The sequence below is a fragment of the Klebsiella sp. KPN54798 genome, from assembly GCF_021184225.1.
In the GTDB taxonomy this organism is placed as follows: Bacteria; Pseudomonadota; Gammaproteobacteria; order Enterobacterales; family Enterobacteriaceae; genus Klebsiella; species Klebsiella pneumoniae.
Genome location: NZ_CP089234.1, coordinates 3476920 through 3534590, shown reverse-complemented (window position 1 = coordinate 3534590; position 57671 = coordinate 3476920). Strand labels below are relative to the sequence as shown.

Annotated in this window: 45 protein-coding genes (2 of these 45 only partly in view); 29 read left to right on the top strand and 16 right to left on the bottom strand. The window is 57.0% G+C overall.

The genetic code is table 11. From position 1 onward, the window contains the following. The 4 genes from pflA to ycaO form a co-directional block, all read right to left on the bottom strand. A protein-coding gene (pflA, locus tag LPQ25_RS17105) for a pyruvate formate lyase 1-activating protein (protein WP_002898145.1) crosses the window boundary here: on the bottom strand, positions 1 to 316 show its beginning. It extends 425 nt beyond the left edge of the window; 316 of the gene's 741 nt are visible here — the first part of the coding sequence; it begins with the start codon at positions 314 to 316; its stop codon lies beyond the left edge, outside the window. Between the two features lie 191 nt (positions 317 to 507). Beyond that, complete coding sequence (gene pflB / locus LPQ25_RS17100; RefSeq protein ID WP_234599480.1) at positions 508 to 2790, bottom strand: formate C-acetyltransferase; 2283 nt, start codon at positions 2788 to 2790, stop codon at positions 508 to 510. Between the two features lie 51 nt (positions 2791 to 2841). Further along, entirely contained in the window at positions 2842 to 3699 is an 858-nt protein-coding gene (gene focA, locus LPQ25_RS17095) for a formate transporter FocA (RefSeq protein ID WP_002898150.1), read from the bottom strand. 385 nt (positions 3700 to 4084) lie between these two features. Further along, positions 4085 to 5845, bottom strand: a complete 1761-nt coding sequence (gene ycaO / locus LPQ25_RS17090) for a 30S ribosomal protein S12 methylthiotransferase accessory factor YcaO (RefSeq protein WP_004150842.1) — start codon at positions 5843 to 5845, stop codon at positions 4085 to 4087. A gap of 115 nt (positions 5846 to 5960) precedes the next feature. Here ycaO and LPQ25_RS17085 point away from each other — a divergent pair, with 115 nt between their 5' ends. From LPQ25_RS17085 to LPQ25_RS17025, 13 genes are all read left to right on the top strand, one after another. Next, entirely contained in the window at positions 5961 to 6653 is a 693-nt protein-coding gene (locus LPQ25_RS17085; protein WP_002898152.1) for a DUF421 domain-containing protein, read from the top strand. A 188-nt stretch (positions 6654 to 6841) separates the two neighbouring features. Further along, entirely contained in the window at positions 6842 to 7930 is a 1089-nt protein-coding gene (gene serC / locus LPQ25_RS17080) for a 3-phosphoserine/phosphohydroxythreonine transaminase (protein ID WP_012737721.1), read from the top strand. Positions 7931 to 8003: 73 nt separating this feature from the next. After that, positions 8004 to 9287, top strand: coding sequence for a 3-phosphoshikimate 1-carboxyvinyltransferase (gene aroA / locus LPQ25_RS17075; protein WP_012737722.1), 1284 nt, complete (start codon positions 8004 to 8006; stop codon positions 9285 to 9287). Positions 9288 to 9461: 174 nt separating this feature from the next. Continuing rightward, entirely contained in the window at positions 9462 to 10145 is a 684-nt protein-coding gene (gene cmk / locus LPQ25_RS17070; protein ID WP_012737723.1) for a (d)CMP kinase, read from the top strand. Positions 10146 to 10278: 133 nt separating this feature from the next. After that, positions 10279 to 11952, top strand: a complete 1674-nt coding sequence (rpsA, locus tag LPQ25_RS17065; protein ID WP_002898162.1) for a 30S ribosomal protein S1 — start codon at positions 10279 to 10281, stop codon at positions 11950 to 11952. A 151-nt stretch (positions 11953 to 12103) separates the two neighbouring features. After that, positions 12104 to 12391, top strand: a complete 288-nt coding sequence (gene ihfB, locus LPQ25_RS17060; protein WP_002898165.1) for an integration host factor subunit beta — start codon at positions 12104 to 12106, stop codon at positions 12389 to 12391. A gap of 205 nt (positions 12392 to 12596) precedes the next feature. Further along, entirely contained in the window at positions 12597 to 14861 is a 2265-nt protein-coding gene (locus tag LPQ25_RS17055; RefSeq protein WP_234599479.1) for a ComEC family protein, read from the top strand. A 36-nt stretch (positions 14862 to 14897) separates the two neighbouring features. Then, positions 14898 to 16646, top strand: coding sequence for a lipid A ABC transporter ATP-binding protein/permease MsbA (msbA, locus tag LPQ25_RS17050; RefSeq protein ID WP_002898170.1), 1749 nt, complete (start codon positions 14898 to 14900; stop codon positions 16644 to 16646). After that, positions 16643 to 17623: a tetraacyldisaccharide 4'-kinase gene (gene lpxK / locus LPQ25_RS17045; RefSeq protein ID WP_004147813.1), complete on the top strand. Its 981-nt coding sequence runs from the start codon at positions 16643 to 16645 to the stop codon at positions 17621 to 17623. Before msbA ends, lpxK begins: the two co-directional genes overlap by 4 nt. A 54-nt stretch (positions 17624 to 17677) precedes the next feature. After that, complete coding sequence (locus LPQ25_RS17040) at positions 17678 to 18907, top strand: winged helix-turn-helix domain-containing protein (protein WP_004147814.1); 1230 nt, start codon at positions 17678 to 17680, stop codon at positions 18905 to 18907. Between the two features lie 63 nt (positions 18908 to 18970). Then, complete coding sequence (ycaR, locus tag LPQ25_RS17035) at positions 18971 to 19153, top strand: protein YcaR (protein WP_002898177.1); 183 nt, start codon at positions 18971 to 18973, stop codon at positions 19151 to 19153. Next, complete coding sequence (kdsB, locus tag LPQ25_RS17030; protein ID WP_012737725.1) at positions 19150 to 19896, top strand: 3-deoxy-manno-octulosonate cytidylyltransferase; 747 nt, start codon at positions 19150 to 19152, stop codon at positions 19894 to 19896. Before ycaR ends, kdsB begins: the two co-directional genes overlap by 4 nt. Positions 19897 to 20032: 136 nt before the next feature. Continuing rightward, positions 20033 to 20926 carry a YcbJ family phosphotransferase gene (locus LPQ25_RS17025; protein ID WP_004176684.1) on the top strand — a complete coding sequence of 298 codons (894 nt, stop codon included), beginning with the start codon at positions 20033 to 20035 and terminating at the stop codon, positions 20924 to 20926. Here LPQ25_RS17025 and elyC read toward each other — a convergent pair. After that, complete coding sequence (elyC, locus tag LPQ25_RS17020) at positions 20903 to 21682, bottom strand: envelope biogenesis factor ElyC (RefSeq protein WP_004141786.1); 780 nt, start codon at positions 21680 to 21682, stop codon at positions 20903 to 20905. The genes LPQ25_RS17025 and elyC overlap by 24 nt on opposite strands. 121 nt (positions 21683 to 21803) lie before the next feature. Here elyC and cmoM point away from each other — a divergent pair, with 121 nt between their 5' ends. The 7 genes from cmoM to LPQ25_RS16985 all read left to right on the top strand — a co-directional run bounded on the left by cmoM (position 21804) and on the right by LPQ25_RS16985 (position 32562). Further along, positions 21804 to 22604 carry a tRNA uridine 5-oxyacetic acid(34) methyltransferase CmoM gene (cmoM, locus tag LPQ25_RS17015; RefSeq protein WP_002898187.1) on the top strand — a complete coding sequence of 267 codons (801 nt, stop codon included), beginning with the start codon at positions 21804 to 21806 and terminating at the stop codon, positions 22602 to 22604. Further along, on the top strand, positions 22601 to 23923 hold the full coding sequence (mukF, locus tag LPQ25_RS17010) for a chromosome partition protein MukF (protein ID WP_002898189.1): 1323 nt from the start codon (positions 22601 to 22603) through the stop codon (positions 23921 to 23923). The genes cmoM and mukF overlap by 4 nt, the downstream gene beginning before the upstream one ends. Continuing rightward, entirely contained in the window at positions 23904 to 24608 is a 705-nt protein-coding gene (mukE, locus tag LPQ25_RS17005; protein WP_004150840.1) for a chromosome partition protein MukE, read from the top strand. Before mukF ends, mukE begins: the two co-directional genes overlap by 20 nt. Next, a complete protein-coding gene (gene mukB / locus LPQ25_RS17000; protein ID WP_004176682.1) occupies positions 24608 to 29056 on the top strand; it encodes a chromosome partition protein MukB in 4449 nt (1482 codons plus the stop codon). The genes mukE and mukB overlap by 1 nt, the downstream gene beginning before the upstream one ends. A gap of 200 nt (positions 29057 to 29256) precedes the next feature. Further along, on the top strand, positions 29257 to 31047 hold the full coding sequence (gene ldtD / locus LPQ25_RS16995; protein ID WP_002898195.1) for a L,D-transpeptidase: 1791 nt from the start codon (positions 29257 to 29259) through the stop codon (positions 31045 to 31047). A 302-nt stretch (positions 31048 to 31349) separates the two neighbouring features. Further along, on the top strand, positions 31350 to 31901 hold the full coding sequence (locus tag LPQ25_RS16990) for a YcbK family protein (RefSeq protein WP_002898198.1): 552 nt from the start codon (positions 31350 to 31352) through the stop codon (positions 31899 to 31901). A 13-nt stretch (positions 31902 to 31914) separates the two neighbouring features. Beyond that, positions 31915 to 32562: an MBL fold metallo-hydrolase gene (locus tag LPQ25_RS16985; protein ID WP_002898200.1), complete on the top strand. Its 648-nt coding sequence runs from the start codon at positions 31915 to 31917 to the stop codon at positions 32560 to 32562. Between the two features lie 68 nt (positions 32563 to 32630). On the opposite strand, the gene LPQ25_RS16980 is transcribed toward LPQ25_RS16985, so the two are convergent. From LPQ25_RS16980 to LPQ25_RS16965, 4 genes are all read right to left on the bottom strand, one after another. After that, a complete protein-coding gene (locus LPQ25_RS16980; protein WP_002898202.1) occupies positions 32631 to 33821 on the bottom strand; it encodes an amino acid aminotransferase in 1191 nt (396 codons plus the stop codon). A 187-nt stretch (positions 33822 to 34008) separates the two neighbouring features. Further along, positions 34009 to 35088, bottom strand: coding sequence for a porin OmpK35 (gene ompK35, locus LPQ25_RS16975; protein ID WP_004141771.1), 1080 nt, complete (start codon positions 35086 to 35088; stop codon positions 34009 to 34011). 591 nt (positions 35089 to 35679) lie between these two features. Beyond that, positions 35680 to 37080: an asparagine--tRNA ligase gene (asnS, locus tag LPQ25_RS16970; protein ID WP_002898206.1), complete on the bottom strand. Its 1401-nt coding sequence runs from the start codon at positions 37078 to 37080 to the stop codon at positions 35680 to 35682. A gap of 175 nt (positions 37081 to 37255) precedes the next feature. Continuing rightward, positions 37256 to 37717 carry an Lrp/AsnC family transcriptional regulator gene (locus LPQ25_RS16965; protein ID WP_015874602.1) on the bottom strand — a complete coding sequence of 154 codons (462 nt, stop codon included), beginning with the start codon at positions 37715 to 37717 and terminating at the stop codon, positions 37256 to 37258. A 371-nt stretch (positions 37718 to 38088) separates the two neighbouring features. Between LPQ25_RS16965 and dpaL the strand changes: the two genes are divergently transcribed. The 4 genes from dpaL (at position 38089) to LPQ25_RS16945 (ending at position 43100) form a co-directional block, all read left to right on the top strand. Beyond that, on the top strand, positions 38089 to 39240 hold the full coding sequence (gene dpaL, locus LPQ25_RS16960) for a diaminopropionate ammonia-lyase (protein WP_014907893.1): 1152 nt from the start codon (positions 38089 to 38091) through the stop codon (positions 39238 to 39240). Between the two features lie 122 nt (positions 39241 to 39362). After that, a complete protein-coding gene (locus LPQ25_RS16955; RefSeq protein ID WP_032419136.1) occupies positions 39363 to 40652 on the top strand; it encodes an aromatic amino acid transport family protein in 1290 nt (429 codons plus the stop codon). A 24-nt stretch (positions 40653 to 40676) separates the two neighbouring features. Next, positions 40677 to 41915: a Zn-dependent hydrolase gene (locus LPQ25_RS16950; RefSeq protein WP_014907891.1), complete on the top strand. Its 1239-nt coding sequence runs from the start codon at positions 40677 to 40679 to the stop codon at positions 41913 to 41915. Between the two features lie 18 nt (positions 41916 to 41933). After that, a complete protein-coding gene (locus tag LPQ25_RS16945) occupies positions 41934 to 43100 on the top strand; it encodes a M20 aminoacylase family protein (RefSeq protein WP_014907890.1) in 1167 nt (388 codons plus the stop codon). Between the two features lie 42 nt (positions 43101 to 43142). Here LPQ25_RS16945 and pncB read toward each other — a convergent pair whose 3' ends face one another. Further along, complete coding sequence (gene pncB, locus LPQ25_RS16940) at positions 43143 to 44345, bottom strand: nicotinate phosphoribosyltransferase (RefSeq protein WP_002898217.1); 1203 nt, start codon at positions 44343 to 44345, stop codon at positions 43143 to 43145. Between the two features lie 326 nt (positions 44346 to 44671). Between pncB and pepN the strand changes: the two genes are divergently transcribed. Continuing rightward, positions 44672 to 47287: an aminopeptidase N gene (pepN, locus tag LPQ25_RS16935; protein ID WP_002898220.1), complete on the top strand. Its 2616-nt coding sequence runs from the start codon at positions 44672 to 44674 to the stop codon at positions 47285 to 47287. Between the two features lie 204 nt (positions 47288 to 47491). On the opposite strand, the gene ssuB is transcribed toward pepN, so the two are convergent. The 5 genes from ssuB to ssuE are packed head-to-tail and all read right to left on the bottom strand — an operon-like array spanning position 47492 to position 51736. Then, entirely contained in the window at positions 47492 to 48265 is a 774-nt protein-coding gene (gene ssuB, locus LPQ25_RS16930) for an aliphatic sulfonates ABC transporter ATP-binding protein (RefSeq protein ID WP_004150838.1), read from the bottom strand. Then, positions 48262 to 49053: an aliphatic sulfonate ABC transporter permease SsuC gene (ssuC, locus tag LPQ25_RS16925; protein WP_004141755.1), complete on the bottom strand. Its 792-nt coding sequence runs from the start codon at positions 49051 to 49053 to the stop codon at positions 48262 to 48264. Before ssuC ends, ssuB begins: the two co-directional genes overlap by 4 nt. A 10-nt stretch (positions 49054 to 49063) precedes the next feature. Next, entirely contained in the window at positions 49064 to 50209 is a 1146-nt protein-coding gene (ssuD, locus tag LPQ25_RS16920; RefSeq protein WP_014907889.1) for an FMNH2-dependent alkanesulfonate monooxygenase, read from the bottom strand. Continuing rightward, complete coding sequence (locus LPQ25_RS16915; RefSeq protein WP_004224027.1) at positions 50206 to 51168, bottom strand: sulfonate ABC transporter substrate-binding protein; 963 nt, start codon at positions 51166 to 51168, stop codon at positions 50206 to 50208. The genes ssuD and LPQ25_RS16915 overlap by 4 nt, the downstream gene beginning before the upstream one ends. After that, on the bottom strand, positions 51161 to 51736 hold the full coding sequence (gene ssuE / locus LPQ25_RS16910) for an NADPH-dependent FMN reductase (protein ID WP_002898296.1): 576 nt from the start codon (positions 51734 to 51736) through the stop codon (positions 51161 to 51163). Before ssuE ends, LPQ25_RS16915 begins: the two co-directional genes overlap by 8 nt. 249 nt (positions 51737 to 51985) lie before the next feature. Between ssuE and pyrD the strand changes: the two genes are divergently transcribed. Next, the gene (gene pyrD, locus LPQ25_RS16905) at positions 51986 to 52996 is read left to right on the top strand and encodes a quinone-dependent dihydroorotate dehydrogenase (RefSeq protein ID WP_002898303.1); all 1011 of its coding nucleotides are present in this window, start codon (positions 51986 to 51988) and stop codon (positions 52994 to 52996) included. Between the two features lie 169 nt (positions 52997 to 53165). Next, the gene (gene zapC, locus LPQ25_RS16900) at positions 53166 to 53708 is read left to right on the top strand and encodes a cell division protein ZapC (RefSeq protein WP_002898308.1); all 543 of its coding nucleotides are present in this window, start codon (positions 53166 to 53168) and stop codon (positions 53706 to 53708) included. Here the strand turns inward: zapC and LPQ25_RS16895 are convergent. Then, positions 53705 to 54814 carry a YcbX family protein gene (locus tag LPQ25_RS16895; RefSeq protein WP_004179196.1) on the bottom strand — a complete coding sequence of 370 codons (1110 nt, stop codon included), beginning with the start codon at positions 54812 to 54814 and terminating at the stop codon, positions 53705 to 53707. The two genes, zapC and LPQ25_RS16895, sit on opposite strands and share 4 nt — an antisense overlap. Positions 54815 to 54913: 99 nt before the next feature. Here LPQ25_RS16895 and rlmKL point away from each other — a divergent pair, with 99 nt between their 5' ends. Both rlmKL and LPQ25_RS16885 read left to right on the top strand, forming a co-directional pair. Continuing rightward, a complete protein-coding gene (rlmKL, locus tag LPQ25_RS16890; protein ID WP_014907888.1) occupies positions 54914 to 57019 on the top strand; it encodes a bifunctional 23S rRNA (guanine(2069)-N(7))-methyltransferase RlmK/23S rRNA (guanine(2445)-N(2))-methyltransferase RlmL in 2106 nt (701 codons plus the stop codon). Positions 57020 to 57031: 12 nt separating this feature from the next. Further along, a protein-coding gene (locus LPQ25_RS16885; RefSeq protein WP_004147848.1) for an ABC transporter ATP-binding protein crosses the window boundary here: on the top strand, positions 57032 to 57671 show its start. It continues 1268 nt past the right edge of the window; the window shows 640 of its 1908 coding nt (coding positions 1–640); its start codon is at positions 57032 to 57034; its stop codon lies beyond the right edge, outside the window.

Sequence of the window (57671 nt, the reverse complement as noted above, 5' to 3'; positions counted from 1 at the left end):
TATCCAGGCAGGTGTGGATGCCTTCTTTCTTACACGCGCGGAACCAGTCGCGAACAAACTCCGCCTGCAGGATCGCCTCACCGCCCGAGGCGGTGACGCCGCCGCCGGAAGCATTCATAAAGTGACGATAGGTCACCACCTCTTTCATTAATTCTTCAACGGTGATTTCTTTGCCGCCGTGGGTATCCCAGGTGTCACGGTTATGGCAGTACAGGCAGCGCATCAGGCAGCCCTGGAAAAAGGTAATAAAGCGGATGCCCGGGCCATCAACGGTGCCACAGGATTCAAAGGAGTGAATGCGACCAATAACTGACATTGCGGTGTTTTCTCCAGATGTGGCCCATCCGGGGCCGTGTTGGTGCGCAGCTCAGCGGCTGCGTCGAGTCTGTTTTGACAGGTACCCAAAGTATAGATAACTGGCAAAGCAGGCTGGGGCGGGGAATGCTTGTTAAAAAGGCCCCACTGATGTGGGGCCTTTATTGTACGCCTTTTCAGTCAGACAGGGAATTACATGGTCTGAGTGAAGGTACGGGTAATAACATCCTGCTGCTGTTCTTTGGTCAGGGAGTTAAAACGTACGGCGTAGCCAGATACGCGGATGGTCAGTTGCGGATATTTTTCCGGATTGTCCATCGCGTCGAGCAGCATTTCGCGGTTCATGACGTTCACGTTCAGGTGCTGACCACCTTCGATGGACGCTTCGTGATGGAAGTAACCATCCATCAGACCTGCCAGGTTGGTCTTACGAACTTCGTCGTCTTTACCCAGCGCGTTCGGCACGATAGAGAAGGTATAAGAGATACCATCTTTCGCGTAAGCAAACGGCAGTTTAGCGACGGAGGTCAGAGAGGCTACTGCGCCTTTCTGGTCACGGCCGTGCATCGGGTTAGCACCTGGACCGAACGGCGCGCCAGCGCGACGACCGTCTGGGGTGTTACCGGTTTTCTTACCGTACACCACGTTAGAGGTGATGGTCAGAACAGACTGAGTCGGGATAGCGTTGCGGTAGGTGTGCAGTTTCTGAATTTTCTTCATGAAACGTTCAACCAGGTCAACGGCCATGTCATCGACGCGAGGGTCGTTGTTACCAAACTGCGGGTATTCGCCTTCGATTTCGAAGTCAACAGCCAGACCGTCTTCGTCACGAATCGGTTTAACTTTCGCATATTTGATAGCAGACAGGGAGTCAGCAGCAACGGACAGACCAGCGATACCACACGCCATGGTGCGGATAACGTCACGGTCGTGCAGCGCCATCAGAGAGGCTTCGTAGCTGTACTTGTCGTGCATGTAGTGGATGATGTTCAGCGCGGTGACGTACTGTTTAGCCAGCCAGTCCATGAAGTGATCCATGCGATCCATTACTTCGTCGAAGTTCAGGACGTCGCCTTTGATCGGTTCAGATTTCGGACCAACCTGCATTTTCAGTTTTTCATCCACGCCGCCGTTGATAGCGTACAGCATGGTTTTCGCGAGGTTAGCGCGAGCGCCGAAGAACTGCATTTGCTTACCAACAACCATCGGGCTTACGCAGCATGCGATAGCGTAGTCGTCGTTGTTGAAGTCCGGACGCATCAGGTCATCGTTCTCATACTGCAGAGAAGAGGTATCGATGGACACTTTAGCGGCGAATTTCTTGAAGCTCAGCGGCAGTTTTTCAGACCACAGGATAGTAATGTTCGGCTCCGGAGACGGCCCCATGGTGTACAGGGTGTTCAGGAAGCGGAAGCTGTTTTTGGTCACCAGAGTACGGCCGTCAACGCCCATACCGCCGATGGATTCCGTTGCCCAAATCGGGTCGCCGGAGAACAGTTCATCATATTCCGGGGTACGCAGGAAGCGAACCATACGCAGTTTCATGACCAGGTGGTCAACCATTTCCTGCGCGTCTTGCTCGGTGATTTTACCCGCCTGCAGGTCACGCTCGATGTAGATATCCAGGAAGCTGGAGGTACGACCGAAGGACATTGCCGCGCCGTTCTGAGATTTCACGGCAGCCAGGTAACCGAAGTAGGTCCACTGAATCGCTTCCTGAGCGGTGGTCGCCGGACCGGAGATGTCATAGCCATATTTAGCGGCCATCTCTTTGATCTGGCCCAGTGCGCGGTGTTGTTCAGCGATTTCTTCACGCAGACGGATGGTCGCTTCCAGGTCTTCGCCGCTTTCCAGTTTCGCTTGCAGAGAGTTGAACTGGGCGAATTTGTCTTTCATCAGGAAGTCGATACCGTACAGCGCAACGCGACGGTAGTCACCGATGATACGACCACGACCGTAAGCATCCGGCAGACCCGTCAGCACGCCGGATTTACGGCAGCGCAGGATGTCCGGGGTATAGACGTCGAAAACGCCCTGGTTGTGAGTTTTACGGTACTCTGTGAAGATTTTTTTCAGCATCGGGTCCAGCTCGCGATTATACGCTTTGCAGGAACCTTCAACCATTTTGATACCACCGAACGGGATGATCGCACGTTTCAGCGGCGCTTCGGTCTGCAGACCAACGATTTTTTCCAGACCTTTCTCAATATAGCCCGCGTCGTGAGAGGTGATGGTGGAAGCCAGGGCAGTGTCAAAATCAACAGGCGCGTGAGTGCGGTTTTCCTGTTTTACACCTTCCATTACGGTGTCCCACAGCTTGGTGGTCGCTTCAGTCGCGCCAGCCAGGAAGGATTCGTCGCCTTCATATGGGGTGTAGTTTTTCTGAATAAAGTCACGGACGTTGACTTCATTCTGCCAGTCACCTTTCGCAAAACCTTCCCAGGCTGTGGCTAACTTTTCATTAAGCTCGGACATGTAACACCTACCTTCTTAAGTGGATTTTTTATTTACTGCCTGAAACAACCCTTAGTGATGGTCGTTGCCACGCAGGTAAATGACCCAGTATGTCAACCCGACCAGCAGACCCCCGCCGATAATGTTCCCGATAGTTACCGGAATCAGGTTATCAGTGATGAAGTTCATAACGGTCAAGTGAGAGAAACTTTCCGGAGTCGAACCGATGGCGGTCCAGAATTCCGGGCTTGCAAAGTTGCGGATTACGATACCCATCGGGATCATAAACATGTTGGCGATGCTGTGCTCAAAGCCGCTGGCAACGAACATCGCTACCGGCAGGACCATGATCATCGCTTTATCCATCAGGCTACGACCGGAATAGCTCATCCATACGGCGAGACAAACCATCAGGTTAGCGAGGATACCCAGGCTCACGGCCTCCACAAAAGTATGGTGCATTTTGTGGTCGGCGGTCTGCAGAACGTTTAGCCCCCAGCCGCCGTTGGCAGTCATATATTCGCCTGATAACCACATCAGCAGCACAAACAGCAGCGCGCCCACCAGGTTACCAAAATAGACGTTGAGCCAGTTTTTTGCCAGTTGCCCCCAGGTAATTCGACCGCTGGCTTTGGCCACCACGATCAGTACCGTAGAGGTAAAGAGGTCAGCGCCGCAGATAACGCACAGAATCAGACCCAGAGAAAAACAGATCCCACCGATAAGTTTGGCAATCCCATAAGGCATCGCGGCAGTGCCGGTGGTCGCGGTGATATAGAATACGAAAGCGATGGAGATGAAAACGCCAGCGGTGATCGCCAGATAAAACGTCTTCATCGGATGCTTCGTTGCTTTATAGACACCTGCTTCTTCGGCGACTTTCGCCATCGCGGCAGGGAGCAAAAGATCAAAAGGGTTGTCAGCTTTCACACTAACTCTCTCTTTATATAAGTTGGCGGTGAGATACTAACAAAGCATTATAGAATGGAAATTGATATAGATCATATCTCACCGGAACTATATGCCTTTTTAGTGTGTGGTTTTTATTGAAATTATCAGTAACTTGATGAAATGTATAGAGAAAATAATTTTTAAATTTTATAAATAATGTTGAATTTTTTCTTTTTTACCCCCATTTTTGAGTTAATTAAAATGGAGTATTTTTATTAAATTTAACAATTGATAAATGATGAAATGGCGTTATTTAACATTGATTAACTTTACACCTACAAATTATAGGAGGCGCTTTCTCAGGGTTAAATAACGGAGCCGCTGAGGGCTCCGTTGTAAGCATTAACGATGGCGCAAGCTGGGCTTATTTTGCCCAAAACGCCGCTTTCGCCCGCTGCAGTTTTTCATAGGCTTTCAGCAGCGACTGATGGGCCGGGAAGGCCTGCAGATCGCTATCGACCGCCTGGAGACCATAGAACGGCGCTTCCCCGCTCAGCGCCGCGCTGGCGGCTTCGACCGCGTCGGCGCCGTACATACGGATGAAGGCGTTCAGGTACTGCAGCGGCTGACGCTCTTCTTCCTGGCTCAGCAGCAGCAGGGTTTGCAGACAGCGATAGTAGTTCGCGCGCTCCGCGCTGAAGACCGAAGCATTAAATTCCATGGTCCACTCGGTCCAGATCAGCGCCTGTTCCAGATCGCCGCCGGCCAGGGCCAGCATCGCTTTCAGCTCGCCGACGCGCAGGGTATACCAGCCGTTGTCTTTTCCGGTGGCGAGCCCCAGCAGTTCGCGAACGCGGGTGAAATCATCCAGACCTTCATCGTCCATCTGCTCGATCAGCGCCAGGTAATCTTCTTTATCCCACTCGCTGCCCGGCAGGGACAGAATGGTGTCCCGCAGATGAGCGCCCATGCTGTTGTTCGCCAGCCACAGGTCTTCCGCCGGGTATATGTCCGACATCCCCGGGACGATGATACGGCAGGCGTAAACGCCCAGGTGCTCGTAGTCGGCGATGTACACTTCTTTATCTTCGGCCTTGAAGATGGCCATCAGGGTGGCGAACTCTTCTTCGGTAGTACCAGAGAAGCTCCAGTCAACGAATGGATAGTCGGCGTCCTGCTTGAACATATCCCAGGAGATCAGGCCGCTGGAGTCGATAAAGTGGGTTTCGAGGTTCGCGTGCTCGGCGACCTCTTCGTCATCGAAGGTTGGCGGCGTGAAGACGTCGAGGTCTTTCAGGCTGCGGCCCTGCAGCAGTTCGGTGACGGTTCGCTCCAGCGCCACGCCAAAGTCCGGGTGGGCGCCGAAGGAGGCGAAGCAGGTGCCGTTAGCCGGGTTAAACAGCACGACGCAGATAACCGGATATTTGCCGCCCAGCGAGCCATCATAGGCAAAGATCGGGAAACCTTCAGCTTCCAGTTTGGCGATCGACTCCACGACGCCCGGATAGCGCGCCATGACTTCCGCCGGGATCTCCGGCAGGCTGATGCTTTCAGCGATGATGCGGTTTTTAATGTGACGTTCAAAGACCTCTGACAGACCCTGTACCCGCGCTTCGTTGCGGGTGTTACCGGCGGACATGCCGTTGGAGACGTACAGGTTACCGACAATATTCATCGGAATATAGACGGTTTCGCCGTCGGACTGGCGGGTAAAAGGCAGACCGCACACGCCGCGCTCATCGTTACCTGACTGCAGATCCACCAGCATACTGGCCGTTAACTGATCGTCAGGATCGTAGAACGCGCGCAGGCGGGCATCCAGCAGACCTTCCGGGACTTCATCATCCTCAGTCAGCGGGAACCACTTTTCGTTCGGGTAGTGAACAAACGGGCCGTTAGCGATTGTGTCGCCTAACCAGAAGTCGGCGAAGAAATAGTTAGTGGACAGACGTTCGAAATATTCGCCCAGCGCGGAGGCCAGGGCTGCCTTTTTGGTGGCGCCTTTACCATTGGTAAAGCACAGCGCGCACGCTTTATCGCGAATGTGAACGGACCACACGTGCGGCACCGGGTTCAGCCACGAGGCCTCTTCGATATCAAATCCGAGGTCGAGCAATTTCTGCTGGAAGCGAGCGATGGAATCTTCCAGGGCGGCATCTTTGCCGGGAATAAACGTTTGGGTCATGGCGATCACTTTTGTCGTACGGAAAGCGCGCAATGATACGGCTTTTATCTGACAGGTGCTATCTCCATCATCTGGCTATGCTTAGAGGCATCTTTAATACACAGGGAGATGGAAAATGAAAGCCTTTGACTGGCAGCGGATGGCGCTCGATAAAGTACCGGTGGAATTCCTGGCGGAGGTGGCGTTGCGCAGCCTCTATACCTTCGTTCTGGTCTTTATTTTCCTCAAGATTACCGGACGGCGCGGCGTGCGGCAGATGTCGCTGTTCGAGGTGCTGATTATTTTGACCCTCGGCTCGGCGGCGGGTGACGTGGCGTTTTATGACGATGTGCCGCTGCTGCCGGTGCTGGTGGTCTTCGTTACGCTGGCGCTACTGTATCGCGGCATTATGTGGCTGATGGGGCATAGCGAAAAGCTGGAGGATCTACTGGAGGGGAAACCTATCGTAGTGGTGGAAGAGGGACAGTTGGCCTGGGAGAAGCTGCATGCGGAAAACATGACCGAATTCGAATTTTTTATGGAGCTGCGGGTCAACAGCGTCGAGCAGCTTGGCCAGGTCCGGCTGGCAATCCTCGAAACCAACGGGCAGATCAGCGTGTTTTATTATCCCGATGAAGAGGTGAGGGCCGGATTATCGATCCTTCCAGCGCATTGTACCACACGCTATACCACCATTCCGCAAGAGGGGATCTATGCCTGCGTGCGCTGCAGCATCGTAATGGCGATGCAGGCGGGAGAAAAACGAATATGTCCGCGCTGCGCAAATGCAGAATGGTCGAAGGCCAGCCGGGCGAAACGGCTTACCTGACAGCAAATATGTCGGTTTTATTACGTCAAGCCGATAGATTCTGTTGTGTGACGGCGGCCGCGTTTTACCGTCGGCGAGTTTTAGCCATTGCGGACCGTGTCACTGAATGATAAAACCGATAGCCACAGGAATAACTTATGCCCGCGGCGGTTCGCGGGCAAAACAACATAGCAACGTGGTGAGGGGAAATGGCTCAGGTCTATAACTTCAGTTCGGGCCCGGCAATGCTGCCGGCGGAAGTACTCAAACTGGCGCAGCAGGAACTGTGCGACTGGCACGGTCTGGGGACGTCGGTCATGGAGATCAGTCACCGTGGTAAGGAGTTTATCCAGGTGGCAGAAGCGGCAGAACAGGACTTCCGCGCTCTGCTGAACATCCCTTCCAACTATAAAGTTTTATTCTGCCACGGCGGCGGCCGCGGCCAGTTCGCCGGGATCCCGCTGAACATCCTCGGCGATAAAAAGGTCGCTGACTATGTGGACGCCGGCTACTGGGCGGCCAGCGCGGTCAAAGAGGCGAAGAAATACTGCACGCCGAACGTTATCGACGCGAAAATCACCGTCGACGGCAAGCGCGCTGTGAAGCCGATGAGCGAGTGGCAGCTGACCCCGGGGGCGGCCTATCTGCACTACTGCCCGAACGAAACCATTGATGGTATCGCGATTGATGAGACGCCGAACTTCGGCGACGACGTCATCGTGACCGCCGATTTCTCCTCCACCATTCTTTCCCGCGAAATTGACGTCAACCGCTTCGGCGTAATCTACGCCGGCGCGCAGAAGAATATCGGTCCGGCTGGGCTGACGCTGGTCATCGTGCGTGAAGATCTGCTGGGCAAAGCCAGCGTGGCCTGCCCATCAATTCTTGACTACACCGTGTTAAGCGAGAATGACTCGATGTTTAACACACCGCCGACGTTCGCATGGTATCTGGCTGGACTGGTGTTTAAGTGGCTGAAACAGCAGGGCGGGGTTGCCGCGATGGATAAAATCAACCAGCAGAAAGCCGAACTGCTCTACGGCGTGATCGATAACAGCGGCTTCTATCGTAACGATGTGGCGCAGGCCAACCGTTCGCGTATGAACGTACCGTTCCAGCTGGCGGACAGCGCCCTGGACAAACTGTTCCTCGAAGAGTCGTTTGCTGCCGGGCTGCACGCGCTGAAGGGCCACCGGGTGGTGGGCGGCATGCGTGCTTCCATCTACAACGCCATGCCGCTGGACGGCGTGAAGGCGTTAACCGACTTTATGCTGGACTTCGAACGCCGCCACGGTTAATCGCCTGTTTCTTTCTTCCTCCCCGCGGCCTGTCTGCGGGGTTTTTATTCTGTTTGTTTGAGAGTGAAGTTTGATGGAATCCCTGACGTTACAACCCATCGCACGCGTAGAGGGCACCGTGAACCTGCCAGGTTCGAAAAGCGTCTCCAACCGCGCGCTGCTGCTGGCTGCCCTGGCCCGCGGCACGACGGTGCTGACCAACCTGCTGGACAGCGACGATGTGCGCCATATGCTGAATGCCCTGAGTGCGCTGGGGGTTCAATATACCCTGTCTGCCGACCGCACCCGCTGCGAAGTGATCGGCAACGGCGGCCCGTTGCGCTCTGCCGCGGCGCTGGAGCTGTTCCTTGGCAACGCCGGTACCGCGATGCGTCCGCTGGCGGCGGCCCTGTGCCTTGGCAGCAACGATATCGTGCTGACCGGCGAACCGCGGATGAAAGAGCGTCCGATCGGCCATCTGGTGGATGCCCTGCGTCAGGGCGGCGCTCAGATCGACTATCTGGAGCAGGAAAATTATCCACCGCTGCGCCTGCGCGGCGGTTTTCAGGGCGGCAACGTCGAGGTTGACGGCAGCGTCTCCAGCCAGTTCCTGACCGCGCTGCTGATGACCGCGCCGCTGGCGCCGCAGGATACCGTCATCGTCATTAAGGGCGATCTGGTGTCGAAACCCTATATCGACATTACGCTGCACCTGATGAAAACCTTCGGCGTTGAGGTGGACAATCAGTCTTATCAGCGATTTGTGGTGCGCGGCAAGCAGCAGTATCAGTCGCCGGGAGATTACCTGGTGGAAGGCGATGCTTCCTCGGCCTCGTATTTCCTCGCCGCTGGCGCCATTAAGGGCGGCACGGTAAAAGTCACCGGTATCGGCCGCAACAGCGTACAGGGCGACATTCGTTTCGCCGACGTACTGGAGAAAATGGGCGCCACCGTCACCTGGGGCGACGATTTCATCGCCTGCACCCACGGCGAGCTCAAGGCGGTCGATATGGATATGAACCATATCCCGGACGCCGCGATGACCATCGCCACCGCCGCGCTGTTCGCGCAAGGGACCACTACCCTGCGCAATATCTACAACTGGCGGGTCAAGGAGACGGACCGTCTGTTCGCCATGGCGACCGAGCTGCGTAAAGTGGGCGCCGAGGTGGAAGAGGGGGAAGATTATATCCGCATCACCCCGCCGGCAAAGTTGAAGTACGCAGAAATCGGCACCTATAACGACCACCGGATGGCGATGTGCTTCTCGCTGGTAGCGCTGTCTGATACGCCGGTGACCATCCTTGATCCCAAATGTACGGCCAAAACGTTCCCTGACTACTTTGAGCAGCTGGCGCGGATCAGTACCCTCGCCTGAGTAAAACTTTGTCATCCCGCGGGCTGATGTCCTGTCAGCCAGCTATAATTGCGCAAAACTTCTGCTTTTCATTTCCTGTAGTCCGTAATTTACAAGCAATGCTCACTTTCCGGCGTATTGATGCGTATAATGCGCGGCGTTTATATTCCATGCGCCTTGCTGAAGGAGAAAAAGATGACGGCGAATATTCCGGTAATCACCATTGATGGGCCTGGCGGTGCGGGTAAAGGTACGTTGTGCAAGGCAATGGCGGAAGCGCTGGGCTGGCATCTGTTAGATTCAGGCGCGATCTACCGCGTTCTGGCGCTGGCGGCGCTGCATCATCATGTCGACGTGGAGTCCGAAGAGGCGCTGGTGCCCCTGGCTGCCCATCTTGACGTGCGTTTTATTTCTACTGACGGCAACCTGGAAGTGGTGCTGGAAGGGGAAGATGTCAGTAGCGAAATTCGCACTCAGGAGGTCGCGAACGCGGCCTCGAAAGTGGCGGCTTTTCCGCGCGTTCGCGAAGCGCTGCTGCGCCGCCAGCGCGCCTTCCGCGAACTGCCGGGGCTTATCGCCGACGGTCGCGATATGGGAACGGTAGTTTTCCCGGACGCGCCGGTGAAAATTTTCCTCGATGCCTCGGCCGATGAGCGGGCGCATCGCCGCATGCGGCAGTTGCAGGAAAAGGGCTTTGATGTTAACTTTGAACGTCTTTTGTCCGAGATAAAAGAGCGTGACGATCGCGACCGAAATCGCGCCGTGGCGCCGCTTCTCCCGGCTGCCGATGCATTAGTTCTCGATTCAACCGAACTAAACATTGAGCAAGTGATTGAAAAAGCGCTACAATATGCGCGCGAAAAATTGGCCGTTGCGTAGGCCTTAACCGGTAACGCGCCGAAGCCTCCGAATTATAGCAGTACCCCGCGGCAATGGATGGTCGGCGGGTATGTGAAACAACCCCATCCGGCACGGAGCCAGGTGGACGTTAATATTAACCTGAAGATTAAACATGACTGAATCTTTTGCTCAACTGTTTGAAGAATCCTTAAAAGAAATCGAAACCCGCCCGGGTTCCATCGTTCGTGGTGTTGTTGTTGCTATCGACAAAGACGTAGTACTGGTTGACGCCGGTCTGAAATCTGAGTCCGCCATCCCGGCTGAGCAGTTCAAAAACGCCCAGGGCGAGCTGGAAATCCAGGTTGGTGACGAAGTTGACGTTGCTCTGGATGCAGTAGAAGACGGCTTCGGTGAAACTCTGCTGTCCCGTGAGAAAGCTAAACGTCACGAAGCTTGGATCACGCTGGAAAAAGCTTACGAAGACGCTGAAACTGTTACCGGTGTTATCAACGGCAAAGTTAAAGGTGGCTTCACTGTTGAGCTGAACGGTATTCGTGCGTTCCTGCCGGGTTCCCTGGTAGACGTTCGTCCGGTGCGCGACACGCTGCACCTGGAAGGCAAAGAGCTTGAGTTCAAAGTCATCAAGCTGGACCAGAAGCGTAACAACGTTGTTGTTTCTCGTCGTGCCGTTATCGAATCCGAAAACAGCGCAGAGCGCGATCAGCTGCTGGAAAACCTGCAGGAAGGCATGGAAGTCAAAGGTATCGTTAAGAACCTCACTGACTACGGTGCATTCGTTGATCTGGGCGGCGTTGACGGCCTGCTGCACATCACCGATATGGCCTGGAAACGCGTTAAGCATCCGAGCGAAATCGTAAACGTTGGCGACGAAATCACTGTTAAAGTGCTGAAGTTCGACCGCGAGCGTACCCGTGTATCCCTGGGCCTGAAACAGCTGGGCGAAGATCCGTGGGTAGCTATCGCTAAACGTTATCCGGAAGGTACCAAACTGACTGGTCGCGTGACCAACCTGACCGACTACGGCTGCTTCGTTGAAATCGAAGAGGGCGTTGAAGGCCTGGTTCACGTTTCCGAAATGGATTGGACCAACAAAAACATCCACCCGTCCAAAGTTGTTAACGTTGGCGACGTTGTGGAAGTAATGGTTCTGGATATCGACGAAGAGCGTCGTCGTATCTCCCTGGGTCTGAAGCAGTGCAAATCTAACCCATGGCAGCAGTTCGCGGAAACCCACAACAAGGGCGACCGTGTTGAAGGTAAAATCAAGTCTATCACTGACTTCGGTATCTTCATCGGCCTGGACGGCGGCATCGACGGCCTGGTTCACCTGTCTGACATCTCCTGGAACGTTGCAGGCGAAGAAGCAGTTCGTGAATACAAAAAAGGCGACGAAATCGCAGCAGTTGTTCTGCAGGTTGACGCAGAGCGTGAGCGTATCTCCCTGGGCGTTAAACAGCTCGCGGAAGATCCGTTCAACAACTACGTTGCTCTGAACAAGAAAGGCGCTATCGTTGTTGGTAAAGTGACTGCAGTTGACGCTAAAGGCGCAACCGTAGAACTGGCTGACGGCGTAGAAGGTTACCTGCGTGCTTCTGAAGCATCCCGTGACCGCGTTGAAGACGCAACTCTGGTTCTGAGCGTTGGCGACGAAGTTGAAGCGAAATTCACCGGCGTGGATCGTAAGAACCGCGTAGTGAGCCTGTCTGTACGTGCGAAAGACGAAGCGGAAGAAAAAGACGCTATCGCTACCGTGAACAAGCAGGAAGACGCGAACTTCTCCAACAACGCTATGGCTGAAGCGTTCAAAGCAGCGAAAGGCGAGTAATCTTTGTCATTCAGGTAATAACAACCTGAATAGCGACGAGTTTACTTGACAGATTGCAGGATTCGTCCTGTAATCAAGCACAAAGGGCGGCTACGGCCGCCCTTGTTTAAGCTGTTAGCTAATTTTTGCCTTGAAGGAAACCGGAGGAATAATGACCAAGTCAGAATTGATTGAAAGACTTGCCAGCCAGCAATCTCACATTCCGGCGAAAGCGGTGGAAGATGCTGTTAAAGAAATGCTGGAACATATGGCCTCAACGCTTGCTCAAGGTGAGCGCATTGAAATCCGCGGTTTCGGCAGCTTTTCTCTGCACTATCGAGCACCTCGCACCGGACGTAACCCGAAAACTGGTGATAAAGTCGAACTGGAAGGTAAGTACGTTCCGCACTTTAAGCCCGGGAAAGAATTACGTGACCGCGCCAATATTTATGAAGGGTGAGTTGCACGACGTGCAGCCTGCCTGACGATAAAGAAAGCACCTTCGGGTGCTTTTTTTGTGCCCGCCATTTACGGCCATCCTCACAAAAAAAGCGTGCCCGGCTGCAAGCGAGGCGATTGTCTGGAATGCGCCGCGCAAGCCTGAATTCGCCGCCAGGACGCCAGCACCGCTTTGCGTAACACTGCCCACTCACAGGGAGGTGTTTATGCGTCTACCATGGCTTGCCGGATGCGCCATCATTGCAATGCTGCCGCTTCTCTGGCTACCCGTTTTGCCGGGCCTGTGCAGTCTGGCGGGCGCGAGCGCACTGGCGCTGGCGCTGATTCGTCTGCATGGAAGGGCCGTCGCCGGAGTGGCGATGACGCTTCTGCTGGTGGTCTGGGGAGTATTGAGCGCGCATCAGGCGCTGTGGCCGACCCGGCACCTTACCGGCGCCATCCGGCAAGCGGAAGTGATCCTTAGCGAGACGGATGGCCAGACCTTGCACCGAGGACAGATGGTGCGCCTGCGGGGCCGCTATCTGTTTCCCCCGGTAGGCGTAACGCTGTACGGGGAACTTGCACCTGCGCCAGCCTGTGCGGGTCAACACTGGCTGATGACGCTGCGCCTGCGCCCGGTGCACGGGCAGCTCAATGACGGGGGCTTCGACAGCCAGCGCTATGCGCTGGCGCAGCACCGACCGCTGAGCGGAGGGATCGTCGCCGCTTCCGCGCTGGATGCCCGCTGCAGTCTGCGCGCCCGCTATCTGACGTCGCTGACCCGGCGACTGCAGACTTATCCCTGGCGCGCGGTGATGTTGGGATTAGGAATGGGGGAGCGGCTGTCTCTGCCGACGGAGATAAAGGTCCTGATGCAGAACACGGGCACTTCCCATCTGATGGCTATCTCGGGTCTGCATATCGCTCTCGCGGCTTCTCTTATCATGCTGTTGCTGCGCGGCGTGCAGTATATTCTCCCGGGCCGCTGGATTGGCTGGCGGTTGCCCCTTGTCGCCGGGCTGGCGGGCGCCGTCGGCTATGCCTGGCTGACCGGTATGCAGCCGCCGGCCCTGCGCACTTGCTTAGGGCTTGCGGTCTGTTGTGCTTTACGTTTGTCGGGTCAACGCTGGACGGCGTGGCAGGTGTGGCTCTGCTGTCTGGGAGCGATACTGGTTGCCGACCCGCTGGCGGTCCTGTCGCAAAGCCTGTGGCTATCTGCCTTCGCCGTGGCGGGGCTGATCTTCTGGTTCCAGTGGCTCCCGTTGCCTGCCGGCCGCTGGCGCTGGCCGTGGAAGACCATAATTGCTCTTGTTCATTTGCAGGCTGGCGTGACGCTGCTGCTGCTGCCGCTGCAGTTGTTGCTATTCCATGGCATAAGCCTGACGTCGATGGCGGCTAATTTGCTGGCGGTACCGTTAGTCACCCTGTTGGCGGTGCCGCTTATTCTGACCGCGATGCTGGTGCATCTCTCGGGGCCGGAGTTAGTGGAGTCGCTACTCTGGCTGGCGGCCGATCGCGTGCTGGCGCTACTGTTTTGGGGATTACGACGTTTACCGGACGGCTGGTTGATGCTGGATACTCGCTGGCTGTGGATCAGTATCCTGCCGTGGCTGTTGGTGATGGGCTGGCGTTTTCAGAGCTGGCGGCATTCACCGGCGCTGTGTCTCAGCGTGCTGTTTTTACTGACGCGGCCATTCAGCCGACAACCGCCTGCGGACGAATGGCGGGTGACGATGCTGGATGTCGGACAGGGGCTGGCGATGGTGATCGAGCGTCACGGTAAGGCATTGCTTTACGATACCGGGCCGGCTTGGCCGCAGGGTGATAGCGGTCAACAGGTGATTATCCCGTGGCTGCGCTGGCACCATCTGCAGCTGCAAGGGATTATGCTGAGCCATGAACATCTGGATCATCGCGGCGGCCTTGATTCAGTGCTGCAGGCATGGCCGCAGGCGTGGGTGCGCAGCCCGTTAGGCTGGGCGCATCATCTGCCGTGTCATCGCGGTGAGCGCTGGCAATGGCAGGGACTCAACTTCCAGGCCCTGTGGCCGCTACCGGGCAGCACGGCAAAGGGTAACAATCATTCCTGTGTGGTGCGGATCGATGATGGTCGCTCCAGCATCCTGCTCACCGGCGATATAGAACGTCAGGCGGAGCAGGCGATGATCAGCCGTTACTGGCGGCATCTGACGTCTACACTTATTCAGGTTCCCCACCACGGCAGCAATACCTCCTCCAGCGCGCTGCTGGTCCGCCGGGTGGATGGCGCGGCCGCGCTGGCCTCCGCTTCGCGCTACAATGCGTGGCGGATGCCCTCGTACAAGGTGGTTCAGCGCTACCGCCAGCGGGGTTATCGCTGGTTCGCCACGCCGCAGCAGGGGCAGATAACGGTGGTTTTTTCCGCAGAAGGGTGGCAAATCCATAGCTTACGGGATCAAGTTTTACCGCGTTGGTATCATCAGTGGTTTGGCGCGCCCGCCGATAACGGGTAGAATATGCGGCTATTTCAACACAAGCTGGTTTATTGAATGCAGAACGATAAAGATCTCTCCACGTGGCAGACCTTCCGCCGACTTTGGCCGATTATCGCGCCGTTTAAAGCCGGGCTAATCGTAGCGGCGGTGGCGTTGGTGCTTAACGCGGGCAGTGACACCTTCATGTTATCGCTTCTTAAACCGTTATTGGATGATGGTTTTGGTAAAACGGATCGCTCAGTGCTGCTATGGATGCCGCTGGTGGTTATCGGCCTGATGGTGCTGCGTGGGATCACCAGCTACATCTCGAGCTATTGTATTTCCTGGGTTTCCGGCAAAGTGGTGATGACCATGCGTCGTCGCCTGTTCGGCCACATGATGGGTATGCCGGTGGCCTTCTTTGACAAGCAGTCTACCGGAACGCTGCTGTCACGCATCACCTATGATTCTGAGCAGGTCGCCTCCTCCTCTTCCAGCGCGCTGATCACCGTGGTCCGCGAAGGGGCATCGATTATCGGTCTGTTCGTGATGATGTTCTATTACAGCTGGCAGCTGTCGCTGATCCTGATCGTACTGGCGCCGATTGTGTCGGTGGCGATCCGCGTGGTCTCCAAGCGTTTTCGCAATATCAGTAAGAATATGCAGAACACGATGGGGCAGGTCACCACCAGCGCCGAGCAGATGCTGAAAGGGCACAAAGAGGTGCTGATGTTTGGCGGCCAGGAAGTGGAAACCAAACGTTTTGATAAAGTCAGCAATAAAATGCGTCTGCAGGGGATGAAGATGGTTTCCGCCTCGTCTATCTCCGACCCGATCATTCAGCTTATCGCCTCCCTGGCGCTGGCCTTTGTCCTGTATGCCGCCAGCTTCCCGAGCGTGATGGACACCCTGACCGCCGGGACCATTACCGTGGTCTTCTCCTCGATGATTGCGCTGATGCGTCCGCTGAAGTCGCTGACCAACGTCAATGCCCAGTTCCAGCGCGGGATGGCGGCGTGCCAGACGCTGTTTGCGATCCTCGATTCCGAGCAGGAAAAAGACGAAGGTACGCGGGTCATTGAGCGGGCGAAAGGCAATCTCAAGTTCGAGAACGTCACCTTTACCTACCCGGGTCGCGAAGTGGCCGCGCTGCGCAATATCAATCTCGATATCCCGGAAGGGAAAACCGTGGCGCTGGTGGGGCGCTCAGGGTCGGGTAAATCGACCATTGCCAGCCTGATCACCCGCTTCTACGATGTCGACGAGGGGCAGATCCTGCTGGATGGCCACGACCTGCGCGAGTACAAGCTGAGCTCGCTGCGCGACCAGGTGGCGCTGGTTTCGCAAAACGTGCATCTGTTCAACGATACCGTCGCCAACAATATCGCCTATGCCCGTACCGAAGAGTACAGCCGCGAGCAGATTGAAGAGGCCGCGCGCATGGCCTACGCCATGGATTTCATCAACAAGATGGATAATGGTCTGGATACCATCATCGGCGAGAATGGCGTGATGCTGTCCGGCGGCCAGCGCCAGCGTATTGCTATTGCCCGCGCGCTGCTGCGTAACAGCCCGATCCTGATCCTTGATGAAGCCACCTCGGCGCTGGATACCGAGTCTGAGCGTGCCATTCAGGCGGCGCTGGATGAGCTGCAGAAAAACCGTACCTCGCTGGTTATCGCTCACCGTCTGTCGACCATTGAGCAGGCTGATGAAATCGTGGTGGTTGAAGACGGGCGGATCGTGGAGCGCGGAACGCACCATGACCTGCTGGAGCATAAGGGCGTGTACGCCCAGCTGCATAAGATGCAATTCGGCGAATGATCGCGCGCATCTGGTCCGGGGAATCGCCGCTGTGGCGCCTGCTGCTGCCGCTCTCCTGGCTGTATGGCCTGGTGAGCGGGGTGATTCGCCTCAGCTATCAGCTGGGGTGGCAAAAAGCCTGGCGCGCGCCGGTGCCGGTGGTGGTGGTTGGTAACCTGACCGCCGGCGGCAATGGCAAAACGCCGGTGGTGATCTGGCTGGTGGAGCAGCTGCAGCAGCGCGGTATTCGCGTTGGCGTCGTGTCTCGCGGCTACGGCGGTAAAGCCGACCGCTATCCGCTGGTGTTGGACGACAGAACCAGTACGGCGCTGGCGGGTGATGAACCGGTGTTGATCCATCAGCGTACCGGTGCCCCGGTCGCTGTCGCTCCGCTACGCAGCGACGCGGTAAAAGCATTGCTCAGCGCGCACGATCTGCAGATGATTGTGACCGACGACGGGTTGCAGCACTATAAGCTCGCGCGGGACAGAGAAATTGTCGTTATTGACGGCGTGCGCCGCTTTGGCAACGGCTGGTGGCTGCCTGCCGGGCCGATGCGCGAGCGGGCGTCGCGCTTGCAAAGCGTTGATGCGGTTATCGTTAACGGCGGCGTGGCGCGTCCGGGTGAGATCCCGATGCGGTTGCGCCCAGGGATGGCGGTTAACCTGCTTACCGGCGAACGTCGCGATGTCTCCACCTTCACGAACGTAGTGGCGATGGCCGGCATCGGCCATCCGCCGCGCTTCTTCGCCACCCTCGAAAGCTGCGGCGTCCAGCCGGTCAAAACCGTGGCGCTGGCGGACCATCAGGCGCTGAGCCAGGATGATGTCGCCGCCCTGGTGACCGCCGATCAGACGCTGCTGATGACCGAGAAAGATGCCGTGAAATGTCGCGATTTCGCCGCTGCAAACTGGTGGTATTTACCGGTCGACGCCATAATGGCCGATGAACGCGCACAGCGGTTGCTTGCGGACTTAGCGACGTTGGCGCAACGTTAACTGACGCGCCGGCTTTGCTCGCCGCTGTGCTGGAATTCCTGACGGAGAACCTGCATGTCGGTATTGCAACTATCGCTTAACGAGGCGCGCCACCTCCATCTCGCGGCGCAGGGGTTGTTAAAGAAGCCCCGACGTCGCGCTCGCCCGAAAGACATTCTTTCCACCATCCAGCAGATGTCGCTGCTACAAATCGATACCATCAACGTGGTGGCCCGCAGCCCCTACCTGGTGCTGTTCAGCCGTCTTGGCAGCTATCCGCAGCACTGGCTGGATGAGTCGCTGCGCAACGGCGAGCTAATGGAATACTGGGCGCATGAAGCCTGCTTTCTGCCGCGCAGCGATTTCGCCCTGGTGCGCCATCGCATGTTGAATCCCGACAATATGGGCTGGAAATACCATCGCGCATGGATGGAGGAGCATGCCGGGAGTATTGCCGAGCTGGTGGCGCATATCGGGCAAAACGGCCCGGTTCGCTCGGCGGATTTTACCCACCCGCGCAAAGGCGCCAGCGGCTGGTGGGAGTGGAAACCGCATAAGCGCCACCTGGAAGGGCTGTTTACCGCCGGCGAAGTGATGGTGGTGGAGCGGCGCAATTTTCACCGCGTGTATGATCTAACCCGGCGGGTGATGCCGGACTGGGACGACGAGCGCGACGCGCTCTCCCGCGAAGACGCAGAGGCCATTATGTTGCGCAATAGCGCCCGTAGTCTCGGCATCTTCCGCGCCCAGTGGCTGGCCGATTACTATCGCTTGCGCCAGCCGGCGCTACCGGGTCTGCTGGCGGCCTGGCAGGAAGAGGGGCTGGTGGTGCCAGTTAACGTGGAAGCACTCGGCGAGATGTGGCTGCATCACGAGGCGCTGGCGCAGCTGGAGACCGCGCCCGGCGGTAAGCTGACCGCCAGCCATAGCGCCGTGCTCTCGCCCTTCGACCCGGTGGTCTGGGATCGGAAACGCGCTGAGCAGCTGTTCAACTTCAGCTATCGCCTGGAGTGTTATACCCCGGCGCCGAAGCGTCAGTATGGCTACTTCGTACTGCCTCTGCTGCACCAGGGAAAACTGGTCGGGCGGATGGACAGTAAAATACATCGCAAAAGCCGGGAGCTGGAGATCTTCGCTCTGTGGCTGGAGGAGGGGGTGAAGATCACCCGTGGTCTGGAGCAGGGGCTGCGCCGGGCGATTAACGACTTCGCACGCTGGCAATCGGCAGAGCGGATCCTTTGCCGACGCCTGCCGGAAGGGCTGTTTGTCGGCCAGGAGCAGGGGTGGGAAATCGACGCCGATTGATCCCGGCGCCTGCCTTCCTGTGATATGCTGCTGAGAAATCTATCCGGTCCATCAGGAGGAAACATGGATCACCGTTTACTTGAAATCATCGCCTGCCCGGTCTGTAACGGCAAGCTGTATTACAGTCAGGATAAGCAAGAACTTATTTGCAAACTTGATAGCCTGGCGTTTCCGCTGCGCGACGGTATCCCGGTGCTGCTGGAGACAGAGGCGCGTCCGCTGGCGCTAGAAGAGAGTCACTCATGAGTTTCGTGGTCATTATTCCTGCGCGTTTCGCCTCCACGCGCCTGCCGGGAAAACCACTGCAGGACATTAATGGTAAGCCGATGATTGTCCATGTGCTGGAGCGCGCTCGCGAATCCGGCGCGGATCGCATTATTGTCGCCACCGATCACGAAGATGTCGCCCGGGCGGTTGAAGCCGCCGGCGGCGAGGTCTGTATGACCCGCGCCGACCATCAGTCCGGCACCGAACGGCTGGCGGAAGTGGTGGAAAAGTGTGCGTTCAGCGATGACACCATTATCGTCAATATTCAGGGCGATGAGCCGATGATCCCCCCGGCGATTGTCCGCCAGGTGGCGGAGAATCTGGCTGCCAGCAGCAGCGGAATGGCGACCCTGGCGGTACCGATCCATGATGCGGAAGAGGCGTTTAACCCGAATGCGGTCAAAGTGGTGATGGATGCCGAGGGTTACGCGCTCTATTTCTCCCGCGCGACTATTCCCTGGGATCGCGATCGCTTTGCCCAATCCCGCGAGACCATCGGTGACTCCCTGCTGCGTCACATCGGCATCTATGGCTATCGCGCCGGCTTTATCCGCCGCTATGTCAGCTGGGCGCCGAGCCCGCTGGAGCAGATTGAAATGCTCGAGCAGCTGCGAGTGCTGTGGTATGGCGAGAAAATCCATGTCGCCGTGGCGGCGGAAGTGCCCGGCACCGGCGTGGATACCCCGGAAGATCTGGAGCGCGTCCGCGCTGAGCTGCGTTAGTCCTCTGTCCCCTCCTTGCTGGAGGGGATATCCCGTCGGTTTTTCGCTTTTTTTACCCCTTTTTGATCTTATCCGATGACAAGCCAGGTGCGGGCGCTCATTATGAAACCAGTAGTGTTCATAGGGGTAATCGACAATGGAACAGTTGCGAACCGAACTCAGTCATCTTCTTGGCGAAAAGCTAAGCCGGGTGGAGTGTGTCAGTGAACAAGCCGCTACGGCGCTGTGGTTCCTGTACGATGCGCAGGGAAACCCGATGCCGCTGCTGGCGCGAAGTTTCACCACGCCCGGCGTGGCGCGGCAGCTGGCATGGAAGATCTCGACCCTGGCGCGTAATGGTACGGTGCGTATGCCGGTGGTTTATGGCGTCATGACGCACGAAGAACATCCCGGACCAGATGTGCTGCTGCTTGAGCGCCTGCGCGGCGTACCGGTGGAGGCGCCGACGCGCACCCCGGCGCGCTGGGAGCAACTGCAGGAGCAAATCGTCGAGGGGCTGCTGGCGTGGCATCGGCAGGACAGTGGCGGCTGCGTGGGAATGGTCGACAATACCCAGGAAAACCTGTGGCCGAACTGGTACCGCCAGCGGGTAGAGATATTGTGGAGCACCCTGAACCTGTATCAGGACACCGGTCTCACCATGCAGGATAAGCGCCTTTTGTTCCGCTCCCGCGAGTGCCTTCCGGAGCTGTTCCGCGATTTCAATGATAATGCTGTGCTGGTGCATGGCAACTTCACTCTGCGCAGCATGCTAAAAGATCCGCGCAGCGATCAGCTGCTGGCGATGGTGGGGCCGGGGATGATGCTGTGGGCGCCACGCGAGTATGAACTGTTCCGCCTTGCTGAAGGCGGCCAGGCGGAACAGCTGCTGTGGCGCTACCTGCAGCAGGCGCCAGTTTCCGAGGCCTTTGTCTGGCGGCGCTGGCTTTATCTGCTGTGGGATGAGGTGGATAGTCTGGTCAACACCGGGCGCTTTGATCGCGCCCGTTTTGACCTCGCTGCAAAATCACTCCTGCCCTGGCTCGCCTGAGCTGCCTTTCAGCCATTGCCAGACGCGACCAAGGGTTTCATAGCCGACCCGGTCGCTGTGCATCAGCCACACTGGAGAAGGAATGGCCCGCTCCCACGGATTGAGCGGCGAGGTCACCGCCAGCTGATTGGCCGGCGCGGGAAGCGGATCCAGGCCGGCATGGCGAAAGAATATCATCGCCCGCGGAAGGTGTGACGCCGAGGTGACCAGCAGGAAGGGCGCGTCGCCGATGGCGCGCTTCACCGCCAGCGCTTCCTCTTCTGTATCTTTCGGCCGATCGAGCACAATGATATCGCTGCGAGGTACGCCAAGGCTCTCCGCCACTCTCGCCCCGGCTTCCGCCGTGCTGACGGGGTTCGTTTTCGCCGCCGCGCCGGTAAAGATCATTTTCGAACCGGGATTCGCCTGCCACAGGCGGATGCCCTCCGTCAGGCGCGGCAGGCTGTTATTGATAAGATTAGAGCTTGGCGCCCACTCCGGATTCCAGGTATAACCGCCGCCCAGCACCACCACGTAGTTCACCGGCTGCTCGCCGCGCCAGGTGGGGTAGGTATCTTCAATCGGTTTCAGCAGGCTGTCGGCCACGGGCTGCAGGCTCAGCAGCGTCAGCAGCAGCCAGCCGAGGCTCACGCATAGCTTCCCGGTACGCTGAAAGCGGCTGAACCATAACAGCGCGATCCCGATACCGATCAGCAACAGTAAGGCGGGTAGCGGCAACAGCAGGCCGCCGACGATCTTTTTTAGCGTGAAAAGCATGCCAGATGGTTCCTTTTTTAACCATATAACCAAAGTTATGTTCGGATCTTATAACAGATCGCTTCATTCTCGGCGCGGGTATGACAAAATAGCGGTTTTGTGTTGGCTTGTGGAGTCACTCGTGCAGGATCGCAATTTCGATGACATTGCTGAAAAGTTTTCGCGCAATATTTACGGCACCACAAAAGGCCAGTTGCGTCAGGCGATCCTCTGGCAGGATCTGGAACCGCTGTTGGCGCAGCTGGGGCCGGGACCGCTGAGGGTGCTGGATGCCGGCGGCGGCGAAGGGCAAACGGCCATCAAAGTCGCGCAACTGGGCCATCACGTGACGCTGTGCGATCTCTCCGCTGAGATGGTGGCTCGCGCCCGCCAGGCGGCCGCCGATAAAGGTGTGATCGACAACATGCATTTTGTACAATGCGCGGCTCAGGATATTGCGCAGCATTTGGAAAGCCCGGTCGATCTGGTACTGTTTCATGCGGTGCTGGAGTGGGTGGCGGAGCCCCAGGAAATACTGCATACCCTGTGGTCGACGCTGCGTGCTGGCGGTGGACTGTCATTGATGTTCTACAATGCTAACGGCCTGTTGATGCACAATATGGTTGCCGGTAATTTTGATTACGTTCAACTGGGCATGCCAAAAAAGAAAAAACGCACGCTGTCGCCGGATTATCCGCGTGAACCACAGCAGGTTTATCACTGGCTGGAAGAGATTGGCTGGCAGATCGTCAGCAAAACCGGCGTGCGGGTGTTTCATGATTATCTGCGTGAAAAACGCCAACAGCATGACAGCTATGCGGCGCTGCTGGCGCTGGAGACGCGCTACTGTCGTCAGGAGCCGTATCTCAGCCTGGGCCGTTATATTCATGTCACCGCGCTTAAGAGCCAGGCTCATAGCCGCAGATGCAAGGATAAAGTATGAGTGAATTTTCCCAGACAGTCCCCGAACTGGTTGCCTGGGCCAGAAAAAATGATTTTTCAATCTCGCTACCGGTCGACAGACTCTCTTTCCTGCTGGCGATCGCCACTCTGAATGGTGAACGACTGGAAGGGGAAATGAGCGAGGGTGAACTGGTGGATGCGTTCCGCCACGTCAGTGATGCGTTTGAGCAGACCAGCGAAACCATCAGCCAGCGCGCCAATAACGCGATCAACGATTTGGTGCGCCAGCGTCTGCTGAACCGCTTTACCAGCGAAATTACCGAAGGCAATGCGATCTATCGCCTGACGCCGTTGGGGATTGGGATCACCGATTATTATATCCGACAGCGCGAATTCTCGACGCTGCGTCTCTCGATGCAGCTGTCGATCGTTGCCGGCGAGCTGAAGCGCGCGGCGGATGCCGCGGAAGAGGGCGGTGATGAATTCCACTGGCATCGCAACGTTTTTGCGCCGCTGAAGTACTCCGTAGCGGAAATTTTCGACAGCATCGACCTGACGCAGCGCATTATGGATGAGCAGCAGCAGCTGGTGAAAGACGATATCGCGCAGTTGTTGAATAAAGACTGGCGCGCGGCGATTTCCAGCTGTGAACTGCTGCTGTCGGAAACCTCCGGCACCCTGCGCGAACTGCAGGATACGCTGGATGCGGCAGGGGATAAGCTGCAGGCGAACCTGCTGCGCATTCAGGACTCGACCATGGCGCGCGACGATCTCCATTTTGTCGATCGGCTGGTGTTCGATCTGCAAAGCAAGCTCGACCGCATCGTCAGCTGGGGTCAGCAGGCGATTGACCTGTGGATCGGCTACGACCGCCATGTGCACAAGTTTATCCGTACCGCTATCGATATGGATAAGAACCGCGTCTTCGCCCAGCGTCTGCGCCAGTCGGTGCAGACCTATTTTGATGAACCGTGGGCGCTAACTTACGCCAACGCCGACCGCCTGCTGGATATGCGCGATGAAGAGATGGCCCTGCGCGATGAAGAGGTCACCGGCGAGCTGCCGGCGGACCTCGAATTTGAAGAGTTTAACGAAATTCGCGAGCAGCTGGCGGCGCTGATCGAAGCGCAGCTGGCGGTCTATAAAGAGAAAGGAATACCGCTGGATCTCGGCCTGGTGGCGCGGGAGTTCCTGGCGCAGTATCCGCGCGGGCGTCACTTCGACGTGGCGCGGATCGTCGTGGATCAGGCGGTACAGCTGGGCGTCGCCCAGGCAGATTTCACCGGACTGCCGGCAAAATGGCAGCCGATTAATGATTACGGAGCCAAGGTACAGGCGCATGTCATTGACAAATATTGAACAAGTGATGCCGGTTAAGCTGGCGCAGGCGTTGGCCAATCCGTTATTTCCGGCGCTGGACAGCGCCCTGCGCGCGGGCCGTCATATCGGTCTCGACGAGCTGGATAATCACGCATTTTTGATGGATTTTCAGGATTACCTGGAAGAGTTTTACGCTCGCTATAACGTCGAGCTGATCCGCGCGCCGGAGGGATTCTTCTACCTGCGCCCGCGGTCCACCACGCTGATTTCGCGCTCGGTACTGTCCGAGCTGGATATGATGGTGGGCAAAATTCTTTGCTATCTCTATCTCAGCCCGGAGCGCCTGGCGAACGAAGGGATTTTTACCCAGCAGGAGCTCTATGACGAGCTGCTGACCCTGGCCGATGAATCCAGGCTGCTGAAGCTGGTGAACAACCGTTCCACCGGTTCGGATCTGGACCGCCAGAAGCTGCAGGAAAAAATGCGGGCCTCGCTTAACCGCTTACGCCGCCTGGGGATGGTGTGGTTTATGGGCCACGATAGCAGCAAGTTTCGCATTACCGAATCGGTATTCCGCTTTGGCGCCGATGTGCGCGCCGGCGACGACCCGCGCGAAGCGCAGCGCCGTCTGATCCGCGACGGGGAAGCGATGGCCCTGGAAAATCACCTGCAGCTCAATGATGAGAATGAAGAAAACCAGCCGGATAGCGGGGAGGAAGAGTAATGATTGAACGCGGTAAGTTTCGCTCGCTAACGCTGGTTAACTGGAACGGCTTCTTTGCCCGGACCTTTGATCTTGATGAACTGGTGACCACCCTCTCCGGGGGGAACGGCGCGGGTAAGTCCACGACCATGGCGGCCTTCGTCACGGCGCTGATCCCGGATTTAACCCTGCTGCACTTCCGTAACACCACCGAAGCGGGGGCCACCAGCGGCTCACGCGATAAAGGCCTGCACGGTAAGCTGCGCGCCGGGGTGTGTTACTCGGTACTCGATGTGATCAACTCCCGCCACCAGCGCGTGGTGGTCGGCGTGCGCCTGCAGCAGGTCGCCGGGCGCGATCGTAAAGTCGATATTAAACCTTTCGCCATTCAGGGACTGCCGACCTCTATCCTGCCGACCCAGCTGTTGACCGAAACGCTGAACGATCGCCAGGCGCGCGTCGTGAGCCTCAACGAGCTGAAAGATAAACTCGAGGCGATGGAAGGGGTCCAGTTTAAACAGTTCAACTCGATCACCGAATATCACTCGCTAATGTTCGATCTGGGCGTGGTGGCGCGTCGCCTGCGTTCCGCCTCCGATCGTAGCAAGTACTACCGCCTGATTGAGGCCTCGCTGTACGGCGGGATCTCCAGCACCATTACCCGCTCGCTGCGCGACTACCTGCTGCCGGAAAACAGCGGCGTGCGTAAAGCGTTCCAGGATATGGAAGCGGCGCTGCGGGAAAACCGCATGACGCTGGAAGCCATTCGCGTTACCCAGTCCGACCGCGATCTGTTTAAACACCTGATCAGCGAAGCCACCAACTACGTGGCGGCGGACTATATGCGTCACGCCAACGAGAGGCGCATTCACCTGGATAAGGCGCTGGAGTATCGCCGCGATCTCTTCACCTCGCGTTCGCAGCTGGCGGCTGAGCAGTATAAGCACGTCGACATGGCGCGCGAACTGCAGGAGCATAACGGCGCGGAGGGCGATCTGGAAGCCGATTACCAGGCCGCCAGCGATCACCTGAACCTGGTGCAGACTGCGCTGCGTCAGCAGGAAAAAATCGAGCGCTACGAAGCGGATCTCGACGAGCTGCAGATCCGTCTGGAAGAGCAGAATGAAGTGGTGGCGGAAGCCGTCGATCGTCAGGAAGAGAACGAAGCCCGCGCTGAGGCCGCCGAGCTGGAAGTGGATGAGCTGAAAAGCCAGCTCGCCGACTATCAGCAGGCGCTCGATGTGCAGCAGACCCGCGCCATTCAGTATAACCAGGCGCTGCAGGCGCTGGAGCGCGCGAAGGCGCTGTGCCATCTGCCGGATCTGACCCCGGAGAGCGCCGACGAGTGGCTGGAAACCTTCCAGGCGAAAGAGCAGGAAGCGACGGAGAAAATGCTGTCGCTGGAACAGAAAATGAGCGTGGCGCAAACCGCGCACAGCCAGTTTGAACAGGCTTACCAGTTGGTGGCGGCGATTAACGGCCCGCTGGCGCGCAATGAAGCCTGGGACGTGGCGCGCGAATTGCTGCGCGACGGCGTGAACCAGCGCCACCAGGCCGAGCAGGCGCAGGGGCTGCGCAGCCGCCTCAACGAGCTTGAACAGCGCCTGCGCGAGCAGCAGGACGCTGAGCGTCAGCTGGCCGAGTTCTGCAAACGCCAGGGTAAACGTTACGATATCGACGATCTGGAAACGCTGCATCAGGAGCTGGAAGCGCGCATCGCGTCGCTGGCCGACAGCGTCTCCAATGCTCAGGAGCAGCGCATGGCGCTGCGTCAGGAGCTGGAGCAACTGCAGTCGCGTACCCAGACGCTGATGCGCCGGGCGCCGGTCTGGCTGGCGGCGCAGAACAGCCTTAACCAGCTGTGCGAGCAAAGCGGCGAGCAGTTTGCGTCCGGCCAGGAGGTCACCGAATACCTGCAGCAGCTGCTGGAGCGTGAACGAGAGGCTATCGTTGAACGTGACGAGGTCGGCGCCCGCAAGCGCGCCATCGACGAAGAAATCGAGCGTCTCAGCCAGCCGGGCGGTTCGGAAGATCCGCGCCTCAACGCCCTGGCGGAACGGTTCGGCGGCGTTCTGCTGTCCGAGATCTACGATGATGTTAGCCTCGACGATGCGCCGTACTTCTCCGCGCTGTATGGTCCGTCGCGCCATGCGATCGTGGTTCCGGATCTGTCGCGGGTAGCCGAGCAGCTTGAGGGGCTGGAAGATTGCCCGGAAGATCTCTATCTGATCGAAGGCGATCCGCAATCCTTTGACGACAGCGTATTCAGCGTCGACGAGCTGGAAAAAGCGGTGGTGGTGAAGATCGCCGATCGCCAGTGGCGTTATTCGCGCTTCCCGTCGCTGCCGCTGTTTGGCCGCGCGGCACGTGAAAACCGCATTGAAACCCTGCATGCCGAGCGTGAATCGCTGTCAGAGCGTTTTGCGACCCTGTCGTTCGATGTGCAGAAAACCCAGCGCCTGCACCAGGCCTTCAGCCGCTTTATCGGCAGCCATCTGGCGGTGGCTTTCGAGGACGATCCGGAAGAAGAGATCCGCAAACTCAACAGCCGCCGCGGCGAGCTGGAGCGTGCGCTAAGCGCCCATGAAAGCGATAACCAACAGAACCGTGTGCAGTACGAGCAGGCGAAAGAGGGCGTGTCGGCGCTCAACCGCCTGCTGCCGCGCCTGAACCTGCTGGCGGATGATACGCTGGCCGACCGCGTGGACGAGATCCAGGAACGTCTGGACGAAGCGCAGGAGGCCGCGCGCTTTATTCAGCAGCACGGTAACCAGCTGGCGAAGCTGGAGCCTATTGTTTCGGTGCTGCAGAGCGATCCGGAGCAGTTTGAGCAGCTGAAAGAAGATTACGCCTATGCGCAGCAAACCCAGCGCGATGCGCGTCAGCAGGCTTTTGCCCTGGCGGAAGTTGTGCAGCGCAGGGCCCACTTCAGCTACTCCGATTCGGCGGAAATGCTCAGCGGCAACAGCGATCTCAACGAGAAGCTGCGCCAGCGTCTGGAGCAGGCGGAGTCCGAACGCAGCCGCGCGCGCGACGCGATGCGTGCCCATGCGGCGCAGCTTAGTCAGTACAATCAGGTGCTGGCCTCGCTGAAGAGCTCGTATGACACCAAGAAAGAGCTGCTCAACGATCTGTATAAAGAGTTGCAGGACATTGGCGTGCGCGCCGACGCCGGCGCGGAAGAGCGTGCTCGCGCGCGTCGCGATGAGCTGCACATGCAGCTGAGCAATAACCGCTCCCGACGCAATCAGCTGGAGAAAGCGTTGACCTTCTGCGAAGCGGAAATGGACAACCTGACCCGTAAACTGCGCAAGCTGGAGCGCGATTACTGCGAAATGCGCGAGCAGGTGGTGACCGCCAAGGCGGGCTGGTGCGCGGTGATGCGTCTGGTGAAAGATAACGGCGTCGAACGTCGTCTGCATCGCCGCGAGCTGGCCTATCTCTCCGCCGATGAGCTGCGCTCAATGTCGGATAAGGCGCTGGGGGCGCTGCGTCTGGCGGTCGCCGATAATGAACACCTGCGTGACGTGCTGCGTATCTCGGAAGATCCGAAACGTCCGGAGCGCAAAATTCAGTTCTTCGTTGCCGTGTACCAGCATCTGCGGGAGCGTATTCGTCAGGATATTATTCGCACCGATGATCCGGTGGAAGCGATCGAGCAGATGGAGATCGAGCTCAGCCGCCTGACCGAAGAGCTGACCAACCGTGAACAGAAGCTGGCGATCAGTTCCCGCAGCGTGGCCAACATTATTCGCAAAACCATTCAGCGCGAGCAGAACCGTATCCGGATGCTCAACCAGGGTCTGCAGAGTGTCTCCTTCGGCCAGGTCAACAGCGTGCGTCTGAACGTCAATGTGCGTGAGACCCACTCGATGCTGCTCGACGTGCTCTCCGAGCAGCATGAGCAGCACCAGGATCTGTTTAACAGCAATCGTCTGACCTTCTCTGAGGCGCTGGCCAAGCTCTATCAGCGTCTCAACCCACAGATCGACATGGGGCAGCGTACGCCGCAAACCATCGGTGAAGAGCTGCTCGACTACCGCAACTATCTGGAGATGGAAGTGGAAGTTAACCGCGGCTCCGACGGCTGGCTGCGCGCGGAGTCCGGCGCGCTGTCTACCGGGGAAGCTATCGGTACCGGGATGTCGATTCTGGTGATGGTGGTGCAGAGTTGGGAAGATGAATCCCGTCGCCTGCGCGGCAAGGATATCTCGCCTTGCCGTCTGCTGTTCCTCGATGAAGCGGCGCGTCTCGACGCCCGCTCCATCGCCACCCTGTTCGAGCTGTGCGAACGTCTGGAGATGCAGCTGATTATCGCAGCGCCGGAGAACATCAGTCCGGAAAAAGGCACTACCTATAAACTGGTGCGTAAGGTGTTCAATAATCACGAACATGTGCACGTCGTGGGGCTGCGCGGGTTTGCTGCGCCGCTGCCGGAAGCGCTGCCGGGAACGGCCGACGCCTCCTGACGATGCAGCTCACTACTGGCGGGTAAGCGCTGAAAAGGGCAACGTTAAGTTGCCCTTTTTGCTATCCAGCTTGCTATGCCAGGGTGGTATAATCTTTAAGCTTCTTTACATTAGGTAAGGCAAAAGCCTTTTCGTCTTTATATACTGTGTTAAAGCCCACGAATTTGTGGGCGGCAATGTGTGACAACAGGGGGCAAGGGATGTTGCTTAAGAAACGATATGGTCGTCCATTGTCAGCGCTCAGTCTGAGCCTGGCAATGGCATTTGCTCCGCTGTTCAATGTCCAGGCCGCAGAGCCTGAAGTCGTACCAGGTGATAGCTCCGCTACGCCTGGAGAGCTTTCCGTCGCGCTGTCGCAAAGCGACGGGCAATCGCCGGCGGTCGCGAAGCTGGCCGGTGAGCAGCCGCTGTCGATGGAAGCCGCGGCGAACAGTCGCGCCCAGATCGAAGCGCTATTGCCGGCTGGCTACAAACCCGTCTTTATGAATCCGCTGGTCTCGCTATACGCCGCCAGGGATATGAAACCGATGTGGGAAAACCGCGAGGCGGTGCAGGCATTCCAGCAGCAGCTGGCGGAGATCGCCATCGCCGGTTTTCAGCCGCAGTTTACCACCTGGGTCAGTCTGCTGACCGATCCTGCCGTCACCGGTATGGCGCGCGATGTGGTGTTGTCTGATGCCATGATGGGCTATCTGCACTTTATCAGCGGCATCCCCACCCAGGGGACCCGCTGGTTATATAGCTCGACACCGTACAAGATGGCGACCCCGCCGCTGTCGGTGATTAACCAGTGGCAGCTGGCGCTGGATAATGGCTCCCTGCCGGCGTTTATCGCCGGCCTGGCGCCGCGTCATCCGCAGTATGAGGCCATGCACCAGTCGCTGCTGGCGCTGGTGGCTGATTCACGTCCATGGCCGCAGATGACCGGCAGCGGCTCGCTGCGTCCGGGAGAATGGAGCAATGATATCGGCGCGCTGCGCGAGATCCTCCAGCGTACCGGGATGCTGGAAAATTCCGCCAATATCGTTCTGCCCGGCGACGTGGTGAGTCCTTCGGCGAAGAAAAAGAGCAAGCCCGCGGCGCGCGGTGTGTACGATCGCCAGCTGGTGGAGGGCGTTAAGCGCTTTCAGGCCATGCAGGGGCTGGGGGCGGATGGGGTCATCGGCCAATCCACCCGTGACTGGCTCAATGTCTCATCGGCGCAGCGCGCTGGCGTGCTGGCGCTGAACATTCAGCGTCTACGTCTGCTGCCAGGCAAACTATCGACCGGTATCATGGTGAATATTCCCGCGTTTTCGCTGGTCTATTACCAGGACGGCAGTCAGGTGCTGGCCTCGCGGGTGATCGTCGGACGTCCGGACCGCAAGACGCCGATGATGAGCAGCGCGCTGAACAACGTAGTGGTCAATCCGCCGTGGAACGTACCGCCCACCCTGGCGCGCAAAGATATTCTGCCGAAGGTGCGTAATAATCCTGGCTATCTGGAGCAGCATGGCTACACCGTGATGCGCGGCTGGAACAGTAAAGAGACCATCGATCCTTACCGGGTTGACTGGTCAACCATCACCGAGAACAATTTACCGTTCCGTTTTCAGCAGGCGCCTGGGGCACGTAATTCACTGGGGCGTTACAAGTTTAATATGCCGAGTTCGGATGCTATCTATCTGCACGATACGCCGAACCATAATCTGTTTCAGAAGGATGTCCGTGCGCTCAGTTCCGGCTGCGTCAGGGTCAATAAAGCCTCGGAGCTGGCCAATATGCTGCTGCAGGACGCGGGCTGGAATGACACGCGCATTTCCGACGCCCTGAAGCAGGGGGATACGCGCTATGTCAATATTCGGCAAAATATACCGGTGAATTTATATTACTTAACGGCGTTTGTGGACGCTGATGGACGTACACAATATCGAACAGATATTTACAATTACGATATCACCGCGCGATCCAGCGCACAAATTCTGACGAAAGCGGAACAATTAATCAGGTAAATGAAGTAGTTCAATGGATTTTGTTGTCCTAGCACTGGGTAAAAAAGGGCGCTGCACCTCTGCAGCGCCCGATTTTCCTGGGGTGAGGCTGCCTTGACGTTGGCAATAATGCCCGGTAAGGTGCCTTTCGTGCGCCAGAAGTGCATATACATATCATTCCGCTCAATGCGTAGCGCGGTTAGCGCGAACGTTCTCCTTTGCCGGGCAACATCTCGGTCGTGGCGAGCGATAGCGAGCTGATCCTGGCATCGCGCAAAGCGGAAAAAGTATATAACGATTCATTGACTGTAGACCTGATTATCATGGACAAATTTGACGCTAATCGCCGCAGATTGCTGGCGTTGGGTGGCGCTGCGCTGGGTGCTGCCGCCATTCTCCCTGCGCCGGCATTTGCCACCCTCTCGACCCCCCGTCCGCGTATTTTGACGCTGAATAACCTGCATACCGGTGAATCGCTCAGGGCGGAGTTTTTCGATGGCAGAGGCTATATTCAGGATGAATTAGCAAGACTTAACCATTTTTTCCGTGACTATCGCGCGAATAAAATTAAGTCCATCGATCCAAATCTGTTCGATCATCTTTATCGGTTGCAGGGACTACTTGGCACCAACAAACCTGTCCAGCTTATCTCTGGCTATCGTTCCCTCGATACCAACGATGAGCTTCGCGCACGAAGCCGTGGTGTAGCGAAACACAGCTATCACACCAAGGGGCAGGCGATGGATTTCCATATTGAAGGTATTTCGTTAAGCAATATTCGCAAAGCGGCGTTATCTATGCGCGCAGGTGGTGTAGGATATTACCCACGTAGTAACTTTGTGCATATTGATACCGGTCCCGTAAGGCACTGGTAACGAAAGGAGCGTCATGAACTATCGTATTATTCCGGTTACCGCGTTCGCGCAGAACTGTTCTCTTATCTGGTGCGGGCAAACCCGGCTGGCGGCGCTGGTCGATCCTGGCGGCGATGCTGAACGTATCAAAGCGGTGGTGGCGGAGGCTGGCGTCACGCTGATGCAGATCCTGCTGACGCATGGCCACCTCGATCACGTTGGCGCCGCGGCTGAACTGGCGCAGCATTATGGCGTACCGGTTATTGGTCCGGAAAAAGAGGATGAGTTCTGGCTGGAAGGATTACCGGCGCAAAGCCGGATGTTCGGCCTGGAGGATTGCCAACCGCTGCGTCCGGATCGCTGGCTCAATGAAGGCGATGTGGTCAATGTGGGGAATGTGGCGCTGCAGGTGCTGCACTGCCCGGGCCATACGCCGGGCCATGTGGTCTTTTTTGATGACGCCTCCCGACTGCTGATCTCCGGAGACGTGATTTTCAAAGGCGGGGTGGGACGCAGCGATTTTCCGCGCGGCGACCATGGGCAGCTGATTGCGGCTATCAAGGAAAAGCTGTTGCCGCTGGGCGATGATGTGACCTTTATTCCCGGCCATGGTCCGCTGTCGACGCTGGGTGAGGAACGCCGTAATAACCCGTTTCTGCAGGATGAGATGCCGGTCTGGTAACAGACATGACGCGAACACATAAAAAAGGCCGCATTCGCGGCCTTTTTCTTTATACCGAATACTATCGCTTACAGTACGGCGACGATGGCTTCGCACAGCGGCGCCATATTGTCAGGCGTCATCCCGGCCACGTTGATACGTCCGGAAGCTACCGCATAGATGGCGAACTCTTCACGCAGGCGCAGCACCTGCTCTTTAGTCAGGCCGCTGAATGAGAACATGCCGTTCTGCTGGCTGATAAAGCTGAAGTCGCGGCTCGCGCCTTTCTCCTGCAGGGTATTGACGAACAGCAGACGCATACGCTGGATGCGCTGGCGCATATCGGTCAGTTCCTGCTCCCAGATTGCCCGTAGCGCATCGTTGCTCAGAATGGTGGCGACCACGGAGGCGCCATGCGCAGGCGGGTTCGAGTAGTTGGCGCGGATCACCGACTTCATCTGACTGAAGGCGCGGTCTACAGTCTCTTGATCCGCGGCGACCAGAGTGCAGGCGCCGACGCGCTCGTTGTACAGGCCAAAGTTTTTCGAGTAGGAGCTGGCGACCAGCAGCTCTTTATGTAGAGCAGCAAAAGCGCGTAGCCCTTCAGCATCTTCTTCCAGACCGCGGGCGAAGCCCTGGTAGGCGAAATCGAACAGCGGTAGCCAGCCTTTTTCCACCGACAGCTGCGCCAGCTGCTGCCACTGATCGAGCGTCGGATCGATACCGGTCGGGTTGTGGCAGCAGCCGTGGAACAGTACCACGTCGCCCGCCTGGGCTTCGTTCAGGCTGGCCAGCAGACCATCAAAGTCCAGCGCGTGGTTAGCCGCGTCGTAGTATGCGTATTCGCGCACTTCCAGCCCGGCAGAGGTGAATACGCTTTTATGGTTCGGCCAGCTCGGATTACTTACCCACACACGTTTCACGTCGGTGTTTTTGGCGAGGAAGTCTGCGGCGACACGCAGCGCACCGGTACCGCCCGGTGTCTGCGCGGTGCGGGCGCGTTTATCAGCGATAATCGCATTGCCTTTACCGAACAGCAGCTCCTGGGTGCAGCGACCAAATTCAGGAATACCATCGATGCCCAGATAGTTTTTAGTCGTTTCATTTTCCAGCAGATACTGCTCTGCTTTTTTGACGCTGGTCAGAACGGGCGTTTTACCGGTTTCATCCTTGTAAACACCAATTCCGAGGTTAATTTTTTCAGGGCGGTCATCGGCACGAAACAGATCGGCCAGACCTAAAATCGGGTCGGCTGGGGCGGCGGTAATGTTCTCAAACATGACGAGGTTCCATTGTGATTACTGAAGGGAAATCCGCTATCAGGTTAACGGGAGAATAACGAATTGCCAACCGTTTGCGACAAAAAGCGCGAAGGTTTTCGAAAGAGACGATCTTTGTCTCACGAATACAGAAAAGCAGGACCGAAGTCCTGCTTTGAAGGCATATCACGAAGGGGTGTACTGCAGATTAGAACTGGTAAACGATACCCACGGCCGCCTGGTCGTCAGTGGCGACACCAGCCGCTTTGGTGTAATCGTTGTCGTCCAGCTGGTTGAATTTATACGCAGCGTAGACGTTCATGTTCTTGTTAAAGTAGTACCAGGTACCCACTTCGATGTATTTAACCAGATCCGCATCGCCGCCGGAGAAGCCAGCACGCGACTGCAGGTCCTTGCCTTTGGTCTGTACGTAGCCGATGGACGGACGCAGGCCGAAGTCAAACTGATACTGTACAACTGCTTCAAAGTTCTGAGTTTTACCGGCGAAGTGGTTATCTTCTTCCGGAGTCATGTTGTAAGTCTGGGAGTACATGACGGCCGCATAGATGTTGTTAGCGTCATATTTTGCAGAGGTCGCCCAGGCTTCGGCTTTGTCGCCATTGCCGTCAGCTTTCTGATCGACGCTACGGTTAGAGCTGGAGTAGCCTGCAGACAGTGCGATACCGTTGTCGAACGCGTAGGTGGCTGCGGTGCTGAAGCCGTCGCCATTCTGCTTGCGAATCGCACGGTCGTGGTCGTTTTTACCCTGGTACTGCAGCGCGAAGCTCAGACCGTCAACCAGACCGAAGAAGTCGGAGTTACGGTAGGTTGCGACGCCGTTGGTACGACCGGTCATGTAGTTGTCGGTGTAGTTCCAGCCGTCACCGCCCCATTCAACCAGCATATCGGTTGCCGCTTCGACGTCGTAGATCGCGCCGTAGTTACGGCCATAGTCGAATGAACCGTATTCGCCCGCTTTCAGGCCCGCGAACGCCAGACGGGTTTTTGTGGTCTGGGAACCTTCAACATTGGACGCGTCCATGTTGTATTCCCACTGGCCGTAGCCGATCAGCTGATCGTTAATCTGAGTTTCGCCTTTCAGGCCGATACGGGCATAGGTGGTATCGTCGCTGCTGGTGTCGCCATTGGTGGTCCAGACGTGCTCGCCGACCATTTTTCCATAGAAGTCCAGTTTGTTGCCGTTTTTGTTATAGATTTCTGCAGCGTTGGCTGCACCGGCTACCAGCAGGGCAGGGATCACCACTGCCAGAATATTGCGCTTCATCATTATTTATTACCCTCATTAATATTTTTTATATGAACACGTGCCACTGCCGTCAATAAGTTCTGTCAATAAAAACTTACAGAACCATTGATGAGAGTTTGGTGTCTGAAGGCATCTTTCCATCCGCGACAACGTTTCGCTAGCCGGAAAATGCTACGAATATCTCATATGAGTAACAAAACGAAAAATCATGTAACTAAATGTGTATTTAACGGAACTTTGTGAACTTAATCAAAATTCCGTTCCACCGGATAAGGGAAAACGCGATTACTTATCTATCTATATGAATTATTTATGATTAATTTGGCTAAGCGGCAATTCGTTCATTTTGTGTATTGAATTCGTATTCTTTTTATTCAGTCTCTGTCTTTGCAAGATGTGCGGGTAAAGGTCAAAAAATGAGCAAATTTATCAGCCATTTTGCTCTGTTATGAACATAAAGTGCGATCTACATCACCAGGATGCACCGAAACAGTGCGTAACATAATTGTGATTTCCAGGTCTTGATGTTTAAGGTTGTTGAATTTTACTAACAGTAATTGACATAAAAAAAGGCCAGCTTGCGCTGGCCTTTCAGATTGATGTCAGAAAAATTTAGAATGTCGCGTTGCGCGGCGTCCGCGGGAACGGAATAACATCGCGGACGTTCTGCACGCCGGTGACGTAAGCGATGAGGCGTTCGAAGCCCAGACCGAAGCCGGAATGCGGCACGGTGCCGTAGCGACGCAGGTCGCGATACCACCAGTAGTCTTCTTTGTTAAGCCCCATCTCTGCCATACGCGCGTCAAGCACGTCGAGACGCTCTTCACGCTGGGAACCGCCGATAATCTCGCCGATGCCCGGCGCCAGAACGTCCATTGCCGCGACGGTTTTACCGTCTTCGTTAAGGCGCATATAGAACGCTTTAATGTCTTTCGGGTAGTTTTTCACCACCACCGGCGCTTTGAAGTGCTCTTCGGCCAGGTAACGTTCGTGCTCAGAGGAGAGATCCACGCCCCAGTACACCGGGTTCTCGAACTGTTTGCCGCAGTTTTCCAGAATGGTGACGGCGTCGGTGTAATCCACCTGGGCAAAATCAGCGGTGATAAAGCGCTGCAGACGGTCGATAGCGTCTTTATCCACGCGCTCGGCGAAGAACTGCATGTCGTCCGCACGCTCTTCCAGTACCGCTTTGAAGACGTACTTGAGCATCGCTTCCGCCAGGCCGGCAACGTCGTTCAGGTTGGCGAAGGCCACTTCCGGCTCCAGCATCCAGAATTCCGCCAGGTGGCGGCTGGTGTTGGAGTTCTCGGCGCGGAAGGTCGGGCCGAAGGTATAAATCTTCGACAGCGCACAGGCGTAGGTCTCGCCGTTCAGCTGGCCGGAAACGGTCAGGAACGACTCTTTACCGAAGAAGTCTTTGTCGAAATCGACTTTGCCCTGATCGTTACGCGGCAGGTTTTCCAGATCCAGCGTCGACACGCGGAACATTTCGCCGGCGCCTTCGGTATCGGAGGCGGTGATCAGCGGGGTGGAAACCCAGAAGAAGCCCTGTTCGTTGAAGAAGCGGTGCAGCGCCTGCGCCAGGGTGTGACGCACGCGGGCTACCGCGCCAATCAGGTTGGTGCGCGGACGCAGGTGCGCTACTTCACGCAGATACTCGATGCTGTGGCGCTTGGCCGCCATCGGGTAGGTGTCCGGGTCTTCCACCCAGCCGGTCACTTCCACGCTGGTCGCCTGGATCTCAAAGCTTTGACCTTGACCCTGAGAAGCTACGACTTTACCGGTGACAATCACCGAGCAGCCGGTGGTCAGACGCAGCACTTCCTGATTGTAATTGGGCAGAGAATTATTAATAACGGCCTGTACAGGATCAAAGCAGGAACCGTCATAGACGGCGAGGAAAGAAAAGCCAGCTTTAGAATCTCGGCGGGTACGCACCCATCCGCGGACCGTGACTTCGCTGTCAACGGCAACGCGGCCCTGGAGTACGTCGGCTACAGGCACAACGCTCATAATAATCTCTCTATGTAGTCCAATAAAAAAGTCTCTTCCCCCAACAGCGGGGGGATATCTATGTTACCTGTCATCTTCCATCAGACAAGTAGATTTCGCACAGGGAAGGGTGGATTTCGGAAATAAATACACCTCCGGGGCGTTCTTTGGCTCCCCATGTCGACTTTTACACGACTTACTCGATAATGACCGTCATTTCCTGCTTCGCATTTTGCATCGACACGATGGTCCGGAAAGACTTGATATTTCCCGAGGCAAAAAAGAGTTCACGGGTTAGCGCTTCGTATTCCGCCATATCACGGACGTTGATCACGAGCAGGAAATCGAAGTCGCCAGTGACATAGTAGACCTGCTGCACTTGCGGACAGGTTACGAAACGCTGTTTATCCTCCTCAAGCAGATCGAGACGTTCATTCTCAATGGTCACCTGCACCATAATGGTGATTGGTCTTCCCACTTTACTGGCGTCCACTAAGCTAACACTGCGTTTAATCACTCCTGCATCCTCCAGTGCAGCGATACGCCGATTGACTGCCGAAGGAGACAGGCTGATCCGATCGGCGATCTCCCGTTGCGACAAGCGATTATTACGCTGCAAGAGCGTAAGAATTTTTTTATCCCATGCGTCAAGTTTCATCATATATCTCGTCCTGCAAGCCTGTGATCAACCTCACTAATGCAACGTTGTTGCGTGAGAATGATAAAACAGAGTGAAAATTGCGGCGCGATGGGCAACTTTGCGCCAATTAACCGCCGGGCGCAGTGTACCATCACAGGCAGTGGGAAAGCGGTATATCGCGACAAAAAGCCTCTCACATTCTGACTTAACCAATTTAAAGCGACCGTCCTGTCTCAGGCCGCACGGATCCGTGCACCCGTTGTTTAGGCGGAATGGTCGCAAATAACGTTATCGTCGCAGGACGATATGAAAATAGAGGTGCCTGAATAGTGGACACAATTAAATTTCAACTTAACGCCCGGCGGCAGCCCTATGGCCAGGGAGCAGACTTGAGTCTGCTGAATGAAAGCGTGGGGAACGAAGTGCTGGTATTCCATCAAAAATTTCCTGATTACCGGGTCACGCCGCTGCGTAAGCTGGAATTTTTAAGCCAGCGGCTGGGGCTGGGATCGATCCATATAAAAGATGAAGCGCAGCGATTCGGTTTGAATGCGTTTAAAGGATTAGGCGGATCTTATGCGATGGGGAAATATCTCGCCGCTCTGCTTGAGCGAGATATTAATACGTTGAGCTTTGCCGAGCTTAATTCACCAGTGATTAAGGCGCGTATCAAGGACATCGTATTTGTGACTGCTACCGACGGTAACCACGGACGTGGCGTGGCGTGGGCGGCTGAGCAGCTTGGGCTGCGTGCGGTGGTGTATATGCCAAAGGGCTCGTCACCGGTACGCGCGCAGAATATTCGCCGGCATGGCGCCGAATGCACGATTACTGAACTGAACTACGACGACACAGTTCGGCTGGCGGCCAAAACCGCGCGCGAGCAGGGATGGGTTCTACTCCAGGATACCGCCTGGCAGGGCTACGAGCAGATCCCTACATGGATCATGCAAGGCTATATGACCCTCGCTGTTGAAATCTGGCAGCAGCTGGCAGAAAGCGGAGCGTCGATGCCGACGCATCTGTTTTTACAAGCCGGGGTCGGGTCGTTTGCCGGTAGCATCATGGGATATTTCATCGAAAAGATGCAGCAGCAGGCTCCCACCATCATCATCGTTGAGCCGCACAAGGCGAACTGCCTGTTTCGCTCGGCAACCATTAATGACGGACTGCCGCACAGCGTCGGCGGGGATATGTCAACCCTGATGGCCGGGCTTGCCTGTGGTGAACCTAATATCACCAGCTGGCCAATGCTCCGCGACCATGCCACCTGTTTTATTTCCGCCGACGATTGTCTGGCGGCCAACGGCATGCGCCTGTTGGCCGCTCCGCGACCAGGTACTGACGAACCTTTTGTCTCCGGGGAATCCGGCGCTATTGGCACAGGAGTGCTTTATGCGCTGATGACTCAACCGGCGTATCGCGAGCTTGCCGAATCGCTGCGCCTGAATGCCGATGCACAGGTTCTGTTAATCAGCACGGAAGGAGATACATCACCCGATGTCTATGAAGACATCGTCTGGTTTGGCCGTAATGGTTGAGCGCTATCGACAATAACAAGGGGGCCATCTTACCTACCCTACAAGCCCTCGGTATGACAAGCGTTCTGACTCATAACGAAAACATACGCGCTTTCGCGTCATGCATAGAGAGAACCTGACCGATGAATACTGAAAATATAATTATCAATAAAGGATATTCCGATCCCGCAAAGTGGCATAGCGAAGATACCGTTTGGGTCCTTGGCCTGTTCGGTACCGCCATTGGCGCTGGGGTGCTGTTTCTGCCGATTAATGCCGGAATTGGCGGCTTCTGGCCGCTGCTGATTGTTTTTGTCCTCGCTTTTCCTATTACTTATCTGGCTCACCGCGGTCTGGCGAGATTCATTTACTCTTCCAATACGCCGGAAAGCAGTATTACCGATGTTATTGGCGAGCATTTTGGCGCGCTGGCGGGAAAAGTATTTACCGTCATCTATTTCTTCGCCGTCTATACCATTCTGATTATGTATGCGGTAGCTATCACCAACACCGCGCAGAGCTTTATCACCCACCAGTTGGCAATGGCCGAGCCTCCCCGGTCGCTGGTGGCCATCGTTCTGATCCTCGGGCTGATGTTTATCGTCCGTTTCGGACAGCGTTTGATAATGCGGGTGATGAGCACCCTGGTTTATCCCTTCATCATCTCGCTTATTTTTATGGCACTTTTTCTGATTCCGCACTGGAACGGCGCAATTTTGCAAACCGTAAGCTTCAGCGCCACGGGCGATACGCAGGGGATCATATTATCCCTGTGGATGACCTTCCCGGTACTGGTGATGTCGTTTAACCACTATCCCATCATTTCGCCGATGGTGGTGCGCCAGAAGCAGCGTTACGGTCTGGCGCTCGCTGAGGGTAAATGTGCGCAGATCCAGCGCTACGGTATCCTGCTCATGACGGTGGTGGTGCTGTTTTTTGTTCTCAGCTGCGTGTTAAGCCTGTCGCCGCAGCAACTGGCGGAAGCCAAAGCCCAGAATCTGTCGATTTTGTCCTATCTGGCCAATCAGTACGATACACCGATTATTGCCTGGCTATCGCCGATTATCGCCTTTGTCGCTATTACTAAATCATTTCTTGGCCACTACATCGGCGCCTATGAATCGCTGCGCGACCTGATTCTGGAGGCCGCCGCCGCACGCGGGAAAAAACCTGGTATTCGCCTCGTCGACGCGGTCATCCTGGTGTTTATGGTGCTTACCTGCTGGTTCGCCGCGTACAAGAACCCCAGTATCCTCGGTATTATCGAATGCATCAGCGGTCCCACCGGGGCGGCAATTCTGCTGCTGTTGCCTATGTACGCCATTCATAAATTACCGGTGCTTGCCCCCTGGCGCGGTAAAGCGAGCAACGTTTTCGTCACCCTGATCGGTCTTATCACCGTATCTGCCATTTTTTACGGCATGTTCCAATAACCACCATTATTAGCGAGATGTTATATGAGTCATTATCTGCAGATTAACGGCCAACGGCTTATCGATTCCCTGTATGCACTTGGCGAACATGGTGCGCTGCCAGGCGGCGGCGTATGCCGCCTGGCAGCGACTGCCGAAGATAAAGCCGGCAGGGACTTTGTTGTAGCCCGCATGAAGGCGCTGGGCCTGAGCGTGTCAATTGATGCTATCGGCAATGTCACCGGCGTTTATCACGGCGAGGAGACGTTGCCGATGGTGATGATGGGGTCACATATCGATACCGTCGCCACCGGTGGGTTATACGATGGCAACTACGGCGTTATGGCCGGCCTTGAGGTGATTGCCACCCTCCAGGATGCCGGGATCCGCACCCGACGACCGTTGGCGGTAACCTTCTTTACTAACGAGGAGGGGGTGCGATTTCAGCCCGATATGATGGGCAGCGTGGTGTTTGCCGGCGAGTATCCGTTGGCGCAGGCGCTCGCGGCAAAAGATCTCGACGGTATCACGCTCGATGAAGCGCTGCGTAACATTGGTTATAAAGGCGAACGTCAGCCGGGAGATATGGCGGTAGATAGCTACGTTGAGCTGCATATCGAACAGGGACCAATTCTTGATAAAGAGCAGATTGATATTGGCGTGGTTACCGGCGTACAGGGTATTTCGTGGCAGGAATTTACCCTGAGAGGCGTATCGAATCATGCGGGTACTACCCCAATGTCCATGAGACGTGATGCCGGGCTGGCGGCTGCGAAAATCGCTGTTTTTGCCCGTGAGCTGGCGCTAAGCCTTGGTGGCGATCAAGTAGCTACCGTTGGACATTTCAGCGTGAAGCCTAATCTAATCAACGTCATTCCCAACCATGTCGTCATGTCAGTGGATCTCCGCAATACCGATAATGCGATCTTATGTCTGGCGGAGCAGCAATTGGCCGAATTTGTCACGAAAACGTCGCAGGAAGAGGGCGTGGAGATAACCAGCCGCTCACTGGTGCGCTTTAATCCGGTCATCTTTGCCGATGAGATCGTCAATGCGGTGGAAGCCGAGGCGGAGCGTCAGGCGCTCAGTTACCGACGTTTGCCAAGCGGCGCCGGACACGATGCACAATTTATGGCGTCGGTATGTCCCGCCGGGATGATTTTTGTCCCCTGCGTCGATGGCATTAGCCATAACGTCAAAGAACATAGCGCAGCCAAAGATCTGATTGCTGGCGCCAATGTGCTGCTGCAGGTGGTTTTACAGCGCGCCCAGCGTATGGACTAATGTTTACAGGAGCAGAGAATGAATCAGCAACAGCTAAAGCAGCAGCTTATCGCCTGGCGTCACTATTTGCATGCCCATCCGGAAAGCGCCTTCGAGGAGCAGAATACTTCACGGTTTATTGCCGAAAAGCTCGAAGCTATGGGCATTGAGGTGCACCGCGATATTGGCAAAACCGGGGTGGTGGGGAGATTGAAATGCGGCGACGGGAAGGGCGTTATTGCTATTCGTGCCGATATCGATGCCATTCAATTGACCGAACAGGGAGACTGGTCTTACCGCTCCATGACCGCCGAGCGGATGCACGGCTGCGGACATGATGGTCATACCTGCATTGCGCTGGGCGCGGCGCAGTTGCTATTGCAGCGGCAGAATTTTAACGGCACGGTCTGCTTTGTTTTTCAGCCTGCTGAGGAACCTGGCTATGGCGCCAGAGCGATGATGGACGATGGCGTTATTGAACGCTTTGGCATAGAGGAAATCTACGGTCTGCATAATATGCCGGGTATGAAAGCCGGGACTATCGCCACGCGAGTCGGTGGCATTATGGCCAGTGAAGATAACTTTATTATTCGTATTAAAGGGCAGGGAGCGCATGCGGCGCGGCCGCATATGGCGAAAGATCCGCTGGTCATTGCGGCGGAAATCATCCTGGCTTTGCAGACAATTGTTTCGCGAAATGTTGATCCGAACGTGCCAGCGGTCATTTCCTGTACTGAACTGCACACCGATGGCATCCGCAATGCGATTCCGACGCACGTCGAAATCAAAGGGGATACGCGCAGCTTTGCACCGGAGGTACAGATGCTGCTCGAAGAACGAATGCGTACCATTAGCGAAGCGATTTGCGCGATGCACGGTGCGACGTGCCAGTTCAGCTATACCCATGAATTTGCGCCAACGGTGAACTTGCAGCAATGCGTTGATGTAGCGGTCACCGCTGCGATTAACGTGGTAGGGGCTGAGAAGGTGGACGGCAACGTCGCACAGATGATGATTTCGGAAGATTTTGGCGCTTTTCTGCAAAAAATCCCCGGCTGTTTCATCTTTTTAGGCAACGGCGATAGTTCAGATGCTCAGGGCAATACACCGTTGCATAATGCCTGCTACGACTTTAATGATGAGATATTGCTAACTGGCGCGGAGTATTTTGCCGAGGTCGTCAGAACCCGTCTGCCGCAGGAGTGATATTGATTGGCCCGATAGCAGAATGCCGTCGGGCCAAGTTTTTTAGCTTGCCTTTTTAATCGGCGGCAGGTCGAACGCTTCGCGCAGGGCGCGGACGAAGGCCTTATCGTGGCAGATGGTTTTCCCCGGGCTGTCGGAGAGTTTCGCCACCGGCTTGCCGTTACATTCCACCAGCTTAATCACGATATTGAGCGGTTTAACCTGCGGCAGATCGCAGGTTAAACGGGTGCCGATCCCAAAGCTGAGCTTCACCCGCGAGGCGAAGTGGCGATACAGATCGACGGCTTTCGCCAGGTCGAGATTATCGGAGAAGACCAGCACTTTGCTCAGCGGATCGATACCCAGCTTCTGATAATGGGCGATAGCTTTTTCTCCCCATTCCACCGGGTCGCCGGAATCGTGGCGCAACCCCTGATAGCGGGTGGCGAATTCCGGACCGAAATCGCGCAGGAACGCATCCATAGTGATGCAGTCGGTCAGCGCGATACCCAGCTGGTCGGGATACTCTTCCAGCCAGGCGGCAAGGGCCGCCCGCTGGCTGCTGGCAAGGCTCGGGCTGATCTGCTGGTGGGCCTGGAACCACTCATGGGCCTGGGTACCCATCGGGGTTAAATTCAGACGGCGCGCCAGATCGTAATTGCTGGTGCCGACAAACCATGGTTCCTGCTGCAGACGCCGCACAATACCTTCCTGCACCTCGCGTGAGAAACGACGGCGGGTGCCGAAGTCCATCAGACGGAAGGCGCTCATGTCGAGGTCAGCGGTCATGGTGGCGAAGTCGCCTAGCTTATGTTCCAGCGTGTTGAGCGCCTGATCGACGCCCATCTCTGGTGAACGATAGCGATGGACCAACTCGCTTATCACCGCCAGCAGCGGGACTTCCCACATGATGGCTTCCCGCCATGGGCCGGTAAGGCGAATGTTCAGCTTACCATTGTCATTGCTGACCGTGACCTGGCTCGGGTCATAGCGAAAATCGCGCAGCCAGTTGAGGTAATCCTGGCGAAAAAAGGGAAGGGTGGACAGCCAGCGATATTCATCATCCCGCAGCCTCAGGTCGCGCATGGACTCCACCTGCTCGCGGATCGCGTCGGCATAGATGCCGAGCAGGTCGTCTCCGCGGCAGCGAAACTCCGCCGCCACATGCACATCGCCGTAGCGGTGGAAGACAGCCTGCTGCATGTGCAGCTTATAGGCATCCGTATCAAGCAGCGAGTGCAGTACAGGAGAAGTGAATTGTGTCATGGTGCGCAGTAGCATCCTCTCACTGGAGCGTTCCATCGAAACCAACGCGGAAAATGGAGGCGGAGTATACCTTTATTACCCGACTCTGTCCCGCGATGGCGAGCAATGGTGACGCTGACGGTCATTTGCGAGGCCTAGTTTAATATATTGAACATGGATCACACCACAAGCTTTGCGTCGGGTCGAGGGCATTTCGTGCCGCGAGTGTTAACAAAATGTAGCAATTTCCGTGTTTCACGTTGAAAAGATGAAGATTCTGCATAGCGCGATTGACACAACAGGAATAGACTGGGACGACACTTTACCGAAGATGCTAAAGGTTTTTTATGACACAACAGCCCCAAGCCAAATACCGCCACGACTATCGTGCGCCGGAGTATCTGATTAGCGATATCGATTTGACCTTTGACCTGGATGCCGCAAAAACCGTTGTTACGGCCGAGAGCAAGGTCTCCCGCCACGCGGCTGCGTCTGATGTGCCATTGCGCCTGGACGGCGAAGATCTGACCCTGATCGCTCTGCAGGTGAACGGCCAGCCGTGGAGTGACTATAAAGAAGAAAACAATCAGCTGGTGATCGGCGGCCTGCCGGAGCATTTCACCCTGACCATCGTCAATGAGATCAGCCCGGCGGCGAACACCGCGCTGGAAGGCCTGTATCAGTCAGGCGAAGCGCTGTGCACCCAGTGCGAAGCGGAAGGTTTCCGCCATATCACCTGGTATCTGGACCGTCCGGATGTGCTGGCGCGCTTTACCACCAAAATTATCGCCGATAAAGCGAAATACCCGTTCCTGCTTTCCAACGGCAACCGTATGGCGGAAGGGGAGCTGGAGAATGGTCGTCACTGGGTACAGTGGCAGGATCCGTTCCCGAAGCCGTGCTACCTGTTTGCGCTGGTGGCCGGTGATTTTGACGTCCTGCGCGATTCATTCCGCACCCGCTCTGGCCGCGAAGTGGCGCTGGAGCTGTACGTCGATCGCGGCAACCTCGATCGCGCGCCCTGGGCGATGACCTCGCTGAAAAACTCTATGAAGTGGGATGAGGAGCGCTTTGGCCTCGAGTACGACCTCGATATCTATATGATTGTCGCCGTCGACTTCTTTAATATGGGTGCCATGGAGAACAAAGGACTCAACGTCTTTAACTCCAAATATGTTCTGGCTCGTACCGATACCGCCACCGATAAAGACTACCTCGATATTGAGCGCGTGATTGGTCATGAATATTTCCATAACTGGACCGGCAACCGCGTCACCTGTCGTGACTGGTTCCAGCTCAGCCTGAAAGAGGGGCTGACCGTGTTCCGCGATCAGGAGTTCAGTTCCGACCTCGGCTCACGGGCGGTGAACCGCATCAACAACGTGCGCACCATGCGCGGGCTGCAGTTTGCCGAAGACGCCAGCCCGATGGCGCACCCGATCCGTCCGGATATGGTTATCGAGATGAACAACTTCTACACCCTGACGGTCTATGAAAAGGGTGCCGAAGTGATCCGCATGTTGCACACCCTGCTGGGTGAAGAAAACTTCCAGAAAGGGATGCAGCTGTACTTTGAACGCCATGACGGCAGCGCCGCCACCTGCGACGATTTCGTGCAGGCGATGGAAGATGCCTCTAACGTCGACCTGTCGCACTTCCGCCTCTGGTACAGCCAGTCCGGTACGCCAATCGTCACCGTGCATGACGACTATAATCCGGAGACCGAGCAGTATACGTTGACCATCAGCCAGCGTACGCCGCCGACCGCCGAGCAGGCCGAGAAGCAGCCGCTGCATATCCCGTTTGCCATTGAGCTGTACGATAACGAGGGCAAGGTGATCCCCCTGCAGAAGGGCGGTCACCCGGTACACCCGGTGCTTAATGTGACCCAGGCCGAGCAGACGTTTGTCTTCGATAACGTTTATTTCCAGCCGGTGCCGGCGCTGCTGTGCGAATTTTCAGCGCCTGTGAAACTGGAATACAAGTGGAGCGATCAGCAGCTGACCTTCCTGATGCGTCACGCGCGGAATGATTTCTCGCGCTGGGATGCGGCGCAGAGCCTGCTGGCGACTTACATCAAGCTGAACGTCAACCGCCATCAGCAGGGGCAGCCGCTGTCGCTGCCGGTGCACGTAGCGGATGCCTTCCGCGCCATCCTGCTGGATGAGAAGATTGATCCGGCGCTGGCCGCTGAGATCTTAACCCTGCCGTCAGCCAACGAAATCGCCGAGATGTTCGCGATTATCGATCCGATCGCCATCGCCGCCGTGCGCGAAGCGCTCACCCGCACCCTGGCGAACGAACTGGCGGACGAATTCCTCGCGGTTTATAACGCCAATAAGCTCGACAGCTATCGGGTGGAGCACGCCGATATTGGTAAACGTGCTCTGCGCAATACCTGCCTGCGCTATCTGGCGTTTGCGGAACCGACGCTGGGCGATAAGCTGGTGGCGACGCAGTATCACCAGGCAGATAACATGACCGACGCGCTGGCCGCCCTGTCGGCGGCGGTTGCCGCTGAGTTGCCGTGCCGCGATGCGCTGATGCAGGAGTACGATGACAAATGGCATCAGGACGGTCTGGTGATGGATAAGTGGTTTATCCTGCAGTCCACCAGCCCGGCAGCCAACGTGGTGGAAACCGTGCGCGGTCTGCTGAACCACCGTTCGTTCAGCATGAGCAACCCGAACCGTGTGCGCTCGTTAATCGGCGCTTTCGCCAGCAGCAACCCGGCGGCGTTCCATGCTGAAGATGGCAGCGGCTATCAGTTCCTGGTGGAGATGCTGACCGAGCTTAACCAGCGTAACCCGCAGGTGGCGTCGCGCCTGATTGAGCCGTTGATTCGTCTGAAGCGTTATGATGAGAAGCGACAGGCGCTGATGCGCGCCGCGCTGGAGCAGCTGAAGGGGCTGGAGAATCTCTCTGGCGACCTGTTCGAGAAAATCAGTAAGGCGCTGGCGTAACGGTGCCATAACCCCGGATTGCGGCGCGCCTTGCGCCCTGTCCGGGTTACCCGTTAGCGTGGTGATGTTGTCGGGCGGCGCGATGCTTACCCGACCTGGAATACACGGCTGATTTGGCGTTGGTAGCCCGGCTGTGCAACGCGCGAGCCGGGGACATGTCGGATGACGATATGCCCCCGTTCAGACAGCAGACAGTTACGCCGGTCAGCCATGACTAAACAAACGCGGCGCACGCTCGCTGTCGCCGCGTTTCATCACCCGATCCAGTACTTCAGCCTCCAGCTCGGCCAGCTTCGCCGAACCGGTGCGCCGCGGTCGCGGGATATCCACGCTTAAATCGAGGCCAATCTTCTTCTCTTCAATTAACAGTACCCGATCGGCCATGGCCACCGCTTCACTGACGTCGTGCGTGACCAGCAGGACCGTAAAGCCATGCTCCTGCCACAGGGAGACGATCAGCTCCTGCATCTCCAGACGGGTGAGGGCATCCAGCGCCCCCAGCGGTTCGTCCAGCAGCAGCAGGCGCGGGCGATGGATCAGCGCGCGGGCCAGCGCAACGCGCTGCTTCTGCCCACCCGACAGCGCGGCCGGCCACTCCTGTGCGCGGCTTTCAAGTCCGACGCTGGCCAACGCCTGCAGGGCGGCGTCGCGCCAGGCGCCTTTTAACCCCAGCCCCACGTTATCAATCACTGTTTTCCACGGCAGCAGGCGCGCATCCTGAAACATCATCCGGGTGTCGTCCTGGATCGCCGCCAGGGGCGTCGCGCCAGCCAGCAGTTCGCCGGCGTTTGGTTTTTCCAGACCTGCCAGCAGGCGCAGCAGGGTACTTTTGCCGCCGCCGCTGCGGCCTACCACCGCCACAAACTGGCCGCTGGGAATATGCAGATCCAGCTCGTTAAGAATGGTGTTGTCGCCATAGCGTTTCGTCACCCCGTTCAGCAGCAGCGGGATACCTGGGTTGAGACGGGCAGTGTTCATGCGTTAGCCTCCTGAAGATGATACGCCGGATTCCAGCGCAGCCAGAGCCGTTCCAGCAGCTGGGCGCAGACGTCGGCCAGTTTGCCAAGGATGGCGTAAAGGATGATCGCCACTACCACCACGTCGGTTTGCAGAAATTCACGCGCGTTCATCGCCAGATAACCGATGCCGGCATTCGCCGAGATAGTTTCGGCGACAATAAGCGTCAGCCACATCAGACCAAGGGCAAAACGCACGCCGACCATAACTGAGGGCAGGGCGCCGGGTAATATCACGTGACGGAACAGGGCGAAGCCGGATAAGCCATAGCTGCGCGCCATCTCAACCAGCCCACGGTCAATATTGCGGATCCCGTGCCAGGTGTTGATATAGATCGGGAACAGGGTGCCCAGCGAGACAAGGAAGATCTTGGCGGTCTCATCGATGCCGAACCACAAGATCACCAGCGGGATCAGCGCCAGATGCGGGACATTGCGCAGCATCTGGATCGAGGTATCCAGCAGACGCTCGCCCCAGCGAGACAGGCCGCTGATCAGGCCGAGTATTAGCCCGATCGAGCCGCCGATGGCGAAGCCGACCAGCGCCCGCCATGAGCTGATGGCCAGATGCTGCCACAGCTCACCGCTGGCCGAGAGGGTCCAGAACGCTTTCAATACCCCCTCCGGCGAGGGCAGCACCCGCGTCGACAGCCAGCCGACGGACGAGGCCAGCTGCCAGACAATGACCGTCCCTACCGGCAGCAGCCATGGGGCGAGGCGTAACAACAGGGGATGGGTTGATTTTGCCATCACGGTCTCCTCAGCTTTGCGCTACTTTACGCGGAATAAACTCGTTGGCGACCGCTTCCCCCTGCACGCGCAGGTTTTGCGGCTGCGGGATGGACGGCACCGCGACGTCAAGCAGGGGGAACAGCAGCTCTCCGACCCGGTACGCCTCTTCCAGATGCGGATAGCCGGAAAAGATAAAGCTATCGATACCCAGCGCGGCGTATTCATTGATCCGTTCGGCAACGGTGGCGGCATCGCCCACCAGCGCGGTCCCGGCGCCGCCGCGCGCTAAACCCACGCCAGCCCACAGGTTGGGGCTGATTTCCAGCTTATCGCGTCGCCCGTTGTGCAGGGCCGCCATCCTTTGCTGGCCGACGGAGTCGGTTCTGGCGAAAGCCGCCTGGGCGCGGGCGATCGTCTCGTCGTCAAGATGGGAGATAAGGCTGTCCGCCGCCTGCCACGCTTCCTCGTTGGTTTCCCTGACGATCACGTGCAGACGGATGCCAAAACGCACCTGGCGACCATGCCGGGCGGCTTTCTCTCGCACCTGAGCTATTTTCTCTGCCACCTGGGCCGGCGGTTCTCCCCAGGTAAGATAAAGATCGACCTGCTCAGCGGCCAGCTCCTGCGCCACCTCAGACGAGCCGCCGAAATAGAGCGGTGGACGCGGCTGCTGCAGTGGCGGAAACAGCAGTTTGGCGTCGCGAACGCGCTGATGCTTGCCGTTAAAGGTGACGGTTTCTCCCTCCATCAGCTTGCGCCAGATGTGGGTAAATTCAGCCGAGGCCTCATAGCGCTCGGTGTGGTCGAGGAAGACGCCGTCGCCTGCCAGTTCGGCAGGATCGCTGCCGGTGACCAGATTGAACAGCGCCCGGCCGTTTGACAGCCGGTCCAGGGTCGCCGCCTGACGCGCGGCCACCGTCGGCGATACCACGCTTGGCCTGAGGGCGACAAGGAACTTCAGCCGCTGCGTCACCGGGATCATTGAGGCCGCGACCAGCCACGCATCCTCACAAGAGCGTCCGGTCGGGATCAGCACGCCGGTGAAGCCCAGCCGATCCGCCGTCTGCGCGATTTGCTGCAGATAGCCATAATCGACCGGACGGGCACCCTCTTCGGTACCCAGATAACGACCATCACCATGGGTCGGTAAAAACCAGAACATATTCAGACTCATGATTTCGCTCCTTGTGTGGCGGTGGGCTGCCAGATGCGGGCCCGGATATCAACTTTTTGTGGCACCAGCTTGTTCTCGTAGAACAGGTCTGCCGTCTGCTGCTGGCGAGCGGCGGTTTCGGCGCTCACCGGGGTAACCGCGGTGGGGGGACGATGGTCCAGATAGCTGGCGATCACCGCCTCCGGTAAGCCCATCGTTTTCGCCAGCAGCGTAATGCTTTGCGCGCGTTGGCTGTGGGTCAGGGCATCGGCCTGAGTAAAGGTGTCGAGTACGCCTTCAATGAAAGCGCCATTGCGTTCAGCGTAGGGCCGGGAAGCAAGATAGAAGGATCCCGTCTGTTTCAGATCGGTTCCGTCAGTGAGTACCCGGGCGCCGCCCTGCAGCAGCGCGGCGGAGTAGTACGGATCCCAGATGGCCCATGCGTCGACATTGCCCTGCTGGAAGGCGGCGCGCGCATCGGCGGGGGCAAGGTAAACCGGCTGAATATCGCTAAATTTCAGACCTGCGAGCTGCAGGGCGCGCAGCAGCAGATTGTGGGAGCTGGAGCCTTTCTGAAAAGCGACCTTTTTCCCTTTTAACTCAGCAACGTTATGAATCGGGCTGCCCTGCGCCACCAGGATCACCTCCGCCTTGGGCTTGGGCGGCTCCGCGCCGATATAGACCAAATCGGCGCCTGCCGCCTGGGCAAAGATAGGCGGAATATCGCCGGTACTGCCGATATCAATGCTGCCGACGTTCAGCGCCTCCAGCATCTGCGGACCGGCCGGGAACTCAATCCACGAGATATGGGTTTGCGGATAGCGCTGCTCCAGCAGCTGATGGCTCTTCGCCAGCACCATGCTGACGCTGCCTTTCTGGTAGCCGATGCGCAGAGCGTCAGGCGCCGCCGGGGCGGCGTGACCCAGCGTAGAGAATAGCAGCAGTCCGCCCAGAGTCAGGGCGCGGAGAGGATTAAGCATGCTCCACCCCACGCAGAGATGTTAACGACGGCGCACGGCTGCTGGGGCGATGCAGCGCCTGCCAGAAGGTCTCCAGGGCGTCATCAAGGCGCCGCTGCAGATTCGCGGTAAACTGCGGCTTATGCTGGTAATCGGTCACCTGGCTGTCATCAGCGAAGACGCCATGGAGGATCTCCTGGGCCTTGAGGGCATTCAGCACTGGCTTCAGCGCGTAGTCCACCGCCAGCATGTGAGCGATGGTCCCGCCGGTGGCGAGCGGCAGCACGATTTTGCCCTCCAGCGCTCGCTCAGGCAGCAGGTCGAGCAGCGTTTTCAGCGCGCCGGAGAACGAGGCTTTATACACCGGCGTGGCGATGATCAGGCCATCAGCCCCGGCCAGCTGTTCGTTGAGCGTCTGCAGCGCCGGGTTGTCAAAACGAGCGTACAGGAGGTCTTCCGGGGCAAAGTTCTGCAGATGCCAGTGGCAGACTTCGATATCGGCGGCGGTGAGCGTCTCTCTGGCGTATTCCAGCAAAGCGCTGGAACGGGAAGGGTAACGCGGGCTGCCCGCAAGCGTAATGACGCGCATCTCTCTCTCCTTATAACTAAATGTTTGCATTTATCTATAATTGATAACATTTATAGTGAGTGTGACAGAGGGCCATTATTTCCCTAAATGATTTATCCGCGGTTAGATAGCCGAAAAGCGCATAATGGCGCGCGGGGTAGGTAATCGTTTGCGCTGATGGGGGATTTTTTGTCGCAGGTCAATTCCCTTTCCGCAACAGATCGCACATAATACGCCCCCGGTTTGCACACCGGGAATCCAGGAGAGTTCATGTACTACCCCTTCGTTCGTAAAGCCCTTTTTCAGCTCGATCCTGAGCGCGCTCATGAAGTTACCTTTCAACAATTACGCCGTGTCACCGGGACGCCGCTGGAAATGCTGGTTCGCCAGAAGGTACCGGCCAGGCCTGTCACCTGCATGGGGCTAACCTTTAAAAACCCGCTGGGTCTGGCGGCCGGGCTGGATAAAAATGGGGAATGCATTGACGCGCTGGGCGCGATGGGGTTTGGTTCGATTGAGATCGGCACCGTGACGCCGCGTCCGCAGCCGGGCAACGATAAGCCAAGGATCTTCCGTCTGGTTGATGCCGAGGGATTGATCAACCGCATGGGCTTTAATAACCATGGCGTCGATAACCTGGTTGAGAACGTGAAAAAGGCGCATTTTGACGGCGTGCTGGGTATCAATATCGGCAAAAATAAAGATACGCCGGTTGAGCACGGGAAAGATGATTACCTGATTTGTATGGAAAAAGTCTATCCGTACGCCGGGTATATCGCCATTAATATCTCCTCGCCGAATACCCCAGGGCTGCGCACGCTGCAATACGGCGAAGCGCTGGATGATTTACTCTCCGGTATTAAAAATAAGCAGCTCGAGCTGCAGCAGAAGCATCAAAAATATGTCCCGGTCGCCGTAAAGATCGCGCCGGATCTTTTACCTGAGGAATTGATCCAGGTTGCCGATAGCCTCGTGCGTCATAATATTGATGGCGTGATTGCAACCAATACCACCCTCGATCGTTCCCTGGTTCAGGGAATGAAACATTGCGATGAGACCGGCGGGCTTAGCGGTCGTCCATTACAATTAAAAAGCACTGAAATTATCCGTATGCTCTCCGCTGAGCTGAATGGCCGTTTGCCTATCATCGGCGTGGGCGGCATTGATTCGGTGATTGCCGCGCGGGAAAAGATTGCCGCCGGGGCATCGCTGGTGCAGATCTATTCTGGATTTATTTTTAAAGGTCCGCCGCTGATTAAAGAAATTGTTACCCACATCTAATCTTTTCCTCCTCTGAATCCCACCCAGGGCTTTATTTCCGGCCCTGGTTGTTTTATATTCCCTCACTGTTGCTTATTTAAACATTTTAGACTTTTCTTAATTTTAGAAAATATTCTGCGGTAAGTCGCAACAACTTTGCAGAGGCGTATGAAAGGGGACAGGGGGAAAAATGCGGATTAAACCTGACGATAACTGGCGTTGGTATTACGATGAAGAGCACGACCGCATGATGCTCGATCTGGCCAATGGCATGTTATTTCGCTCGCGCTTCGCCCGGCGCATGCTGACTCCGGATGCCTTTGCCCCTTCGGGATTTTGCGTTGATGACGCCGCGCTCTATTTCTCTTTTGAAGAAAAATGTCGCGATCTCGAGCTATCGAAAGAGCAGCGGGCGGAATTAGTCCTTAACGCGCTCACCGCCATCCGTTTTCTCAAACCGCAGATGCCGAAAAGCTGGCACTTTATCGCCCATACCCATCACTGGCAGCCGAGCGGCGGCGACGCCGCCTGCGTTTGGCTGAGCGATACCGGCGAGCAGGTGAATTTACTGGTGGTGGAGCCGGGCGATAACGCCGCGCTCTGTCTGTTGGCTCAGCCGGGTCTCACCCTTGCCGGCCGCGTCATGCAGCTGGGCGATGTCATTAAAATCATGAATGACAGACTGCAGCCGGCGCAGAGCGCGGTCAGCTACAGTCTGGGGCAGGCGGTTTAAGGCGCCAGGCGTAGCGCTGTTTTCGGTACACAGCTGCAGGCGAGAATAGTGCCATCTCCGGCAACCGCGTTTTTCTTTAACGGACTCACTTCTCCCTCTTCCAGCCGGATGCGGCAGCTGCCGCAGATCCCCGCCCGACACGAATAGGGTACGCGAATGCCCTGTTGTTCCAGTTGCTCCAGCAGCACCTGCTGGTTATTGCCGGTAAACTGTTGACCCTGCCATTCGATGGCAACCGTAGCCTGCTGCTGCGCCTCGGGAGCCGGGGTATCGTCGCTTTCACCTGCCCCGTAGGCTTTCGCCGGGCCGCGGGTAAGGATTTCCACTTCATCTCCCACCCGGATCACCCCGCTGTTGCGGGCAATCAGGTTCTGGCCAAAATCGACATCGCCATTGTCCAGCGCGGTACGAAAACGCTTTAAGGTTTCCAGCGGCTCCCCGGCGGGATGCTTCTGACCGCGCTCCGGGCTGACGGTGGTAAAAATGCAGCGGCTGCACGGCTTAGCGACATCAAACACCACCTCGCCGATGCGGATCACTTTCCAGCTATCTTCATCCCAGGCCGCCGCGCCGGTGACCACAAGGTTAGGGCGAAACTGTTCTATGCTTACGCTGGCCGGGCAGCGCTGTTGCAGATCGCGCAGGGAGGCCTCGTTAGCCAGCAGGTAAGGGTAGCCGTCGGCGAAGGAGAGCGGCACCGCATCATGGCGCTTTACCCGGCGGGTTAGCTGCGGCCCCAGCCAGCGCAGCTGGACATCGCGCTTGAAAAAGCCGCTGAGCCACTGGTTAACGGCGGCGGGCGCGATGAGGGCGGTAAAATGGTTGCCCCAGACTTCGGTCGGCTCGGCCTGCGTGGCGAAATCGCTAAAACGCACCACGGCGCTGCTGCCGTCCGGTGCGGTCAGGTGAAGGCCATCATGCAGCGGCGCCGGAATAAATTTCACCATTTGCGGAAACTGGCGAGCGGTAATAAAGGTCCCGTCGGTTTCGGTGACCATAAACAGGCGATCGAAGGCCAGGCCGCTGATATCAGCAAAGGCGTGGGTCAGGCCCATGCCGCGCATGGATTTAACAGGATGAATAAAAAGTCGCGATAGCGTTACCATACGCTGCCTCCGGGTTCCAAAAATAAGCCTATAACTTTATGACATAGGGCACATATTGGCTATAATGCGCACCAATTTTCTTTAAGTAAAAGTGACGATATGAATTCTCTGTTTGCCAGTACGGCTCGTGGGCTGGAAGAGCTGTTAAAAACTGAACTGGAAGGGCTTGGCGCGACGGACTGCCAGGTAGTCCAGGGCGGGGTCCATTTTCAGGGGGATACGCGCCTGCTGTATCAAAGCCTGATGTGGAGCCGGCTGGCTTCGCGCATCATGCTGCCGCTGGGCGAATGTCGCGTATACAGCGATCTGGATCTGTACCTCGGCGTACAGGCCATTCCGTGGACGGAGATGTTCAACCCTGGCGCCACCTTCGCGGTGCATTTTAGCGGCCTCAATGACGAGATCCGTAACAGCCAGTACGGCGCGCTGAAGGTTAAAGACGCCATTGTCGACAGCTTCACCCGTAAGAATCTGCCGCGCCCGAACGTCGATCGTGAGTCGCCCGATCTGCGGATCAACGTCTGGCTGAACAAAGAGACGGCGCACATCTCGCTGGATCTGAGCGGCGAAGGCCTACACCTGCGCGGCTATCGCGATGGTACCGGAATGGCGCCGATCAAAGAAAATCTCGCGGCGGCGATCGTCATGCGCTCTGGCTGGGTACCGGGTACGCCGCTGCTCGATCCGATGTGCGGCTCCGGTACCCTGCTGATTGAAGCGGCGATGCTGGCGACCGACCGCGCGCCGGGCCTGCACCGCGGCCACTGGGGCTTTGGCGGCTGGGCGCAGCACGATGACGCCATCTGGAAAGAGGTGAAGGCGGAAGCGCAAACCCGCGCTCGTCAGGGATTGGCAGCGTATGAGTCACGCTTCTACGGCTCAGACGTCGACGTGCGCGTAATCGAGCGCGCGCGCCGCAACGCCCGCCGCGCCGGCATTGGCGAGCTGGTCGATTTTGACGTGAAAGACGTCGCCCAACTGAACAACCCGCTGCCGAAAGGCCCGTACGGGACGGTGATCAGTAACCCGCCGTACGGCGAACGTCTGGAAAGCGAGCCAGCGCTGATCGCTCTGCACAGCCTGCTTGGCCGGATAATGAAAAGTCAGTTCGGCGGCTGGAACCTGTCGGTATTCAGCGCTTCGCCGGAGCTGCTGAGTTGCCTGCAGCTGCGTGCCGACAAGCAGTTTAAAGCCAAGAACGGCCCGCTGGACTGCGTGCAGAAGAATTATCACCTGGCGGAGAGCGAAGGCGGCAAGCCGGCGATGCTGGCGGAGGATTTTGCTAACCGTCTGCGTAAGAACCTGAAGAAGTTTGAAAAATGGGCCCGCCAGGAAGGAATCGAATGCTATCGCCTGTACGATGCTGATCTACCGGAATACAACGTGGCCATTGACCGCTATGCCGACTGGGTGGTGGTCCAGGAGTATGCCCCGCCGAAAACCGTCGACGCGCATAAGGCGCGCCAGCGTCTGTTCGACATCATCGCTGCGACTATCGCCGTACTGGACATGGCGCCTAACAAGCTGGTGCTGAAAACCCGTGAACGGCAGAAGGGGAAAAACCAGTATCAGAAGATGGCGGAGAAGGGCGACTTTATTGAGGTACAGGAGTATAACGCGCGCCTGTGGGTCAACCTCACCGACTACCTGGATACCGGTCTGTTCCTCGACCACCGTATCGCCCGTCGCATGCTCGGCCAGATGAGTAAAGGTAAGGACTTCCTGAACCTGTTCTCCTATACCGGCAGCGCCAGCGTCCACGCAGGCCTCGGCGGTGCGCGATCCACCACCACGGTGGATATGTCACGCACCTACCTGGAGTGGGCGGAACGCAACCTGCGTCTCAATGGCCTGACCGGCCGCGCGCATCGCCTGATGCAGGCGGACGTGCTGGGTTGGCTGCGGGAGAGCACCGAGCAGTTCGATCTGATCTTTATCGATCCGCCGACCTTTTCCAACTCCAAACGAATGGAAGATGCGTTTGACGTCCAGCGCGATCACATTCGCCTGATGACCGATCTAAAACGTCTGCTGCGAAAAGGCGGCACCATTATGTTCTCGAATAACAAACGCGGTTTCCGTATGGATCATGACGGGCTGGCTGCGCTTGGCCTGAAGGCGCAAGAGATTTCGCAAAAAACGCTGTCGCAGGATTTTGCCCGCAACCGTCAGATCCACAACTGCTGGCTGATTACCGCAGCCTGAAAGGAATAAATAATGTCACTGATTAGTATGCACGGCGCCTGGCTTTCCTTCAGCGATGCGCCGCTGCTGGATAATGCCGAGCTGCATATTGAAGATAACGAACGCGTCTGCCTCGTCGGACGCAACGGCGCCGGTAAATCTACCCTGATGAAGATCCTCAACCGCGAACAGGGGCTGGATGACGGACGCATCATTTATGAACAGGACCTGATCGTGGCGCGTCTGCAGCAGGATCCGCCGCGTAACGTTGCTGGTACGGTATACGATTTTGTCGCCGAAGGGATCGCCGAGCAGGCGGCTTATCTGAAAGCCTACCATGACGTGTCGCATCAGGTGATGACCGATCCGAGCGACAAAAATTTAAATGAACTGGCGCGCCTGCAGGAGCAGCTCGATAACCTGGGACTATGGCAGCTGGACAGCCGCATTAACGAAGTGATTGAGCAGCTGGGCCTTGACGCCAATGCGCAGCTGGCGTCGCTGTCCGGTGGCTGGTTACGTAAAGCGGCGCTGGGCCGCGCCCTGGTCAGTGGGCCGCGCGTGCTGCTGCTGGATGAGCCCACTAACCATCTCGATATCGAAACCATCGACTGGCTGGAAGGTTTCCTGAAAACCTTTAAAGGCACGATTATCTTTATTTCGCATGACCGTT

Coding starts and splice junctions, on each gene's coding strand:
- LPQ25_RS17040 (WP_004147814.1), top strand. CDS start 17,678: ATGTCGGTATTGCAACTATCGCTTAACGAGGCGCGCCACCTCCATCTC.
- LPQ25_RS16990 (WP_002898198.1), top strand. CDS start 31,350: ATGGACAAATTTGACGCTAATCGCCGCAGATTGCTGGCGTTGGGTGGC.
- LPQ25_RS16980 (WP_002898202.1), bottom strand. CDS start 33,821: ATGTTTGAGAACATTACCGCCGCCCCAGCCGACCCGATTTTAGGTCTG.
- LPQ25_RS16955 (WP_032419136.1), top strand. CDS start 39,363: ATGAATACTGAAAATATAATTATCAATAAAGGATATTCCGATCCCGCA.
- LPQ25_RS16950 (WP_014907891.1), top strand. CDS start 40,677: ATGAGTCATTATCTGCAGATTAACGGCCAACGGCTTATCGATTCCCTG.
- ssuE (WP_002898296.1), bottom strand. CDS start 51,736: ATGCGCGTCATTACGCTTGCGGGCAGCCCGCGTTACCCTTCCCGTTCC.
- rlmKL (WP_014907888.1), top strand. CDS start 54,914: ATGAATTCTCTGTTTGCCAGTACGGCTCGTGGGCTGGAAGAGCTGTTA.
- cmk (WP_012737723.1), top strand. CDS start 9,462: ATGACGGCGAATATTCCGGTAATCACCATTGATGGGCCTGGCGGTGCG.
- LPQ25_RS17055 (WP_234599479.1), top strand. CDS start 12,597: ATGCGTCTACCATGGCTTGCCGGATGCGCCATCATTGCAATGCTGCCG.
- LPQ25_RS16915 (WP_004224027.1), bottom strand. CDS start 51,168: ATGCTTAATCCTCTCCGCGCCCTGACTCTGGGCGGACTGCTGCTATTC.
- pncB (WP_002898217.1), bottom strand. CDS start 44,345: ATGACACAATTCACTTCTCCTGTACTGCACTCGCTGCTTGATACGGAT.
- pyrD (WP_002898303.1), top strand. CDS start 51,986: ATGTACTACCCCTTCGTTCGTAAAGCCCTTTTTCAGCTCGATCCTGAG.
- ihfB (WP_002898165.1), top strand. CDS start 12,104: ATGACCAAGTCAGAATTGATTGAAAGACTTGCCAGCCAGCAATCTCAC.
- LPQ25_RS16965 (WP_015874602.1), bottom strand. CDS start 37,717: ATGAAACTTGACGCATGGGATAAAAAAATTCTTACGCTCTTGCAGCGT.
- kdsB (WP_012737725.1), top strand. CDS start 19,150: ATGAGTTTCGTGGTCATTATTCCTGCGCGTTTCGCCTCCACGCGCCTG.
- mukF (WP_002898189.1), top strand. CDS start 22,601: ATGAGTGAATTTTCCCAGACAGTCCCCGAACTGGTTGCCTGGGCCAGA.
- mukB (WP_004176682.1), top strand. CDS start 24,608: ATGATTGAACGCGGTAAGTTTCGCTCGCTAACGCTGGTTAACTGGAAC.
- lpxK (WP_004147813.1), top strand. CDS start 16,643: ATGATCGCGCGCATCTGGTCCGGGGAATCGCCGCTGTGGCGCCTGCTG.
- aroA (WP_012737722.1), top strand. CDS start 8,004: ATGGAATCCCTGACGTTACAACCCATCGCACGCGTAGAGGGCACCGTG.
- ldtD (WP_002898195.1), top strand. CDS start 29,257: ATGTTGCTTAAGAAACGATATGGTCGTCCATTGTCAGCGCTCAGTCTG.
- ompK35 (WP_004141771.1), bottom strand. CDS start 35,088: ATGATGAAGCGCAATATTCTGGCAGTGGTGATCCCTGCCCTGCTGGTA.
- asnS (WP_002898206.1), bottom strand. CDS start 37,080: ATGAGCGTTGTGCCTGTAGCCGACGTACTCCAGGGCCGCGTTGCCGTT.
- ssuD (WP_014907889.1), bottom strand. CDS start 50,209: ATGAGTCTGAATATGTTCTGGTTTTTACCGACCCATGGTGATGGTCGT.
- mukE (WP_004150840.1), top strand. CDS start 23,904: ATGTCATTGACAAATATTGAACAAGTGATGCCGGTTAAGCTGGCGCAG.
- LPQ25_RS16895 (WP_004179196.1), bottom strand. CDS start 54,814: ATGGTAACGCTATCGCGACTTTTTATTCATCCTGTTAAATCCATGCGC.
- LPQ25_RS17085 (WP_002898152.1), top strand. CDS start 5,961: ATGAAAGCCTTTGACTGGCAGCGGATGGCGCTCGATAAAGTACCGGTG.
- LPQ25_RS16945 (WP_014907890.1), top strand. CDS start 41,934: ATGAATCAGCAACAGCTAAAGCAGCAGCTTATCGCCTGGCGTCACTAT.
- ssuB (WP_004150838.1), bottom strand. CDS start 48,265: ATGAACACTGCCCGTCTCAACCCAGGTATCCCGCTGCTGCTGAACGGG.
- rpsA (WP_002898162.1), top strand. CDS start 10,279: ATGACTGAATCTTTTGCTCAACTGTTTGAAGAATCCTTAAAAGAAATC.
- zapC (WP_002898308.1), top strand. CDS start 53,166: ATGCGGATTAAACCTGACGATAACTGGCGTTGGTATTACGATGAAGAG.
- ssuC (WP_004141755.1), bottom strand. CDS start 49,053: ATGGCAAAATCAACCCATCCCCTGTTGTTACGCCTCGCCCCATGGCTG.
- msbA (WP_002898170.1), top strand. CDS start 14,898: ATGCAGAACGATAAAGATCTCTCCACGTGGCAGACCTTCCGCCGACTT.
- pflB (WP_234599480.1), bottom strand. CDS start 2,790: ATGTCCGAGCTTAATGAAAAGTTAGCCACAGCCTGGGAAGGTTTTGCG.
- serC (WP_012737721.1), top strand. CDS start 6,842: ATGGCTCAGGTCTATAACTTCAGTTCGGGCCCGGCAATGCTGCCGGCG.
- LPQ25_RS16985 (WP_002898200.1), top strand. CDS start 31,915: ATGAACTATCGTATTATTCCGGTTACCGCGTTCGCGCAGAACTGTTCT.
- LPQ25_RS17025 (WP_004176684.1), top strand. CDS start 20,033: ATGGAACAGTTGCGAACCGAACTCAGTCATCTTCTTGGCGAAAAGCTA.
- pepN (WP_002898220.1), top strand. CDS start 44,672: ATGACACAACAGCCCCAAGCCAAATACCGCCACGACTATCGTGCGCCG.
- ycaO (WP_004150842.1), bottom strand. CDS start 5,845: ATGACCCAAACGTTTATTCCCGGCAAAGATGCCGCCCTGGAAGATTCC.
- elyC (WP_004141786.1), bottom strand. CDS start 21,682: ATGCTTTTCACGCTAAAAAAGATCGTCGGCGGCCTGCTGTTGCCGCTA.
- ycaR (WP_002898177.1), top strand. CDS start 18,971: ATGGATCACCGTTTACTTGAAATCATCGCCTGCCCGGTCTGTAACGGC.